Origin of the sequence: Geodermatophilus telluris (assembly GCF_900102745.1) — a bacterium.
In the GTDB taxonomy this organism is placed as follows: Bacteria; Actinomycetota; Actinomycetes; order Mycobacteriales; family Geodermatophilaceae; genus Geodermatophilus; species Geodermatophilus telluris.
Map to the genome: position 1 here is coordinate 1 of NZ_FMZF01000006.1, position 56,956 is coordinate 56,956.

General features: G+C 76.0%; 52 protein-coding genes, 1 tRNA gene, 1 rRNA gene and 2 pseudogenes (1 of these 56 cut by a window edge). 46 read left to right on the plus strand and 10 right to left on the minus strand.

The window, feature by feature from the left end:
* The first annotated feature begins 201 nt into the window (after positions 1-201).
* The 3 genes from rrf to BLQ97_RS17885 all read left to right on the plus strand — a co-directional run bounded on the left by rrf (position 202) and on the right by BLQ97_RS17885 (position 2,656).
* Positions 202-318, plus strand: a 5S ribosomal RNA gene (gene rrf / locus BLQ97_RS17875).
* Between the two features lie 1,096 nt (positions 319-1,414).
* Positions 1,415-2,197 (plus strand): tetratricopeptide repeat protein, encoded by a 783-nt coding sequence (locus BLQ97_RS23055; protein ID WP_139173741.1) that lies wholly within the window; start codon positions 1,415-1,417, stop codon positions 2,195-2,197.
* Between the two features lie 99 nt (positions 2,198-2,296).
* Positions 2,297-2,656 (plus strand): single-stranded DNA-binding protein, encoded by a 360-nt coding sequence (locus BLQ97_RS17885; RefSeq protein ID WP_091367404.1) that lies wholly within the window; start codon positions 2,297-2,299, stop codon positions 2,654-2,656.
* Between the two features lie 22 nt (positions 2,657-2,678).
* On the opposite strand, the gene BLQ97_RS17890 is transcribed toward BLQ97_RS17885, so the two are convergent.
* The gene (locus BLQ97_RS17890) at positions 2,679-3,992 is read right to left on the minus strand and encodes a DUF1015 domain-containing protein (protein WP_091367405.1); all 1,314 of its coding nucleotides are present in this window, start codon (positions 3,990-3,992) and stop codon (positions 2,679-2,681) included.
* A 108-nt stretch (positions 3,993-4,100) separates the two neighbouring features.
* Here BLQ97_RS17890 and BLQ97_RS17895 point away from each other — a divergent pair, with 108 nt between their 5' ends.
* The 7 genes from BLQ97_RS17895 (at position 4,101) to BLQ97_RS17920 (ending at position 10,723) form a co-directional block, all read left to right on the plus strand.
* Entirely contained in the window at positions 4,101-4,532 is a 432-nt protein-coding gene (locus BLQ97_RS17895; protein WP_175471810.1) for a tetratricopeptide repeat protein, read from the plus strand.
* On the plus strand, positions 4,529-5,623 hold the full coding sequence (locus tag BLQ97_RS17900; RefSeq protein ID WP_217637254.1) for an HAD-IIA family hydrolase: 1,095 nt from the start codon (positions 4,529-4,531) through the stop codon (positions 5,621-5,623). Before BLQ97_RS17895 ends, BLQ97_RS17900 begins: the two co-directional genes overlap by 4 nt.
* Before the next feature lie 294 nt (positions 5,624-5,917).
* Positions 5,918-6,052 carry a hypothetical protein gene (locus BLQ97_RS24300; RefSeq protein ID WP_281181445.1) on the plus strand — a complete coding sequence of 45 codons (135 nt, stop codon included), beginning with the start codon at positions 5,918-5,920 and terminating at the stop codon, positions 6,050-6,052.
* Positions 6,052-6,849 (plus strand): TlyA family RNA methyltransferase, encoded by a 798-nt coding sequence (locus BLQ97_RS17905; RefSeq protein WP_091367406.1) that lies wholly within the window; start codon positions 6,052-6,054, stop codon positions 6,847-6,849. The genes BLQ97_RS24300 and BLQ97_RS17905 overlap by 1 nt, the downstream gene beginning before the upstream one ends.
* Positions 6,850-6,937: 88 nt before the next feature.
* On the plus strand, positions 6,938-7,990 hold the full coding sequence (locus tag BLQ97_RS17910; RefSeq protein ID WP_091367407.1) for an NAD kinase: 1,053 nt from the start codon (positions 6,938-6,940) through the stop codon (positions 7,988-7,990).
* Complete coding sequence (recN, locus tag BLQ97_RS17915; protein WP_245692405.1) at positions 7,965-9,872, plus strand: DNA repair protein RecN; 1,908 nt, start codon at positions 7,965-7,967, stop codon at positions 9,870-9,872. Before BLQ97_RS17910 ends, recN begins: the two co-directional genes overlap by 26 nt.
* Before the next feature lie 140 nt (positions 9,873-10,012).
* On the plus strand, positions 10,013-10,723 hold the full coding sequence (locus tag BLQ97_RS17920) for a class I SAM-dependent methyltransferase (RefSeq protein WP_091367408.1): 711 nt from the start codon (positions 10,013-10,015) through the stop codon (positions 10,721-10,723).
* Positions 10,724-10,730: 7 nt separating this feature from the next.
* Here BLQ97_RS17920 and BLQ97_RS17925 read toward each other — a convergent pair whose 3' ends face one another.
* Positions 10,731-11,507 (minus strand): TetR/AcrR family transcriptional regulator, encoded by a 777-nt coding sequence (locus BLQ97_RS17925; protein ID WP_245692408.1) that lies wholly within the window; start codon positions 11,505-11,507, stop codon positions 10,731-10,733.
* A gap of 215 nt (positions 11,508-11,722) precedes the next feature.
* Here BLQ97_RS17925 and steA point away from each other — a divergent pair, with 215 nt between their 5' ends.
* Genes steA through BLQ97_RS17965 form a run of 8 tightly spaced genes read left to right on the plus strand, consistent with a single transcriptional unit; the run spans position 11,723 to position 22,126 of the window.
* Positions 11,723-12,859: a putative cytokinetic ring protein SteA gene (gene steA, locus BLQ97_RS17930; RefSeq protein ID WP_245692411.1), complete on the plus strand. Its 1,137-nt coding sequence runs from the start codon at positions 11,723-11,725 to the stop codon at positions 12,857-12,859.
* The gene (locus tag BLQ97_RS17935; RefSeq protein WP_091367411.1) at positions 12,856-13,809 is read left to right on the plus strand and encodes a copper transporter; all 954 of its coding nucleotides are present in this window, start codon (positions 12,856-12,858) and stop codon (positions 13,807-13,809) included. Before steA ends, BLQ97_RS17935 begins: the two co-directional genes overlap by 4 nt.
* Positions 13,806-14,645: a hypothetical protein gene (locus BLQ97_RS17940; protein ID WP_245692414.1), complete on the plus strand. Its 840-nt coding sequence runs from the start codon at positions 13,806-13,808 to the stop codon at positions 14,643-14,645. The genes BLQ97_RS17935 and BLQ97_RS17940 overlap by 4 nt, the downstream gene beginning before the upstream one ends.
* A gap of 17 nt (positions 14,646-14,662) precedes the next feature.
* Entirely contained in the window at positions 14,663-16,291 is a 1,629-nt protein-coding gene (murJ, locus tag BLQ97_RS17945; RefSeq protein ID WP_091367889.1) for a murein biosynthesis integral membrane protein MurJ, read from the plus strand.
* Positions 16,284-17,441: a glycosyltransferase family 4 protein gene (locus BLQ97_RS17950; protein WP_139173742.1), complete on the plus strand. Its 1,158-nt coding sequence runs from the start codon at positions 16,284-16,286 to the stop codon at positions 17,439-17,441. Before murJ ends, BLQ97_RS17950 begins: the two co-directional genes overlap by 8 nt.
* The gene (locus tag BLQ97_RS17955; protein ID WP_091367412.1) at positions 17,438-19,813 is read left to right on the plus strand and encodes a hypothetical protein; all 2,376 of its coding nucleotides are present in this window, start codon (positions 17,438-17,440) and stop codon (positions 19,811-19,813) included. Before BLQ97_RS17950 ends, BLQ97_RS17955 begins: the two co-directional genes overlap by 4 nt.
* Positions 19,791-21,524, plus strand: a complete 1,734-nt coding sequence (locus BLQ97_RS17960) for a CTP synthase (protein ID WP_091367413.1) — start codon at positions 19,791-19,793, stop codon at positions 21,522-21,524. The genes BLQ97_RS17955 and BLQ97_RS17960 overlap by 23 nt, the downstream gene beginning before the upstream one ends.
* A 2-nt stretch (positions 21,525-21,526) precedes the next feature.
* Positions 21,527-22,126, plus strand: coding sequence for an NUDIX domain-containing protein (locus BLQ97_RS17965; protein ID WP_091367414.1), 600 nt, complete (start codon positions 21,527-21,529; stop codon positions 22,124-22,126).
* Positions 22,127-22,218: 92 nt separating this feature from the next.
* On the opposite strand, the gene BLQ97_RS17970 is transcribed toward BLQ97_RS17965, so the two are convergent.
* On the minus strand, positions 22,219-22,944 hold the full coding sequence (locus BLQ97_RS17970) for a hypothetical protein (RefSeq protein ID WP_139173743.1): 726 nt from the start codon (positions 22,942-22,944) through the stop codon (positions 22,219-22,221).
* Between the two features lie 20 nt (positions 22,945-22,964).
* Positions 22,965-23,624, minus strand: coding sequence for a hypothetical protein (locus tag BLQ97_RS17975; protein WP_091367416.1), 660 nt, complete (start codon positions 23,622-23,624; stop codon positions 22,965-22,967).
* A 171-nt stretch (positions 23,625-23,795) separates the two neighbouring features.
* Between BLQ97_RS17975 and ald the strand changes: the two genes are divergently transcribed.
* The 8 genes from ald to BLQ97_RS18015 all read left to right on the plus strand — a co-directional run bounded on the left by ald (position 23,796) and on the right by BLQ97_RS18015 (position 31,249).
* Positions 23,796-24,911, plus strand: coding sequence for an alanine dehydrogenase (gene ald / locus BLQ97_RS17980; RefSeq protein WP_091367417.1), 1,116 nt, complete (start codon positions 23,796-23,798; stop codon positions 24,909-24,911).
* Positions 24,890-25,858: a site-specific tyrosine recombinase XerD gene (gene xerD / locus BLQ97_RS17985; RefSeq protein WP_175471811.1), complete on the plus strand. Its 969-nt coding sequence runs from the start codon at positions 24,890-24,892 to the stop codon at positions 25,856-25,858. Before ald ends, xerD begins: the two co-directional genes overlap by 22 nt.
* Before the next feature lie 199 nt (positions 25,859-26,057).
* The gene (locus tag BLQ97_RS17990; protein ID WP_091367418.1) at positions 26,058-26,966 is read left to right on the plus strand and encodes a ParA family protein; all 909 of its coding nucleotides are present in this window, start codon (positions 26,058-26,060) and stop codon (positions 26,964-26,966) included.
* Positions 26,963-27,475, plus strand: a complete 513-nt coding sequence (locus BLQ97_RS17995; protein WP_091367419.1) for a hypothetical protein — start codon at positions 26,963-26,965, stop codon at positions 27,473-27,475. Before BLQ97_RS17990 ends, BLQ97_RS17995 begins: the two co-directional genes overlap by 4 nt.
* A gap of 61 nt (positions 27,476-27,536) precedes the next feature.
* The gene (locus BLQ97_RS18000) at positions 27,537-28,394 is read left to right on the plus strand and encodes a segregation and condensation protein A (RefSeq protein ID WP_245692417.1); all 858 of its coding nucleotides are present in this window, start codon (positions 27,537-27,539) and stop codon (positions 28,392-28,394) included.
* Entirely contained in the window at positions 28,391-29,260 is an 870-nt protein-coding gene (scpB, locus tag BLQ97_RS18005) for an SMC-Scp complex subunit ScpB (protein WP_217637255.1), read from the plus strand. Before BLQ97_RS18000 ends, scpB begins: the two co-directional genes overlap by 4 nt.
* Before the next feature lie 58 nt (positions 29,261-29,318).
* Positions 29,319-30,167: a pseudouridine synthase gene (locus tag BLQ97_RS18010; protein WP_091367421.1), complete on the plus strand. Its 849-nt coding sequence runs from the start codon at positions 29,319-29,321 to the stop codon at positions 30,165-30,167.
* A gap of 209 nt (positions 30,168-30,376) precedes the next feature.
* Positions 30,377-31,249 carry an endonuclease domain-containing protein gene (locus tag BLQ97_RS18015; protein ID WP_091367422.1) on the plus strand — a complete coding sequence of 291 codons (873 nt, stop codon included), beginning with the start codon at positions 30,377-30,379 and terminating at the stop codon, positions 31,247-31,249.
* Between the two features lie 53 nt (positions 31,250-31,302).
* Here BLQ97_RS18015 and BLQ97_RS18020 read toward each other — a convergent pair whose 3' ends face one another.
* Positions 31,303-32,520, minus strand: coding sequence for an ROK family protein (locus BLQ97_RS18020; protein WP_175471812.1), 1,218 nt, complete (start codon positions 32,518-32,520; stop codon positions 31,303-31,305).
* Positions 32,521-32,586: 66 nt separating this feature from the next.
* On the opposite strand from BLQ97_RS18020, the gene xylA reads away from it, so the two are divergent.
* From xylA to BLQ97_RS18035, 3 genes are read left to right on the plus strand one after another with little or no spacing between them, the layout of a single operon-like run.
* Positions 32,587-33,777: a xylose isomerase gene (xylA, locus tag BLQ97_RS18025; RefSeq protein WP_091367423.1), complete on the plus strand. Its 1,191-nt coding sequence runs from the start codon at positions 32,587-32,589 to the stop codon at positions 33,775-33,777.
* A gap of 7 nt (positions 33,778-33,784) precedes the next feature.
* Positions 33,785-35,188 carry a xylulokinase gene (gene xylB, locus BLQ97_RS18030; RefSeq protein WP_091367424.1) on the plus strand — a complete coding sequence of 468 codons (1,404 nt, stop codon included), beginning with the start codon at positions 33,785-33,787 and terminating at the stop codon, positions 35,186-35,188.
* Positions 35,185-36,093: an aldose 1-epimerase family protein gene (locus BLQ97_RS18035; protein WP_091367425.1), complete on the plus strand. Its 909-nt coding sequence runs from the start codon at positions 35,185-35,187 to the stop codon at positions 36,091-36,093. The genes xylB and BLQ97_RS18035 overlap by 4 nt, the downstream gene beginning before the upstream one ends.
* A 12-nt stretch (positions 36,094-36,105) precedes the next feature.
* Here BLQ97_RS18035 and BLQ97_RS18040 read toward each other — a convergent pair whose 3' ends face one another.
* Positions 36,106-36,411: a hypothetical protein gene (locus BLQ97_RS18040; protein WP_091367426.1), complete on the minus strand. Its 306-nt coding sequence runs from the start codon at positions 36,409-36,411 to the stop codon at positions 36,106-36,108.
* 159 nt (positions 36,412-36,570) lie between these two features.
* Here BLQ97_RS18040 and aroH point away from each other — a divergent pair, with 159 nt between their 5' ends.
* From aroH to der, 3 genes are read left to right on the plus strand one after another with little or no spacing between them, the layout of a single operon-like run.
* Positions 36,571-36,933 (plus strand): chorismate mutase, encoded by a 363-nt coding sequence (aroH, locus tag BLQ97_RS18045; RefSeq protein ID WP_091367427.1) that lies wholly within the window; start codon positions 36,571-36,573, stop codon positions 36,931-36,933.
* Positions 36,930-37,634 (plus strand): (d)CMP kinase, encoded by a 705-nt coding sequence (gene cmk / locus BLQ97_RS18050; protein ID WP_245692421.1) that lies wholly within the window; start codon positions 36,930-36,932, stop codon positions 37,632-37,634. Before aroH ends, cmk begins: the two co-directional genes overlap by 4 nt.
* Entirely contained in the window at positions 37,631-38,974 is a 1,344-nt protein-coding gene (gene der / locus BLQ97_RS18055; protein ID WP_091367429.1) for a ribosome biogenesis GTPase Der, read from the plus strand. The genes cmk and der overlap by 4 nt, the downstream gene beginning before the upstream one ends.
* Before the next feature lie 19 nt (positions 38,975-38,993).
* Here der and BLQ97_RS23445 read toward each other — a convergent pair whose 3' ends face one another.
* Positions 38,994-39,170: a hypothetical protein gene (locus BLQ97_RS23445; RefSeq protein WP_169063827.1), complete on the minus strand. Its 177-nt coding sequence runs from the start codon at positions 39,168-39,170 to the stop codon at positions 38,994-38,996.
* Positions 39,171-39,336: 166 nt separating this feature from the next.
* On the opposite strand from BLQ97_RS23445, the gene BLQ97_RS18060 reads away from it, so the two are divergent.
* The 6 genes from BLQ97_RS18060 (at position 39,337) to BLQ97_RS18085 (ending at position 46,130) form a co-directional block, all read left to right on the plus strand.
* Complete coding sequence (locus BLQ97_RS18060) at positions 39,337-40,761, plus strand: cytochrome ubiquinol oxidase subunit I (protein WP_091367430.1); 1,425 nt, start codon at positions 39,337-39,339, stop codon at positions 40,759-40,761.
* Positions 40,762-40,763: 2 nt separating this feature from the next.
* Positions 40,764-41,798, plus strand: coding sequence for a cytochrome d ubiquinol oxidase subunit II (gene cydB / locus BLQ97_RS18065; protein WP_091367431.1), 1,035 nt, complete (start codon positions 40,764-40,766; stop codon positions 41,796-41,798).
* Positions 41,798-43,453 (plus strand): thiol reductant ABC exporter subunit CydD, encoded by a 1,656-nt coding sequence (gene cydD, locus BLQ97_RS18070; protein ID WP_091367432.1) that lies wholly within the window; start codon positions 41,798-41,800, stop codon positions 43,451-43,453. Before cydB ends, cydD begins: the two co-directional genes overlap by 1 nt.
* A complete protein-coding gene (cydC, locus tag BLQ97_RS18075) occupies positions 43,450-45,099 on the plus strand; it encodes a thiol reductant ABC exporter subunit CydC (protein ID WP_091367433.1) in 1,650 nt (549 codons plus the stop codon). Before cydD ends, cydC begins: the two co-directional genes overlap by 4 nt.
* Positions 45,096-45,980 (plus strand): alpha/beta fold hydrolase, encoded by an 885-nt coding sequence (locus BLQ97_RS18080; RefSeq protein ID WP_091367434.1) that lies wholly within the window; start codon positions 45,096-45,098, stop codon positions 45,978-45,980. Before cydC ends, BLQ97_RS18080 begins: the two co-directional genes overlap by 4 nt.
* A gap of 76 nt (positions 45,981-46,056) precedes the next feature.
* Positions 46,057-46,130, plus strand: a tRNA-Pro gene (locus tag BLQ97_RS18085).
* A gap of 250 nt (positions 46,131-46,380) precedes the next feature.
* Here the strand turns inward: BLQ97_RS18085 and BLQ97_RS18090 are convergent.
* Entirely contained in the window at positions 46,381-47,961 is a 1,581-nt protein-coding gene (locus BLQ97_RS18090) for a bifunctional shikimate kinase/3-dehydroquinate synthase (RefSeq protein ID WP_091367435.1), read from the minus strand.
* A 215-nt stretch (positions 47,962-48,176) separates the two neighbouring features.
* Positions 48,177-49,103, minus strand: coding sequence for a LysR family transcriptional regulator (locus BLQ97_RS18095; protein ID WP_091367436.1), 927 nt, complete (start codon positions 49,101-49,103; stop codon positions 48,177-48,179).
* A gap of 102 nt (positions 49,104-49,205) precedes the next feature.
* On the opposite strand from BLQ97_RS18095, the gene BLQ97_RS18100 reads away from it, so the two are divergent.
* The 4 genes from BLQ97_RS18100 to BLQ97_RS23450 all read left to right on the plus strand — a co-directional run bounded on the left by BLQ97_RS18100 (position 49,206) and on the right by BLQ97_RS23450 (position 52,862).
* On the plus strand, positions 49,206-50,066 hold the full coding sequence (locus BLQ97_RS18100; protein WP_139173745.1) for a sugar phosphate isomerase/epimerase family protein: 861 nt from the start codon (positions 49,206-49,208) through the stop codon (positions 50,064-50,066).
* Positions 50,063-50,812: an SDR family NAD(P)-dependent oxidoreductase gene (locus tag BLQ97_RS18105; RefSeq protein WP_091367438.1), complete on the plus strand. Its 750-nt coding sequence runs from the start codon at positions 50,063-50,065 to the stop codon at positions 50,810-50,812. Before BLQ97_RS18100 ends, BLQ97_RS18105 begins: the two co-directional genes overlap by 4 nt.
* A gap of 86 nt (positions 50,813-50,898) precedes the next feature.
* The gene (locus BLQ97_RS18110) at positions 50,899-52,176 is read left to right on the plus strand and encodes an MFS transporter (protein ID WP_139173746.1); all 1,278 of its coding nucleotides are present in this window, start codon (positions 50,899-50,901) and stop codon (positions 52,174-52,176) included.
* A gap of 83 nt (positions 52,177-52,259) precedes the next feature.
* On the plus strand, positions 52,260-52,862 hold the full coding sequence (locus BLQ97_RS23450) for an amidohydrolase family protein (RefSeq protein ID WP_175471813.1): 603 nt from the start codon (positions 52,260-52,262) through the stop codon (positions 52,860-52,862).
* A gap of 28 nt (positions 52,863-52,890) precedes the next feature.
* Here BLQ97_RS23450 and dgoD read toward each other — a convergent pair whose 3' ends face one another.
* Positions 52,891-54,036, minus strand: a complete 1,146-nt coding sequence (dgoD, locus tag BLQ97_RS18120; RefSeq protein ID WP_091367440.1) for a galactonate dehydratase — start codon at positions 54,034-54,036, stop codon at positions 52,891-52,893.
* A gap of 162 nt (positions 54,037-54,198) precedes the next feature.
* Here dgoD and BLQ97_RS18125 point away from each other — a divergent pair, with 162 nt between their 5' ends.
* The 4 genes and pseudogenes from BLQ97_RS18125 to BLQ97_RS18135 all read left to right on the plus strand — a co-directional run.
* Entirely contained in the window at positions 54,199-55,233 is a 1,035-nt protein-coding gene (locus BLQ97_RS18125) for an arabinose ABC transporter substrate-binding protein (protein ID WP_091367441.1), read from the plus strand.
* 196 nt (positions 55,234-55,429) lie between these two features.
* Positions 55,430-55,861, plus strand: a pseudogene (locus tag BLQ97_RS24460) (ATP-binding cassette domain-containing protein); the annotation flags it as partial.
* Positions 55,862-56,209: 348 nt separating this feature from the next.
* Positions 56,210-56,899, plus strand: a pseudogene (locus BLQ97_RS24465) (ATP-binding cassette domain-containing protein); the annotation flags it as partial.
* Positions 56,896-56,956 carry the start of an ABC transporter permease gene (locus BLQ97_RS18135; protein WP_211297276.1) on the plus strand. It continues 998 nt past the right edge of the window, so the window shows 61 of its 1,059 coding nt (coding positions 1-61); it begins with the start codon at positions 56,896-56,898; the stop codon falls past the right edge of the window. The pseudogene BLQ97_RS24465 and the gene BLQ97_RS18135, both read left to right, overlap by 4 nt.

Here is a 56,956-nt window from a genome sequence, read left to right on the forward strand (position 1 = left end):
CCAGCGGGTTGATAGGCCGGAAGTGGAAGCACCGCGAGGTGTGGAGCTGACCGGTACTAACAGGCCGAGGGCTTGACCACACATCCCCACCCGTCAAGCAACCAAGAAGAAGTCTCGCGTCCACTGTGCGGTTCTGAACGCACCCAACCCACCCTCCGAGCAGGCCTCGGCGGGGCCGGTGTGGGTACATGTTCACAGTGTTACGGCGGTCATGGCGAGAGGGAAACGCCCGGTCCCATTCCGAACCCGGAAGCTAAGCCTCTCAGCGCCGATGGTACTGCCCCGGGAACGGGGTGGGAGAGTAGGACACCGCCGGACAACCATTCACGAGACGGGGGTCGGAGCCATTGGCTCCGGCCCCCGTCTCGCGTGTGTCCGGAACCGTTCACGGCGCTCGTCCGAGTGCTGCCCACCGTCCAGAGGTACAGACGACGACATGACTTCTCCCCGACGTGGATCTCCCGGACGCGGCCGCCCCGACGGCCCGCAGTCCCGCGGCCAGGGCCGTGACGACCGTCAGGGGGCGCGGGGTGCCGGCGGTCGCGGCGGTCAGCGGGGTGGCCGGGACGAGCAGTCCGGGCGTCACGGTGGACCGACCGGTCGCGGCGGCGCCGGCGACGGGCGGCGCGGTGGAACGGGTGGCTGGACCCCCGGCGGTCGTCCGGGACGGCCCGACGACCGCAGGGAGGGCCGGCCGACCTCGTCGAGCGCCGACGGATCGGGGTGGCGCGACCGTCGTCCGGACGGTGACCGCCCGCAGGGCGACGGGCGGGACCGCCGTCGCGACGGCGCGCGCTCCCAGGGGGACTGGCGGGACCGCCGTCCTGCGACCGGGCGGGGCTCGGGGGACTGGCGGGACCGCCGCCCCGGAGCCGACCGGTCCCCGGCCGACCGCAGCGAGCGCCGCTCCCCGACGGGCCGGGTGGCCGGCGAGCGTGCCGAGCGCCGTCCTGCGTCGGACCGGGGCACGGGCAACGCCGGCGAGCGCCGTCCCGCGGCGGGACGCGACGCCGGCGACTGGCGTGACCGGCGTCCGACCGGTGGGACCGGAGGCGGGTGGCGGGACCGCGGCTCCTCCGGCGCCGACCGCGCTCAGGGCGGTCCCGCCGACCGCAGGACCCACGGTGGCCGGTCCGGTGACCGGCGCGACCGGCGGCCCGCCGCCGGCCCCACCGGCCGACCGGCTCCCCGGCGGGACGAGGGCGCTGCCGGGCGCGGCGACCGGAACGGGCAGGACCGGCGTCCGGCCCGTGGTGAGGGGCGCGAGCGCCGCCCCGAGCGGGACCGTCCGGCCCGGAGCGGCGGGCAGCGCCCGGAGTGGGGCGACCGACGTCCGGCGCCGGACCGCACGCCGCCCCTGGCGCCGGGACCCGAGCTCCCCGACTGGGCCGACGCCCGCGACCTCGACCCCTCGGTGCGGTCGGCCCTGCGGGGTCTGGAGTCGCGCAACGCCGAGCGGGTGGCCCGGCACCTGGTGGTAGCCGGGACCGTCGGCGACGAGGACCCCGAGCTCGCCCTGGCCCACGCCCGCGCCGCGCGGGACCGCGCGTCCCGCATCGCGGTCGTCCGTGAGGCCGTCGGCGTCACCGCCTACCACGCCGGCGACTACGCCGAGGCCTCCCGCGAGCTGCGCGCCTACCGGCGGATGAGCGGTGACGAGGGCTACCGGGCCGTGCTGGCCGACTGCGAGCGCGCCCTGGGGCGGGCCGAGGTGGCGCTGCGGCTGGTCCGCGAGGCGCTGGCCGAGCGCCCCGACCCGGCGGAGACCGTCGAGCTGCAGCTGGTGGAGGCCGGAGCCCGCCAGGACCTCGGCGAGGCGCCCGCCGCCCGGCTGGTGCTCGAGGGCGCGCTGGGCGGGCGGCCCACGCCGGCCGGTGTCGACCTGACCGACGAGAGCACGCTGCGCCTGGCCACCGCGTACGCCGACCTGCTCGCGGCGACCGACGACCCGCTGGCCGACGACTGGCGGGCCGCGGTCCTCGCCGCCAGCCCGGAGGACGACGACGTCGCCTTCGGCGAGGAGGAGCTGCCCGAGGCCGTCGACGAGCCGGAGGAGCCCACCGACACCGACACCGGCGCCCCGGACATCGGGGACGTGGTCGGCGACGACGAGCTGGACTTCGACGCCGACGTCGAGCGCGAGGTCGCGGAACTCCTCGGCGAGGTCGACCCACCGCAGGGCGGCGCCGCGCACTGACCACCGACACCGGCGCCCGCGCCGTCCACACCGCCCCGCCCGGTCCACAACCGGTCGGCGGCGGCACCGGGCGGTGCGGCGCCGGGTCAGGCTGCCGTCATGACCCTGGCAGTGATCGACCGGAACGACGTGGTGCTGCGCGGGCGGCTCTCCGAGGCCGCGCAGGTCAAGGTGCTCCCCAGCGGGGACACGCTGGTGACCTGGCGGCTGGTCGTGCGCCGGCCTGAACCGAGGGCGCGCGGCCAGTCGGTCGACGTGCTGGCCTGCGTCACCTACGACAGGGCGCTGCAGAAGCGCGTCGCGGCCTGGCTCGCCGGTGACGTGGTCGAGGTGGAGGGCGCCCTGCAGCGGCGCTTCTGGCGCACCGCCACCGGCCGCGCCTCGGTGTGCGAGGTGAACTGCCGGCGCGGGCGCAAGGTGCCGCGCACGTCGCCCGGTGGCTCGGCCCGCACCGCCTGAGCGCCCAGGAGGTCCGGTGCGGTCAGTCCCGGTGCGGGCGCAGCACCAGTCCGGTGCGCGGCTTGGGCACGAACAGCGTCGACTTGCGCGGCATCCGGGCGCCCGCCCGGGCCACCGCGGCGACGTCGGCGGGCGAGGGCGGGCGCAGCAGCAGGGCGACGCCGGCGCGTTCCCCGGCCAGCCGGAGGGCCTCGGGCACGTCGTGGGCCACGAGCAGCGACGCCGGGTCGTCGGGGCGTCCCCAGAGGGCACCGACCAGCCCGGTGGTGGCCAGGACCACGTCGAGCCGGCGCCACGCGCCGGGCGCCTCGGCCGGGACCGTCGCCCGCACCTCCGGCGAGGGGTCGGTCAGCCGCAGCAGCCGGCGCCCGTCGGTCAGCAGGTAGCGCACCGCCGAGCCGCCGTGCAGGCCGGCGACGGCGGCCTCGACGTCACCCGGCTGCCCGGACACGGGGACCTCGGCCACGCTGAAGCCCCGGCGGGCGGCGGCCGCCGCGTCGTCCAGGGCGAGGTCGGGCACCACCCGGTGGATCGCCTCGACGCGCAGTCCACCGGCACCCATGGGCGTGAGCAGCGCCAGCACACGGCAGTCCCCGCCCGGGTGGGTGCGGTGCAGCGCCTGGGCCGCGGCGAAGCGGTGGTGCCCGTCGGCGATCACCGCGCCGGTCCGCGCCAGCGCCGCCGACAGCCGCCGCAGCGTCGCCTCCTCCGTCACCCGCCACAGCCGGTGCCGCACGCCGTCGGCGTCGGACACCTCCAGGTCGGGCCGGCCGGCCAGTGCCGCCCGGGTCAGCTCGGCGACCTCCGGCTCGGGGTCGTGGGCGAGCACGATGGGCTCGAGGTCGGTGGCGGTGGCGGCCAGCAGGGCGCGCCGGCCCTCCACCGCGGCCGGGAACGTGTCCTCGTGCGGCAGCACGGCCCGGCGGGCCCCGTCCACCGACACCGCACCGAGCCAGCCCACGGTCGCCGGTCCCTGCGCCGGGGCGAGCTCGTAGAGCCACAGCGCCGCGGTGTCGTCCCGGACCAGGACACCTGCGGCCTCCCACTCGCGCAGGAGGTGCGCGGCCCGCTCGGGAGCGTCCGCGTCCCGGCCGCCCGCCGGTGCGCCGGCACTGCCCGGCGCGGACGAGCCGCCGGGCAGGATCAGGCGGACGATGTTGTGCGGGTCCGCGGCGGCCAGCCGGGCGCGGCCGTCCGGGGTCACCAGGTCGTAGGCTGGCGAGCTCACCCGGGCCAGGTGCCCGGGGTCGTGGTGCGAGTAGGTCAGGGCCCGGAAGGACCGGACGTCCAGCCCTGTCGGGACGGGATGCGGGGCTCCCGCCGGCGACGCGTGCACGACCGGATCGTAGGAGCCTCGCGGTGCGGCCCGCCGTGGCCACCCGACCGGCGCACCGGTCCGGCGCGGTGCGCAGGCGACGAGGTCCGGAGGAGCAGGAGGGCAGCGGTGTCGACAGCAGCAACGCCGTCGGGCGGAGTCCCGGAGGACCGGGCGCCCGGCGGCGGCGTGTACGAGTGGTACCGGCGTGGCCTGGACCTGCTGGCCAGCGGCGACCCGGCGGCGGCCGCGACCCTGCTGGCCCGTGCGGCGGAGGCCGAGCCGGGTTCCCGCAGCGTGCTGGAGGCGCTCGCCCGCGCCCAATACGACGCCGGCCGGTACGGGGAGGCGATCGAGAGCTTCAGCGCCCTCGCCGCGGTCAACCCCACCGACGACTACGCGCAGTTCGGCCTCGGGCTGGCGGCCAGCCGGGCCGGTCAGCTCGGCCTGGCGGCCGAGCACCTGGCCCTGGCGGTCGCCATGCGTCCCGACCTCGGGCACTACGCCCGGGCGCTGCGTGGCGTGCGCGCCCGGCGCGCGGCCGGTCCGGAGCCGGTGTGACCGCCGCGCCGGCTCGGTCCCCCGCGGACGAGTCGCCGCGGCTGGCGGCCGGTTGTGCCCGCCCGCCCGCGGAGGTGTACGACGTCGCGCTGCTCGACCTCGACGGCGTGGTTTACGTCGGCCCCGACGCGGTGCCCGGTGTCCCGGAGGCACTCGCCGCCGCCCGCGCGGCGGGCATGCGGCTGGGGTTCGTCACCAACAACGCCGCCCGTCCGCCCGCCGAGGTGGCCGCCCACCTCACCGAGCTGGGCGTGCCCGCGGACGCCGACGAGGTCATCACCAGCTCGCAGGCCGCGGCGTCGGTGGTGGCCGAGCTGCTGGGTCCCGGGGCCCGGGTGCTGCCGGTGGGGGGACCGGGCGTGGCGACGGCGCTGCGTGCGGCGGGTCTGACCGTGGTCGACCGCGCCGAGGACGACCCCGCCGCGGTGGTGCAGGGCTACGGGCGGGAGGTCGGCTGGGCGCAGCTGGCCGAGGCGGTGGTCGCCGTCCGCAACGGCGCCCGGCACGTGGCCACCAACGCCGACGCGACCATCCCCTCGCCCCGCGGGCCGCTGCCGGGCAACGGCGCGATGGTCGGCGTCGTCCGCGACGTCACCGGTCGCGAGCCGCTGGTCACCGGCAAGCCCGACCCGGCGATGCACGCCGAGTGCGTGCGCCGCACCGGGGCCGCCGACCCCCTCGTCGTCGGCGACCGGCTCGACACCGACATCGAGGGCAGCCACCGGGCCGGTGCGGCGAGCCTGCTGGTGTTCAGCGGCGTCACCGACCCGGCCGGCCTGCTGGCCGCCGGGCCGCTGCACCGCCCCGACCTGCTCGCCGCCGACGCCGCCGGCCTGCTGGTGGCGCACCCGCCGGTCACGGCCGAGGACGGCGGGTGGCGCTGTGGCCGCTGGCGCGCCGTCTCCGGCGGCGCGGGCCTGGAGCTGCACGGTGCCGGCGACGGTCCCGGCGGCCCGCCCGACGACGGCCTCGACGGGCTGCGGGCGCTGTGCCTGGCCGCCTGGACCGGCGGGACGGAACCCGGACCGGTGCACGCCGGCGACGAGTCGGCCCGGCGGGCGCTGGCCGGCTGGGGGCTGGAGGTGCGGTGAGCGTGGCCGGCGCGGGGAGCGTCAGCGGCGCCGCCGCGGACGGGGTCCCGTCGTCCCCGGCCGGTACCGTGGCCGGGCGGAGGGGACGCGCCCCGGCGCCGTCCAGCGGCTGCCCGCTCCCCGCGTCCCGCCCGTCCCGACCACCGTCCGAGAGGCCCCGCCATGACCGAGCCGAGCCGACCTCGTCCGGTCCCCGGCCCGCCGCGGCCGGGCCCCGCCGGGGGGCCGGTCCCCGGCCCGCCGCGCCCGTCCCCGCCCGCCGCGGGGACGCCGGGGGATCCCGCGGACGGTCAGGTGGCCTCCGGCGAGCCGGTGGCCGGGGAGCGCTACGCCGACCTCACCGGACGCCCCGTGACCGAGCACGTCGCCGTCTTCGAGGCCGAGCACGACCGCCTGCGGCGCGAGCTCGCCACGATCGACCAGCTCTGATGGCCCGTCGCAGCCGGCTCGACGCCGAGCTCGTGCGCCGCGGCCTGGCCCGCTCCCGCGAGCACGCCGTCGAGCTCATCACCGAGGGCCGCGTCGCGGTCGCCGGGCAGGCGGCCACCAAGCCGGCCACCGGGGTCGAGGCCGGCACGCCCGTCGTCGTGCGCACCGAGCCCGACGAGCAGCGCTGGGTGTCCCGGGGCGCGCACAAGCTGCTGGGCGCCCTGGAGGCGTTCCCGGTGGCCGTCGCGGGCCGTCGCGCCCTCGACGCCGGTGCCTCCACCGGCGGGTTCACCGAGGTGCTGCTGTCCCGCGGCGCGTGCGAGGTGGTGGCCGTCGACGTCGGGTACGGCGAGCTGGCCTGGTCGCTGCGCACCGACGAGCGGGTCCGGGTGCTCGAGCGCACCAACGTCCGCACGCTGACGCCGGCGCAGATCGAGGGCCCGGCCGAGCTGGTGGTCGCCGACCTGTCCTTCATCTCGCTGCGGCTGGTGCTGCCCGCGCTCACCGCCTGTGCCACCGCCGACGCCGACCTGCTGCCGATGGTCAAGCCGCAGTTCGAGGTCGGCCGGGAGCGGCTGGGCTCCGGCGGGGTCGTCCGCGATCCCGCGGCCCGCGCCGGCGCCGTCCTCGACGTGGCCCGGGCCGCCGCCGGACTCGGGTGGGGGACCGCCGGCGTCGTCGCCAGCCCCCTGCCGGGGCCGGCGGGCAACGTGGAGTTCTTCCTGTGGCTGCGCCGCGACGCCGGGGCCCCGCAGGAGGCCGACGTGCTGCGCGCGGTGGAGGAGGGACCGCGGTGAGGACCACCCGCCCCGCACCGGCGCCGCGGCCGCGGCGGGGGCACGCTGGAGAGCGACGGAGCAGCACGGGCACGAGCGAGGAGGACCGATGAGCGAGGCCGGCCAGGGCGGTTGGCGCCCCGGCGGCGGGCGGCACGTGCTGCTGGCCGCCCACACCGGACGGCACGACATCGTCGACCTGGCCCGCAGCTCCGCTGCGCGCCTGGCCCGCGGCGGCATCACCGTGCGCGTGCTCGCCGACGAGGCGGACGAGCTGCAGATCGAGGGCGCCGAGGTGGTCGACGCCGACGCCGAGGCCGCGCGCGGCGCCGAGATCGTCATGGTCTTCGGCGGTGACGGCACGTTCCTGCGCGCCGCCGAGCTGGCCCGCTACAGCCACGCCGCGCTCATGGGAGTCAACCTCGGCCGGGTCGGGTTCCTCGCCGAGACCGAGCCGGAGGCGGTCGAGGAGACGCTGACGGCCATCGAGCAGTGCGAGTACTCGGTGGAGAAGCGGCTGGCGATCGAGGTCGACGTCCTCGACGCCACCGGGGCCGTCGTCGACGGCACCTGGGCGCTCAACGAGGTCTCGGTGGAGAAGGCCGAGCGCTCCCGCGTGCTCGACGTCGTCATCGCCATCGACGGCCGCCCGCTGACCAGCTTCGGCTGCGACGGGGTGCTCTTCGCCACCCCCACCGGGTCGACCGCCTACGCCTTCTCCGCCGGCGGCCCGGTGGTGTGGCCCGACCTCGAGGCGATCCTGCTCGTGCCCAGCAACGCGCACGCGCTGTTCGCCCGCCCGCTGGTGACCTCGCCGGACTCGGTGCTCAGCGTCGCCGTCCCCCCCGACGGCAACCGCGCCCGGGTCTCCGCCGACGGCCGGCGCGCGCTCGAGGTGCCCGACGGCGGCCGGGTCGACGTCCGCCGCGCCGCGCGCCCGGTCCGCATCGCGCGGGTGCACCCCGGCTCCTTCGGCGACCGGCTGGTGGCCAAGTTCGGCCTGCCGGTGCGCGGCTTCCGCGACGCCCGCCGGCACGACCCCGGCCACGAGCTGCGGCCCTCCCGCAACGTGCTGATGCGCGACGTGGTCTCCCTGCCCGGCGACGGTCCCGCTGCCGCCCGGGAGGAGGTGCGCGGTGGCACCGCGGACCCCGACGCGTGAGCGCGGCGGCCGCAGCCGCCGCACCGCAGCCGACCCCGACGCGACGGCGGCGCCCGGCACCGCCGCCGAGGACACCGCACCCGCGAGCCAGCCCTCGGCCGACGGCCCCGCGGTCCCCGGCGGCGCGCCGGCCGGGGACGGGCGGGGCCGGGGCCGGCTCACCGAGCTGCGCATCCGCGGCCTGGGCGCCATCGACGACGCCACCCTCGAGCTCGGCCGCGGGCTCACCGTGGTCACCGGCGAGACCGGCGCCGGCAAGACCATGGTGGTCACCGGGCTGACCCTGCTCTTCGGCGGCCGCGCCGACCCCGGTCGCGTGCGCGCCACCGGCCGGGCCGGGGTGGAGGGCCGCCTCGAGCTGCCGCCGGACTCGCCGGTGTGGGCGCGGGCCGCCGACGCCGGCGCCGAGCCCGACGACGACGGCAGCCTGATCCTCGCCCGCACCGTCAGCGCGGAGGGCCGCTCGCGGGCGCACCTGGGCGGGCGGGCCGTGCCGGTCGGCGTCGTCGCGGAGCTGTCCGAGGGGCTGCTCGCCGTGCACGGGCAGAGCGACCAGCTGCGGCTGTCCCGCCCCGCCGAGCAGCGCGCCGCCCTCGACCGCTACGCCGGCCCGGCGCACCTGCGGCTGCTGGAGAGCTACCGCGCCGCGCACGCCCGGTGGCGCGAGCTGGCCGCCGACCTCGACCGCCGGCGCGGCCAGGCGCGCGAGCTGGCGCAGGCCGCCGAGGTGCTGCGGCACGGCCTGGCCGAGATCGAGGCGCTCGCCCCCGAGCCCGGGGAGGACGAGGCCCTCGACGCGCAGGCCAAGCGGCTCGGCGACGCCGACGCGCTGCGGGCCGCGGTCGACGAGGCGCGGGTGGCGCTGGTCGGCGACGTCACCGGCGACCTGGGGGCCGAGGGCCTGCCGCAGGACGCCACGGCCGCGCTGGCCACCGCCGAGCGGGCGCTGGCCGGCACCGACGACCCCGCGCTGGTGCTGCTCGCCCGCGACCTCGCCGACGCCGTCGCGGTGGTCTCCGACGTGTCGGTGCAGCTGGCCGGCTACGTGGCCGACCTCGACGCCGACCCCGCGCGGCTGGCCGAGGTGCTCGACCGGCGCGCGGCACTCACCGCCCTGGTGCGCAAGTACGCCGACCCGGGGGAGGGGCTGGCCGGCGTGCTGGCCTGGGCCGACGACGCCCGCCGCAAGCTCTCCGAGCTCGACGTCTCCGACGAGGCGCTCGAGGCGCTGGAGGGCGCCCGCGACGCGGCCCGCGCCGAGGTCGACGACCTGGGCGCGCGGGTCTCGGCCGGCCGCCGCGCCGCGGCCGACGGGTTCACCGCGGAGGTGGGCCGCGAGCTGGCCGGCCTGGCGATGAAGAGCGCCCGCGTGTCCTTCGCCGTCGACAGCCACCCCGGCGAGCCGGGTCCCGAGGGCGTCGACGAGGTCGCGCTGCTCATGGCCGCCCACCCCGGTGCCCCGCCGCGGCCGGTGCACCGCGGCGCGTCCGGCGGCGAGCTGTCCCGCGTCATGCTGGCCATCGAGGTGGTCTTCGCCGGCGCCGACCCGGTGCCGGTGATGGTGTTCGACGAGGTCGACGCCGGCGTCGGCGGCCAGGCGGCGGGGGAGATCGGCCGGCGGCTGGCCCGGCTGGCCCGCGAGCACCAGGTCGTCGTCGTCACCCACCTGGCGCAGGTGGCCGCGTTCGCCGACACCCACCTGGTGGTCGACAAGTCCCCGGACACCGCGGCCGGCGTCACGGCCACCGACATCCGGGCCGTCGACGGCGAGGACCGGGTGCGCGAGCTGGCCCGGATGCTGTCCGGGCTGGCCGACAGCGGCACCGGGCAGGCGCACGCGCGCGAGCTGCTGGCGGTCGCCGCGGAGGCGCGCCGGGGCTAGGCGGATCGATGGGGCACGATCGGGTGGCGGAACGCAGGAGTGTGGATCACCCCGGGCGGGTAGGCCGAGCCCGTGCGACCGCCGACCCCGCGTCCGATCCCCCTCCGCCCGGCTCCGGCCGCTCCCGGCCGGAGCGAGCGGTGACCTGCTTCAGCTCGGCCGACGAGTCGGCGCACTACGGGTTCTCGGTCTGCGTGCTGCTGCAGCAGTACCGCGAGCGGCTGGGCTGGGAGTCCGCCCCGGTCGTCGAGCTGGGCACCGGCGACGCCTCGGCGATCGCCGACGTGGTGCAGGGCCTGCCGGGGCTGCGCGTCCGCAGCTTCGACATCAGCGCCGACTCGGTGCGGCGGGCGCGGGCGAACATCGCCGAGCGGGGGGTGGCCGACCGCTACACCGTCGAACTCGGCGACTTCTTCGACCAGGCCGACGCGGCCGGCGGTGAGCGGGTGACCACCGCGATCGCCAACCCGCCCTACATCCCCGCCCCCGACCGGGACATCCTCATGCCGGAGCTGTGGGGCGGCGTGCGCGGCAACGACCTGACGCTGCAGCTGCTCAAGGCCGGCTACGACAACGTGGTCACCGCGGTCGCCAGCTACGCCGACCCGGTCACCACGCTGTCCACCGCCGCCGACCTCGGCTACCGGGTGGTCAACTTCCTGGCCATGGGCCTGGACTACGGCCCCTACAGCAGCGAGCCGAAGGTGCGCGAGCACATCCGGCGGATCGTCGCCGAGGGGCGCGGGTGGGCCGGCGACGACGAGTACATGGTCGCGGTCGCGCTGTTCACCCGGGACCCGGGCATCCCCGGCCAGCGGGCCGACCAGCTGCGCCGCGCCCTCCAGCTCTGAGGGTCCTTCACCAGCGGCGCTTGGCGTACCCGGCCAGGCCGAACTGCAGCAGCGACAGGCCGCGCCGCCCCGCCGCCCGCAGCTCCGCGGCCAGCTCCGGGCCGGTGACCCCGGCGAGCACCCGGTCGCGGGCGAGCTCGAGCAGCCGCCCGTAGAGGGCGGTCACCGCCGAGGCGGTCAGCTCGGGCTCCACCGCCCCGGCCGGCGCGCCGGTCTCCTCGCGGATCTGCGCGGCCAGCGCCGCGGTCAGCTCGCCGAGGATCTCCCGCTCGCGCACCTGCAGCGTCCGCGAGCCGCGCACCACCCGCGCCATCGCCGCCACGCCGGCGGCGGCCTCCGGCGTGCCCAGCTGCGTCATCGCGGCGACGACGAAGGTCCCCGCGGCCGCGGCGGCCGACTCCCCGGCCGGACGGCGGGCGACCGCGTCGAGCAGCGCCGCGCGCACCGGCGGATCGGTGGACAGCACCAGCCCCTCCTTGACCGGGAAGTGGTTGAACACCGTCTTCTCCACCACCCCGGCGCGCTGGGCGATCTCGACCACGCTGACGGCGTCGAAGCCGCGCTCGGCGAACAGCTCCGCGGCCGCCTCGACGATCCGGTCGCGGGTCTCCTGCCGGCGCTGCTCGCGCACCCCGGCACCGCGACGCCGGCGGGCGGCCTTGGCGGCCGCCGGGGCGGGCACGGCGCGCATGACCGGCGGGGCGGCCGGGACCGGCGCCCCGTCCCCCTCCGCGGCCCCGGGGGCGCTCGCCGGGACGCTGGCAGCTTCGGCCCCACGTGTCACGGCGGCGACGCTAGACAGCCCGGCTGGGTGCTCCGGCGGGACGGGTGGGGCAACCGCGCCGGGCGTGTCGCGTTCTCCGTGGTGTCGCACACCCTCCGTGACCAGGCCGTCGCCGGAGCGCGTCGGAGGACGGACCGTCCCGCCCCGCATGGGACCATGCACCAATGCGCATCGGCACCCTGCGACGGAGCCGGGCCCAGGAGACGGAACCGGGGGTGGGCGGCACCGTCCGGCTGGACCGTCGCACCAAGAACCTCACCAAGCGCCTGCGGCCCGGCGACATCGCCGTCATCGACCACGTCGACATCGACCGGGTCAGCGCCGACTCGCTGGTCGCCGCCCGGGTCGGCGCCGTGGTCAACGCCGCGCCGAGCATCTCCGGCCGCTATCCCAACCTCGGCCCCGAGATCCTCGTCTCCGCGGGTATCCCGCTGATCGACGGCGTCGGCAAGGAGGTGTTCGCCGCCCTCAAGGAGGGCGCGCACGTGCGCGTCGAGGGCCACACGCTCTACGGCCCCGACGGCCGGGCGGTCGCCGAGGGCACCGAGCAGACGCCCGACACCGTCGCCGCGTCGATGGCCGAGGCCAAGGCCGGGCTGTCCACGCAGTTGGAGGCCTTCGCCACCAACACGATGGAGTACATGAAGCGCGAGCGCGCGCTGCTGCTCGACGGCGTCGGCGTCCCGGACGTGCAGACGAAGATCGAGGGCCGGCACGTGCTGGTCGTCGTCCGCGGGTACGACTACAAGGAGGACCTGCAGGCGCTGCGGTCCTACATCCGCGACTACCGGCCGGTGCTCGTCGGGGTCGACGGCGGCGCCGACGCGCTCGTCGAGGCCGGCTACTCCCCGGACATGATCATCGGGGACATGGACTCGGTCAGCGACCACGTCCTGAAGAGCGGCGCCGAGGTCGTCGTGCACGCCTACGCCGACGGCCGCGCGCCCGGGCTCAAGCGGGTCCAGGACCTCGGCGTGGACGCCATCACCTTCCCGGCCGCGGCCACCAGCGAGGACATCGCGATGCTGCTGGCCGACGAGAAGGGCGCCAAGCTCATCGTCGCCGTCGGCACGCACGCCACGCTGGTCGAGTTCCTCGACAAGGGCCGCGGCGGCATGGCCTCGACCTTCCTCACCCGGCTGCGGCTGGGCGGCAAGCTGGTCGACGCCAAGGGCGTGAGCCGGCTCTACCGCAGCCGCATCTCCGGCGTCGCGCTCGTCGTGCTCGTGGTCGCCGCGATGCTGGCCATCGTCGCCGCCCTGGCCGTGACCACCGCCGGGCGCATCTACCTCGACCTGCTGGTCGACCAATGGGACAGCTTCGTGTTCTGGCTGGAGAACCTCTTCACGTGATCGACTTCCGCTACCACCTGGTCTCGCTGATCGCGGTCTTCCTCGCCATCGCCCTCGGCCTGGTCATCGGCGCGACGCAGCTGTCCGGGCCGCTGCTGGACAACCTGCAGGGCCAGGTCGCCTCGCTGCAGGAGGACAAGCGCGCCCTGGAGGACCAGACGCAGGGGCTGCAGGCGCAGGCCGACACCAGCAACGCCTTCGAGTCCGCCGTCGCCCCGGCGCTGGTCGCCGGCACCCTCACCGACCGCGAGGTGCTGCTGGTGCGCGCCTCGGAGGAGGTCACCACCGACACCGTCGAGGAGGTCACCGCGATGGTGACCGAGGCCGGCGGCACGGTGGCCGGCCAGGTCACCCTCGAGCCGGAGTACGGCGACCCGGCCAGCGAGCCGGGCCTGCAGAGCTACGTCACCGGCCCGGGCCGCCCGACCAGCGTCACGCTGCCGGAGACCGACGACACCGGCCAGCTGGTCGGCGCGCTGCTCGCCCAGGTGCTCATGGTCCCGGCCGACCCGGCCGCGCCCGCGCCCGACACCGCCGCCATCTCGACGGTGTTCGCCGGCCTGACCGCGCTCGACGTGCTCACGCAGGACTCCGCCTCGGTGACCCCGGCCGACTTCGCCGTCGTGCTCACCGCGGGAGCGCCGGACGGCGAGAACGCCGCCGACCGCACCGACACCGTGCTCGACCTGGTCCGCGCACTGGACTCCGCCGGCTCCGGCGCGGTGGTCGCCGGCGACTCCGCCTCGGCGGGGGAGGACGGCCTCGTCGGCGTCATCCGCGCCGACCCCGAGGTGTCCGCGGCCGTGTCCACCGTGGACAACGTGGGCAGCCCGGCCGGCCAGATCAGCACCGTCCTGGCCCTGGGCCGCGAGGGCGAGGGCACCTCCGGCAAGTACGGCACCGGGGAGGACACCCAGCCGGTGCCGCCGGTGCCCGCCGCCACTCCGTGACCGCGCGGACGGCCACCCCGCGCCCGGCCGTGCTCGCACTCGCCGGGGCGGCCGCCGCCCGCGCCGGACTGGCCGCGGCGGCCGCGCTCGACGGCCGCCCCGCCGGGGCGCCGTGGCGGCGGACCAACTACGCCGGCCGGCCGGTCACCCTGCTCGGCGGTCCCGCCCTGGCCGCCGCCGCCACGGCGGGCGCCGCGCTCGGCGCGCCCGCCGGCACCCGCGCCGCGGCCGTGGTGGCCGGGACGGTGTCGGGGCTCGTCGGCGGCTACGACGACCTCGCCGGCGCCCGGCCCGAGCAGGCCCGCGACAAGGGGCTGGCCGGGCACCTGGCCGCCCTGCGCGCCGGGCGGGTCTCGGCCGGCGCGGTCAAGGTCGCCGGCATCGGCGCGGCCGCCGCGGTGACCGCCCTGCTCACCCGCCGGGACCGGGGGGTGGCCGACGCCGTGCTCACCACCGGCCTGGTCGCCGGCACCGCGAACCTGGTCAACCTGCTCGACCTGCGCCCCGGCCGGGCCGCCAAGGCCGGCGCGCTCGCCGCCGCGCTCACCGTGCGCGGCCCCGCCGGCGGGCTGGTCGCCGGGCCCCTGGGCGCCGCGCTGGCGGTGCTGCCCGACGACCTCGGCGAGCGGGTGATGCTCGGCGACGCCGGCGCCAACGCCCTCGGCGCGCTGCTCGGGCTGCGGCTGGCCGCCGTCCCCTCGCGCCCCGTGCGGACCGGGCTGCTGGCCGCGGTCACCGCGCTCACCCTGGCCAGCGAGCGGGTGAGCTTCACCCGCGTCATCGAGGCCACCCCGGGCCTGCGCGAGCTCGACCGGCTCGGCCGCCGCCCGGCGTGACCTCCGCGGGACCGACCGTGTCGGGACGCCGGGCGGCCCAGGGCGTGGCGGGTGCCGCGGCGCTGATCGCCGTCCTCACCGTGCTGGCCCGCCTGGCCGGGTTCGGCCGCACGCTGGTGTTCACCAACGCCGTCGGCGCCGACAGCACCGGTGACACCTACACCGCGGCCAACACCGTGCCCAACATCGTCTTCGAGGTGGTCGCCGGCGGCGCGCTGGCCTCGCTGGTCGTGCCGATGCTGGCCGGGGGCATCGCCACGGGCGACCGCGAGCAGGTCCGCCGGACGGCGTCGGCGCTGCTGGGCTGGACGCTGCTGCTGCTCGTGCCGCTCGCGGTGCTCGTCGCCGTCCTCGCCGGGCCGATCGCGCGGCTGCTGCTGGGCGGCGGCAGCGAGGCCGAGGTCGACCTCGCCGCCCGCTTCCTGCTGGTGTTCGCGCCCCAGGTGGTGCTCTACGGGGTCGGCATCGTGCTCACCGGCGTGCTGCAGGCGCACCGCCGCTTCGCCGGCCCGGCGATCGCGCCGCTGCTGTCGAGCCTCGTCGTGGCCGGGGCGTACGGGCTGTTCGCGCTCCTGGACGGCGCCCGCGCGGCGGCGGACCTCTCGACGCCGGCCGAGCTGGTCCTCGGTGTCGGCACGACGCTCGGGGTGGCCGCGCTGAGCCTGTCGCTGCTGCTGCCGCTGCGCCGGCTGCGGCTGGGCCTGCGCCCGTCGCTGCGCTTCCCGGTCGGGGCCGCGCCGCGGGTGCGCCGGCTCGCGCTCGCCGGGGTGCTCACCCTCGCCGGGCAGCAGCTGGTGGCCGCCGTCGCCATCCGGCTGGCCAACTCCGGGGGCGCGCCCGACGGCACCCAGGTCGTCTACACCGCCGGGCTGACGCTGTTCCTCGTGCCGTGGGCCGCGCTCGCCGTGCCGCTGGCCACCTCGGCCTACCCGCTGCTCACCGAGCGCGCGGCCACCGGGGACGACGCCGGCTACCGGCGGGCGCTGGCGCCGGTGACCGTGCTCGTCGTCGTCGCGAGCCTCGCGGCGGCCGCGGTGCTGGCCGCCGTCGCCGGGCCCATGGCGCGGGTGTTCCTGCTCGACGGGAGCGCGGCCGACGTCGCGGCGCTGCGCGACACGATCCTCGCCTTCGCGCCCGGGCTGGCCGGCTACGGGCTGGTCGCCGTCCTCACCCGGGCGCTCTACGCCCGCGGGCTGTGGCGGGCGCCGACGGTGTGCGTGCTCGGCGGCTGGCTGCTCGCCGTCGCCGCCGACGTGGCGCTGGCCGCGACCGTGCCCCCCGCCGCGCGGGCGGCGGCCCTGGCCGCCGGGCACAGCCTCGGGGTGACCGTCGCGGGCCTGGCGCTGCTGGTGGTCACCGCCCGGGTGGCCGGCGCCGCCGGGCTGGCCGGGCTGGTGCGCTGCGGCCTGCCGGCGCTGCTCGCCGCGGGGCTCGGCGCGGCCGCCGGCCTGGCCGTGGCCCGGGCCCTCGACGCCGACCCGGGGCCCACCGGGGCACTCCCGGCGACCGTGGGCAGCGGCCTGCTCGCCGCGGCGGCCGTGACCGCCGTGGCGGGGGCGGTCATGATGGGGACGGCGCGCCGGCCCCTGGCCGCGGCGGTGCGCGCCCTGCGCACGCCCGGCCGGACGGAGGTGGAGCGTGGCTGACCAGCTCGCCGGGACCGCCCCGCTGGCCGGCCGCCGCGTCGCGGAGGTGCTGGCCACCAGCACCGGCGGCGTCGGCACCCACCTGCGCTCGGTGCTGCCCGCCCTGGCCGGCGCCGGCGCCGCGGTCACCGTCTGCGGCCCGGCCGCCACCGACGCGCTGTTCGGGTTCTCCGCGGCCGCCGCCTTCCGGCCCGTCGAGATCTCCGCCGGGCTCGACCCGCTCGCCGACGCCCGCGCCGTACCGGCCCTGCGGCGGGCCGCCGCCGGCGCCGACCTGGTGCACGCGCACGGCCTGCGCGCCGGGCTGGTGGCCGCCCTCGCGGTCCGCGCCACCGCCCGCCGGGCACCCCGCCGGCCGCTGGTCGTCACCCTGCACAACGCGCTGCCCGAGCGCTCCGGCCCGCTGCGCCGGCTGCTCGCGCAGGCCGAGCGGGCCACCGTCCGCGCCGCCGACGTCGTGCTGGCCGCCTCCGGCGACCTCGCCGCCAACGCCCGCCGCCTCGGCGCCCACGACGTGCGGCTCGCCCCGGTGTCGGCCCCGGCCCTGCCGCCGGCGCGGCGCGGCCGCGAGGAGGTCCGCGCCGAACTGGGGCTCGTCGACGGGCGGCCGCTGGTGATCGCCGTCGGCCGGCTGCACCCGCAGAAGGGCTACGACGTGCTGCTCGACGCGGCGGCGACCTGGGCCGCCGGGCCGCGGCCGCCCCTGGTCGCGATCGCCGGCGACGGCCCCCTGGAGGCCGGGCTGGCCGCCCGCGTCCGCGACGAGCGGCTGCCGGTCGCGCTGCTCGGCCGTCGCACCGACGTCGCCGACCTGCTCGCCGCCGCCGACCTCGCCGTGCTGCCCTCCCGGTGGGAGGCCCGCGCGCTCACCGCGCAGGAGGCGCTGCGCGCCGGCACGCCGCTGGTGGCCACCCGCACCGGCGGGCTGCCCGAGCTGCTCGGCGACGCCGCCGAGCTGGTCCCGCCCGGGGACGCCGCCGCGCTGGCCCGGGCGGTCGACGCGCTGCTGGCCGACCCCGCCCGCGCCGCCGCCCTGGCCGCGGCCGGCCGCGAGCGCGCGGCGGGCTGGCCCGACGAGGCGGCCACCGCCCGCGCGCTGGTGGCGCTCTACCGGGAGCTGCTCGGCCCGCCGGGGACCCCTGCGCCATGAGGCGGGCCGTCCTGCTGCTGCTCGCCGTCCTGGCGCTGCTGGCCACCGGCCTGCCCGGTGCCGCGGCCGCCGACGACGCGGCGGCGGGCTGGCGGGCCGACCGCGCGCTCGTCGTCGGCGTGCCCGGGCTGCTGTGGAGCGACCTCGACCCCGACCGCACCCCGGCGCTGTGGGAGCTGGCCGAGACGTCCCCGATGGGCGCGGTGTCGGTGCGCGCCGCCCGCTCCACCACCTGCCTGCTCGACGGCTGGGCCACCCTCGGCGCGGGCAACCGGGCCCGCTTCCCGGCGCCGGACGAGGCGCTGCCGCAGGTGCCGGTGCCCACCGTGCCGCTGCCGGGGGAGGAGCCCGGCGAGGCCGGGACGACGCCGACCCCCGGGCCGGTGCCCGCCGGGCCGCCGGCCAGCCCGGAGCTGTCCTTCTGCGGCCTGCAGGAGCGGCTGGCGCAGGTGGGGCTGGCCGACCCGCTCACCGCGGTGCGCGCCGTCGCCGAGGACCAGGCCACCGCCCGCTTCGGCGCCGAGCCGGCGGTGCTCGGCGCGGCGGTCGGCTGCGCCACCGTCGTCGGCCGGGCGCCGGTGGTCGCCGCCGCGGCACCCGGCGTGGGCCTCAACCGCCTGGAGCAGCTCCCCGGCGACCCGGCCGCGGTCGCCGCGCTACTCGAGCCGTGCCCGCTGACGCTGGTCTCCCTCGACGGCCTGGTGGACGCCGGGGTGCCCGCCGACGGTAGCGAGACCGGCACCGAGCCGCGGTCGCGGGAGGCCGCGCTGGCCGACGTCGACGCCGCCGTGGCCGCCCTGCGGGCCGCCGTCGCCACGCTGCCCGGCGACACGCTGCTGCTGCTGCAGGGCGTCTCGGAGGTCAACGACGGGCGCCCGCAGCTGCACGTGGGCCTGGCCTCCGGTCCCGGCTTCACCGGGCCGGGCTGGCTGACCTCGGCCAGCACCGGGCGGGCGCCCTACACCCAGCTCATCGACGTCGCGCCGACCGTGCTGCGCGCCCTGGGCCTCGAGCGCCCCGCGTCGGTCAACGGCCAGCCGCTGACGGTCACCGGCGAGCACCCCGGCACCGCCGAGGCGGTGGCCACCCTCGTGCGGGCCAACACCGCCGCGGTCACCCACCACCGCAGCACCGGCACGTTCTACGCGGTGCTGGTGGCCGTCGACGCCGCCGTCGTCGCCCTGGGCCTGCTCGTCCTCGGCGTCCGCCGGGGGGCGCCGGTGCGGCCCTCCCGGGCGCGGTTGCGCCCGGTGCTGACCGTCGCCGCGCTGGCCGCCGCCGCGCTGCCGGTGGCCACCTACCTGGCCGGGCTGGTGCCCTGGGAACGCGCCGGCTCACCGCGCTGGGCGCTGGCCGGGGCGGTGCTGCTCGCCGACGCCGCGGTGCTCGCCCTGGCGGTGCTCGGCCCCTGGCGGCGGTCGCGGACGGGGCCGCTGCTCGCCGTCCTCGGCGTCACCGGAGCCACGCTGGCCGCCGACGTGCTCACCGGCTCGACGCTGGAGCTCGACGGGTTGCTCGGCTACGACCCGATCGTCGCCGGCCGGTTCACCGGCTACGGCAACCTGACCGCCGGCCTGCTGGCCGGCGCCGCGCTGCCGGTCACCGCCGCGCTCGCCGCCGCCGCCGGGCGCCGGGCCGGCCGGGGGAGGGACGACGGCGGACGGCGCCGGCGCCGGGTCACCGGCGCCGTCGTCCTGGCCGCGGGCGCGGTCACCGTCGTGCTGGTCGGCACGCCCGGCCTGGGCCGCGACTTCGGCGGCGTCCTCGCCCTGCTGCCGGGGTTCCTGCTGCTGGCGATGCTGCTCACCGGCGTGCGGGTGACCGTGGTGCGGCTGGCCGCGGTGCTGGCGGCCGGGGTGGTCGCCGTCGGCACGCTGGCCGTCCTCGACTGGCTGCGGCCCGCCGACGACCGCAGCCACCTGGGCCGCTTCGTCGAGCAGCTGCTCACCGGCGAGGCGTGGACGGTGGTCAGCCGCAAGGGCCAGGCGAACCTCGACATCCTGGTGGGCAGCTCGCTGTCGTGGGCGCTGCCGGTGGCCCTGGTGGCCGCCGTCTGGCTGGTGCGCCGCCCCGGCCTCCCGCGCGGTGCCGGGCCGGGGCTGCTGCGCGCCGGCGGTTCCGGGCTGCCGCCGGCGGACACCGCCGTGCTGCGCGCCGGGCTGCTCGCCGCGGCGCTGAGCCTGGCCCTCGGTGCCGCGGTCAACGACTCCGGGGTCGCGCTGCCGGCGACCGCCGCCGCGCTGCTCGTGCCGCTGCTGGTCGCCCTCGCCGCCCGCGCACCGCGACGGGGCGCGGACGCCGAGGCGCAGGGCCCGGGCGAGGGGGACGACCGTGTTACGGTGGGTTCCCGTGGGTCGACCTGGAACACGTGATCGCGGGCTCCTCCACAACCCCCAGCCGACGAAGTTCGTCTTCGTCACCGGTGGGGTTGTCTCCTCTCTCGGCAAGGGCCTGACGGCCAGCTCCCTCGGGGCCTTGCTGTCCAGCCGTGGCCTGCGGGTCACCATGCAGAAGCTGGACCCCTACCTCAACGTCGATCCCGGGACGATGAACCCGTTCCAGCACGGCGAGGTGTTCGTCACCGAGGACGGCGCCGAGACCGACCTCGACATCGGCCACTACGAGCGGTTCCTCGACACCGACCTGTCGGGCCGGTCGAACGTGACCACCGGCCAGGTGTACTCCGACGTGATCGCCAAGGAGCGGCGCGGGGAGTACCTCGGCGACACCGTGCAGGTCATCCCGCACATCACCAACGAGATCAAGGCCCGGATCCTGGCCGCCGCCGAGGCCGGCACGGTCGACGACGAGCCGGTCGACGTCGTCATCACCGAGATCGGCGGCACCGTCGGCGACATCGAGTCGCTGCCCTTCCTCGAGGCCGCCCGGCAGGTGCGCCACGAGATCGGCCGGGACAACGTCTTCTTCCTGCACATCTCGCTGGTGCCCTACATCGCGCCGTCGGGCGAGCTGAAGACCAAGCCGACGCAGCACTCGGTGGCCGCGCTGCGCAACATCGGCATCCAGCCCGACGCGCTGGTCTGCCGCGCCGACCGGGAGATCGGCACCTCGCTCAAGCGCAAGATCAGCCTGATGTGCGACGTCGACGCCGAGGGCGTCATCTCCTGCCCCGACGCGCCGTCGATCTACGACATCCCCAAGGTGCTGCACCGCGAGGGCCTCGACGCCTACGTCGTCCGGCGGCTGGGGCTGCCCTTCCGCGACGTCGACTGGACGGTGTGGGGCGACCTGCTCGACCGCGTGCACCGCCCGAAGCAGACGGTGACCATCGCGCTGGTCGGCAAGTACGTCGACCTGCCCGACGCCTACCTGTCGGTCAGCGAGGCGCTGCGCGCCGGCGGGTTCGCCCACCGCAGCCGGGTGCAGATCCGCTGGGTGCCCTCCGACGACTGCCAGACGCCGGAGGGCGCGGCGGCCGCGCTGGGCGACGTCGACGGCGTGTGCATCCCCGGCGGGTTCGGCGTGCGCGGCATCGAGGGCAAGCTCGGCGCCATCCGCTACAGCCGCACCAACGGCATCCCGACGCTGGGCCTGTGCCTGGGCCTGCAGTGCATGGTCATCGAGTACGCGCGCAGCGTCGCCGGCCTCGAGGGCGCCAACTCCGCGGAGTTCGACCCCGACACCGCCGACGCGGTCATCGCCACGATGGCCACCCAGGTCGACGTCATCGCCGGTGAGCGCGGGCTCGGCGGCACCATGCGGCTGGGCAGCTACCCGGCGGCGCTGCAGAAGGGCTCGCAGGCCGCGGCGGCCTACGGGTCGACGGAGGTCACCGAGCGGCACCGGCACCGCTACGAGGTGGCCAACGCCTACCGCGACCGGTTGGGCGAGGCCGGCCTGGTGTTCAGCGGCACCTCGCCCGACGGCCTGCTGGTCGAGTTCGCCGAGCTGCCCCGCGAGGTGCACCCGTTCTTCGTGGGCACCCAGGCGCACCCGGAGCTCAAGAGCCGCCCCACCCGGCCGCACCCGCTCTTCGCCGCGTTCGTGGCGGCCGCGATCGAGCGGCAGGAGTCCGCCCGGCTGCCGGTGCCGGTCGAGGAAGCCGAGAAGGTCGGGATCTGACCGTGAGCGAGCCGGCCGCCGAGGGCGACTACCGGGTGCTGGGCACCGAGACCGTCTACGAGGGCCGGGTCATCACCCTCGTCCGCGACACCGTGGCGATGCCCGGCGGCGGGGACAGCGTCCGGGAGGTGGTGCGCCACCCGGGCGCCGTCGCCGTCGTCGCGCTCGACGACGAGGGGCAGGTCGTGCTGCTGCGGCAGTACCGGCACCCGGTGGGCGGCTACCTGTGGGAGCTGCCGGCCGGCCTGCGCGACGCCGACGGCGAGCCGCCGCTGGAGACCGCGAAGCGAGAGCTCGCCGAGGAGGTGCGGATGGCCGCCGAGCGGTGGTCGCTGCTCACCACGACGTTCTCCACCCCCGGCTTCTGCGACGAGCAGGTGCTGGTCTACCTCGCCGAGGGACTCTCCGACGTCGACCGGCCCGAGGGGTTCACCGTCGAGCACGAGGAGCTCGACATGACCGTGGAGCTCGTGCCGCTGGCCGAGGCGGTGCAGCGGGTGTTCGACGGCGCGATCCGCAACTCCGCCGCCGTCGTCGGGCTGCTCGCCGCCGCCCAGCACCGCGCCGCCGGCACGCGCCTGCGCCCCGTCGACGCCACCTAGCGGCCGCGCCCCCCCTCTGTCGAGATCACGTGATCTCGACGGGCCGACCGGCGTGTCGCGGTCGAGATCGCGCGATCTCGACGGGAGCCACCTCAGCCGATGACGACGGGGCTGGACCAGCCGACCTGCTCGTAGGCGGTCACCCCGGTGTCGGCGTCGAGCACGAGCTCCTCGAGCCAGAAGACGTAGGGGACGCCGCCGGTGAGGCCCGCCATCGTCGCGGTGACCTCGCCGCAGTCGCCGCGCTGGCCGACGGTCACCTGCGGCGGGGCCGGCTGCGGTCCGGACACCAGCTGCTGGCTGACCGCCGTCACCCGGTAGCCCTGCACCACCGCGCGGCCGTCGGCCTGCCAGCTCACCGTGGCCGACCCCGTCCCGGGGACCACGCCCGGGGGGACCTGCCGGAGGCTGCCGTAGCCGCCGCACTGCGCCGGCGGCGGGGTGGTCTCCAGCGGCACGCCGCGGGGCACCAGCGGGGTCGGCAGCTCGACCGCCAGCCGGCGCGGCACGGGGACGGCGAGCACCGGGGTGTCGACCACCGGGTCGGGTACGCCGGTGGACACCTGCGGGGACTCGACCACCGGCGCCGGCCGCGGCCCGTCGGCGGTGCCCGCGTTGCGGAACGGGGCCCACGACGCGGTGACCTGCGCGGCGACCTCGGTGGCCGGACCGGAGAGCACCACCAGCCCGACCGCCGTCGCGACCAGGGCCCGCCCGGCCACGCCGCCGGCCGAGGGGCCCGGGCGGCCCCGCCGCCGCGCCCGCGGCCGCCCGCGTCCCGTCCGTCCCACGCCCACCTCCCGGATCAGCAGGGGCATCGGCACGGACGGTGCCCGGCTCAACCCGAGCGCGACGGTGGTGTGGCGGTGGCGCCGGTGCCGGCGTCGGGGCCCGACCCGGGCAGCCGCAGCCCGAGACGGCCGGCCTCCAGCGCGGCCAGCGCCCGCACCGCCGCGGGGTCGCCGGCCCGCCACGCCGCGCCGGTGCCCGGCGGCAGCGCGGCCAGCCGGGGGAGCGGGGCGGTGGCCACCGCGCGTGCGGCCAGCAGCTCGAGGTCGGCCGGGCCGCCCGACATCCGCGCCACCGCCGAGGCCTCCCGCACCCAGCGCAGCCGCCACGGCAGCCACCGCGACACCAGCCACCCGACCGGCAGCACCACCAGCACGACGGCGAGCACCGTGGCCAGCGTGCCGACGGCGTCCTGCGCGGCCTGCCCGGCGCCGCTCACCGACCCCGCGGCCTCGCCCAGGGCGTCGAACGGCGAGGACAGCTCGTCGCCGACCACCGGCACGTCCTCCGCCGCCGACGCCGCCGAGCCCATGCTGTCGGCGACGGAGCTGCCGAGGTCCTCCACCGCCCGGCCGGGCTCGGCGAGCACCAGCACCGCGCCGTGCACCACCCGGGCCACGACCACCCACAGCACGAGCCAGCCGAGGACGCCGGCGTCGGCGAGGACCTGACCGAGGCGCCGGTCGGGCCGGGCGGCGTACAGGCGCATCCGGGTGCTCCTCCTCCGGGTGGGTGACCCCGGCCATGGTGCGGGCTCCGGCCGGTGGCGGCAGCGCGGGAGCTGGCTAGGGTCCCGGTGTGGGCTCCCTCACCCGGGAGCCGGACGACAGGTGCGGCGCCGACGACCTCGGCCCCGGCCGCGGAGACGGGAGCGGGATCGATGCACGTCGGAGTGCCCCGAGAGGTCAAGAACAGGGAGTACCGGGTGGCGCTGACCCCGGCCGGGGTCACCGAGCTGACCCGCGCCGGGCACACGGTGCTCGTCGAGCAGGGCGCGGGGGAGGGCAGCTCCATCCCCGACGGCGACTACGCCGCCGCCGGCGCGCGGATCGTCGGGTCCGCCGACGACGTGTGGGCCGACGCCGACCTGCTGCTCAAGGTCAAGGAGCCGATCGAGGAGGAGTACGGCCGGCTGCGCTCCGGGCAGACCCTGTTCACCTACCTGCACCTGGCCGCCTCCCGGCCCTGCACCGAGGCCCTGGTCGCCTCGGGCACCACCGCCATCGCCTACGAGACGGTGCAGACCGCCGGCGGCGCGCTGCCGCTGCTGGCGCCGATGAGCGAGGTGGCCGGGCGGATGGCCCCCCAGGTCGGCGCGCACTGCCTGGAGCGGGCGCACGGCGGCCGCGGGGTGCTGCTCGGCGGGGTGTCCGGCGTCTACGCGGCCAAGGTCGTCGTCATCGGCGCCGGGGTCTCGGGGATGAACGCGGCGGCGATCGCGCTGGGCATGCAGGCCGAGGTCGTCGTCCTCGACCGGGACATCGACAAGCTGCGCGCCGCCGACCGGATCTACCAGGGGCACCTGCAGACGGTGGCCTCCAACTCCTACGAGGTGGAGCGGGCGGTGCTCGACGCCGACCTGGTCATCGGCGCGGTGCTGGTGCCCGGCGCCAAGGCCCCGACGCTGGTGAGCAACGACCTGGTCAAGCGGATGAAGCCCGGGTCGGTGCTGGTGGACATCGCCGTCGACCAGGGCGGCTGCTTCGAGGACACCCGGCCCACGACACACGACGAGCCGACCTTCCGCGTGCACGAGTCGGTGTTCTACTGCGTGGCGAACATGCCCGGTGCCGTCCCGAACACCTCCACGCACGCCCTGACCAACGTGACGCTGCCCTACGTCATGGCCCTGGCCACCCAGGGGACGCGGGCGGCGGTCACCGCCGACCCGGCTCTGGCCCACGGGGTCAACGTCGTCGGCGGGCACGTGGTGCTGCCCGAGGTGGCGGACGCGCACGGGATGGACGCCGTGCCGTGGGAGGAGCTGCTGTCCTGACCGCCACCCTGCCGGGACCCCTCGTCGAGCGCGTGGTCACCGGCTACCTCGACCACCTCGCCGTCGAGCGGGGCCTGGCCGCCAACACCATCGCCTCCTACCGCCGCGACCTGCGCCGCTACACCCGGTTCCTCGCCGACGCGGGCGTGCGGGGGTTGTCGGAGGTGGCCGAGAGCGACGTCTCGGGGTTCCTGGCGGCGCTGCGCGCCGGGGACGACGAGCACCCGCCGCTGTCGGCTCCCTCGGCGGCGCGGGCGGTGGTCGCCGTCCGGGGGCTGCACCGCTTCGCGCTGCTCGACGGGCTGGTGCCCGGCGACGTCGCCGCCGAGGTCCGCCCGCCGGCGCCCCCGCGGCGGCTGCCCAAGGCGGTCCCGGTGGAGGACGTGGTCGCGCTCATCGAGGCCGCCGGCTCGCTGGAGGGGCCGCGCGGGCTGCGCGACCGGGCCCTGCTGGAGGTCCTCTACGGCACCGGGGCGCGCATCTCCGAGGCCGTGGGGCTGGCCGTCGACGACCTCGACCGCGGCCAGGCGGTGGTGCGGCTGGCCGGCAAGGGCGGCAAGCAGCGGATCGTGCCGGTGGGCAGCTACGCGCTGCGCGCCGTCGAGGAGTACCTGGTGCGCGCCCGGCCCGCGCTGGCGGCGTCCGGGAGGGGCGCGGTCCGCGGCGGGCGGCTGTTCCTCAACGCCCGCGGCGGGCCGCTGTCGCGGCAGAGCGCCTGGGCGATCCTGCGGACGGCGGCCGAGCGGGCGGGGGTCACCGCGGAGGTCTCCCCGCACACCCTGCGGCACTCCTTCGCCACCCACCTGCTCGACGGCGGCGCCGACGTCCGCGTGGTGCAGGAGCTCCTCGGCCACGCGTCGGTGACCACGACGCAGGTCTACACGCTGGTCACGGTCGACAAGCTGCGCGAGGTCTACGCCAGCAGCCACCCGCGTGCGCTCAGCTGACGACGGGACGCCCGGCCCGCTGGCAGCTGTTGCCCACGAGCATGGGTCTACCGGCGGGTAACGCGGGCAACACTCGCCAGCACCGGCGTGTCCTCCCGCCCGTCGCGCCGTTGCCTCCCTACCGTCGGGGACGACCCGAGCGGACAGGACGCTGCTCGCGCCGGCACGGCCGGCAGGGGAACGGGAGGAAGGGCGACTCATGGCGATCCGAGGGGACGTGGCCGGCCAGGCCCTCGCGCTCCCGGCCGAGAGCGGCACCGAGATGGGGGCCGCCGCCTCGAAGCTGGACCCGGCCCGCGCGCGGCAGCGCCGGCTGCCCGAGCCCCCACCGCTGGAGCGGCACGGCCCCGCGCGGGTGATCGCGATGTGCAACCAGAAGGGCGGCGTCGGCAAGACGACGTCGACGATCAACCTGGGCGCCTCGCTGGTCGAGTACGGCCGGCGCGTGCTGCTGGTCGACCTCGACCCGCAGGGTGCGCTGTCGGTCGGCCTCGGCGTCCCGGCCCAGCAGCTGGACCGCACCATCTACAACGCGCTCATGGAGCGGCGGACGACGCTGGCCGACGTCCGGGTGGGCACCGACGTGCCCGGCCTGGACCTGGTGCCCAGCAACATCGACCTGTCGGCCGCCGAGGTGCAGCTGGTCAGCGAGGTCGCCCGCGAGCAGACGCTGCTGCGCGCGCTGGCCGACGTCCGCGACGAGTACGACTACGTCCTCATCGACTGCCAGCCCTCGCTGGGCCTGCTCACGGTCAACGCGCTCACCGCGGCCGACGGCGTGGTCATCCCGCTGGAGTGCGAGTTCTTCTCGCTGCGCGGGGTGGCGCTGCTGGTCGACACGATCGACAAGGTCAAGGAGCGGCTCAACCCGTCGCTGGAGATCGACGGCATCCTCGCCACGATGTACGACTCCCGGACCGTGCACTGCCGGGAGGTGTTCAGCCGGGTGGTCGAGGCCTTCGGCGACACCGTCTTCCGGACGGTCATCCAGCGCACCGTGCGCTTCCCGGAGACCACCGTGGCCGGCCAGCCGATCACCACCTGGGCGCCGACCTCGTCGGGTGCGGCCGCCTACCGCGACCTGGCCAAGGAGGTCATCTCCCTGTGACACGTCGTCCGGTCCTGCCCGGTGCCGCCGAGCTGTTCCGGCGCACCGACGGGCCCGCCGGTGCCGAGGTCACCGAGCTGCCCGACCTGGCCGCGGCCAGCCGGTCACCGGCGCTGCGCGGGGCGGCCCGCCGAGCCGCCGAGCCCGAGCCGGCCGAGGAGCCGGCTCCCGGTACCGGCCTGACGCTGGTTCCCGGCGGCGCGTCGGCCGACCCGCTGGCCGCCTACCGGGCGCCCGGCGTCGCGGCGCCGTCCGCGCCCGGGGCCCGCACCCGCGGCAAGGCCGCCCGTCCCGCCGGCGGCGCCCGCCAGCGGCACGACGAGAAGATCACCGTCTACATCTCCGCCGAGGAGCTGCTCGCGCTGGAGAGCGCCCGGCTGTCGCTGCGCGCCGAGCACGGCGTGGCCGCCGACCGCGGCCGGATCGTGCGCGAGGCGATCGCCGTCCTGCTCGCCGACCTGGCCGACAACGGCGACACCTCGGTGCTGGTCCGCCGCCTCCGCGGCTAGGACCCGACACCCGCGCGCGGGTGCCGGGATCTGTCGGGGGTCGCACGTAGCCTTGCGGTCCGTGAACGGGAACGGACGGGCGGTGGCGACGGCGGAGCGTGTCGCCGACGACGCGCCGTCGACCCGCTTCACCGTCCGGCTCACCAACTTCGAGGGCCCGTTCGACCTGCTGCTGCAGCTGATCGGCCGGCACCAGCTCGACGTCACCGAGATCGCGCTGTCGGTGGTCACCGACGAGTTCATCGCCCACCTGCGGGCGCTCGGCGACGAGCTCGACCTCGACCAGGCCAGCGAGTTCCTCGTCGTCGCCGCCACGCTGCTCGACCTCAAGGCGGCCCGGTTGCTGCCGGCCGCCGAGGTCGACGACGAGGACGACCTCGAGCTGCTCGAGGCCCGCGACCTGCTCTTCGCCCGGCTGCTGCAGTACCGCGCCTACAAGCAGGCCGCGGCGTTCCTGCGCGAGCGGGAGACGGCCGCGGCCGGCCGGTACGCCCGCGAGGTGCCGCTGGAGCCGCGGTTCGCCGAGCTGGTGCCCGAGGTGCTGCTGGGCGTGACGCCCGAGCGCTTCGCCGCGCTGGCCGCGCGGGCGCTGGCGCCGAAGGAGCCGCCGACGGTCGGCGTCACGCACCTGCACGCGCCGCCGGTCAGCGTCGCCGAGCAGCTGCTGGCGCTGCGCGGTGCGCTGTTCGGCGCGGGCTCGCTGACCTTCCGGGCGCTGACCGGCGACTGCTCCTCGACGCTGGAGGTCGTGGCCCGCTTCCTCGCGCTGCTCGAGCTCTACCGGCAGCAGCGGGTCACCTTCACCCAGCCGACGCCGCTGGGGGAGCTGCACGTGCGCTGGACCGGCCCGGCCACCGTGGCCGCCGTCGGCGACCTCGGCGGCCCGGCTCCCCGGGACGACGAGCGGGCCGCCTCGTGAGCGGGCCGCAGGAGCCGCCGGAGCGGGCGCCGATCAGCTGGGAGGCGCTGGCCGCCGAGCTGGAGGCCACCCGCGAGACGTCCGCGGACCGGGCCGACGCCGACCCGGCCGTCTGGGACGCCGTCGCCGCCGAGCTCGCCGCCCGGGTGGCCGAGCGCCCGGCCGCGCCCGAGCCCGAGCCGCCGCCCCTGCCCGACGAGCCGCTGCCCGACGAGCCGCTGCCCGGGGAGTCCCTGCCCGACGAGCCGCTGGACGACGGGCCGCAGGCCGCCCTCTTCCCGCTGCCCGATGTCGAGGTCGACGTCAATGTCGACGTCGACCCGGTGGAGCTGCGCGGCGGGCTGGAGGCGCTGCTGTTCATCGCCGACGGGCCGGTGGAGGAGGCGACGCTGGCCGCGGCGCTGCGGGTCCCGCCCGCCCGCGTGCGCGCCGCGCTGGCCGACCTGGCCGCCGAGCACGACGCCCGCCGGTCGGGGGTCACCCTGCGCCGGGTGGGGGAGGGCTGGCGGTTCTACACCCGCGAGGAGTTCGCGCCGGTGGTCGAGCGGCACCTGGCCGAGGGCCAGCGCACCCGGCTCACCCAGGCGGCGCTGGAGACGCTCGCCGTCATCGCCTACCGGCAGCCGGTGACCCGCGCGCGGGTGTCGGCGATCCGCGGGGTCGGCGTCGACGGCGTCATGCGCACCCTGCTGGCGCGCGGCCTGGTGACCGAGGTGGGCACCGACCCCGACAGCGGCGGCGGCCTCTACGGCACCACGCCGCTGTTCCTCGAGCGGCTGGGGCTGACCGGCCTCGACGAGCTCCCGCCGCTCGCACCGCTGCTGCCCGACGCCGCCGCGGTCGCGCGGGAGACCGCGGAGGGCTGAGTCCCGCCCGTCGTCCGCCGGTCCGGCACCGTCCGCCGGGGTGGGAGACTGGACGGCGATGGACACCGCAGCGCACCCCGACGACCTCCCCGGCACCCCCGGCGGTGAGGGCTGGTCGGAGGACATGGAGCTCGCGCCGGCCCACCCCGGCGACCGCGAGCCCGCCCCCGTTACCGAGGACCGCCAGGGGGAGCGGCTGCAGAAGGTGCTCGCCCGCGCCGGCGTCGGCTCCCGCCGCGTCTGCGAGGAGATGATCGACCGCGGCCGGATCAGCGTGAACGGCGCGACCGTCACGGTGCAGGGCATGCGGGTCGACCCCGCGACGGACAAGATCGCCGTCGACGGCCGCCGGATCGAGCTGCGCGACGACCGGGTCACCTACGCGCTCAACAAGCCCCCGGGCGTGCTCACCGCGATGAGCGACGACCGCGACCGGCCCACGATCGGCGACATGGTCGGCGACCTCGCGCCCGGGCTGGTGCACGTCGGCCGGCTCGACCAGGACACCGAGGGCCTGCTGCTGGTCACCAACGACGGCGAGCTCGCCCACCGGCTGGCCCACCCGTCCTACGGGGTGAAGAAGACCTACCTCGCGCAGGTGTCGGGCTCGGTGTCGCGCGAGGTGCACCGCCGGCTGCGTGCGGGCATCGAGCTCGACGACGGACCGGTGAAGGTCGACTCGTTCCGGGTGGTGGACACCCACGCCGGCCAGTCGGTGGTCGAGGTGGTGCTGCACGAGGGCCGCAAGCACATCGTGCGCCGGCTGCTGGCCGCCGCGGGCCTGCCGGTGTCGCGGCTGACCCGCACCGCGGTCGGCCCGGTCTCGCTGCAGCGGATGCGCAGCGGCTCGATCCGGCGGCTCACCCGCCAGGAGGTCGGGGCGCTCGAGGAGCTCGTCGGCCTGTAGGGCGCGGTGGCCCCTCGTCCCTGATCTCCCGCCGCCCGATCTCCCCGTGATCATCGGCGGGTGGTGGTTCCCGGCGGCGTGTCGGGCGACCACGCGCCGATGATCACGGCGGCCCACACGGCGGGGGAAGCGTGTCCACAGGGCCGGCGCCCGTCCACCGTCGTCCGCCGGCCGGCCGCCGCGGGCCCGGCCGCCCGCAGCGTGGCCGGGTGTCCCTCCCTCCCACCCACACCGCCGCCTCCGCCCGCGCCGCCGGGATCACCCGCGCCCGGCTCCGCGGCCCCGGGTACGTGCGCCTGGCGCACGACCTCGTCGTCCGGCTCGACGACGCCGTCGACGACCGCGAGCGGCTCGCCCTGCTCGCCGGCCTGCTGCCCGCCGACGCCGCGTACAGCCACGGCACCGCGGCCGCCCTCCTCGGGGCGCACGTCGACCTGCCCGCGCGCGCCCACGTCGCGCTGACCCCGCGCCGGGTGCTCCCGCAGCGCGCCGAGTTCGCCGTCCACGCCCGCCGGCTCACCGCGGACGACGTCGTCGTGCACCGCGGGCTGCGGGTGACGTCCGGGCCGCAGACCTGGCTCGACCTCGCCGAGCACCTGCCACCGCACGAGCTGGTGGCGGTGGGCGACGCGCTGGCGCGCCGGGGTCACCTGGCCCCCGCGGCGCTCGCCGGGCGCCTGGAGCGGGCCACCCGCGTCCGGGGCGTGGTCCGCGCCCGGCGGTGCGCGCCGCTGCTGACGCCGGCGTCGATGTCCCGGCCGGAGAGCCTGGTGCGGTACTGGCTGGTTACCAGCGACCTGCCCGACCCGGAGCCGCAGGTCGAGGTGCGGAACGGCCGCGGCCGCGTCGTCGCGCACGGCGACCTCGGCTACCCGCGGTGGCGGGTGGTCATCGAGTACGAGGGCCGCCAGCACGCCGAGGCGGAGCAGTTCGGCCGGGACGTCGACCGCTACTCGCTGATGGCCGCCGACGGGTGGCTGGTGCTGCGTTTCGCCGCCCGCCACGTGGAGTCGCCCACGGTGGTCGTCGAGCGCACGCGCCGGGCACTCACCGGCCGGGGCTGGCGTCCCGGCGCGCCGTGATCACCGGCTGGTGGCGGTCCGACACGCCGACGGCGACCGCCACCCGACGATGATCACGGCGGCGGTGACTCGGCCGCGGCCAGCCAACGGGCGGGCTCGGCGACGACGGCGTCGAGCGCGCGCAGGGCGGCACCCGTGGCGCCGGCCGCCGGGGCCCCGGCCGCGGCCACCACGCGCGGCCGGCGCCAGCGCGCCGACAGCACCCGCCGGGCCAGGTCCTCCTCCAGCCGGGGACGCACCAGGTCGGCGAGCTCGCCGAGCGACCCGCCGAGGACGACGGTCGGCACGTCGAGCACGTTGAGCACCCCGGCCAGCGCGACGCCCAGCGCCCACGCGGCGCGCTCGACCGCCGCCCGCGCGGCCCGGTCGCCGTCGGCCACCCGCCGGGCCAGCTCGCGCGGGCCGGCGTCGCGGGGGAGGCCCGCGGCGGCCAGCAGGGCGTCGCGCCCGGCGTACTGCTCGAGGCAGCCGGTCGACCCGCAGCGGCAGGCCGGCCCGTCGGGGTCGACGCACACGTGGCCCACCTCGCCGGCCCAGCCCGAGCTCCCGGACACCACCCGGCCGCCCATGACGGTCGCTCCACCGACGCCGATCTGCCCGGAGAGGTAGACGAAGTCCCGGTGCGGGCCGGGCCGGGCGGGCGCGGTCTCGGCGACCGTGCGCGCGGCCAGGTCGGCCTCGTTGCCGAGGACGAGCTCCACGGGCAGCGGCGGGGTGAGCAGCGCGGCCGGGCGGACGTCGGACCAGCCCAGGTTCGGCGCCCGCAGCAGCAGCCCGCCCTCCACGTCGACGATGCCCGGCAGGGCCAGGCCCGCGCCGGCCAGCCGCGCGCCGCCGGGGAGCTCCCCGAGCAGGGCGGCGGCGAGGTCGCCGAGCCGGGCCAGGGTCGGCCCCGGGTCGCTGGCCCGCAGGTCACCGGGCTCGACCCGCTCGGCCACCACCCGCCCGCGCAGGTCGAGCACGCGCGCCGCCAGCAGCCCGGCGTCGGCCTGCAGCCCGAGCGCGACCACCCGCGCACCGGGGGCCAGCGGCGTCGCCGGGCGGCCGCGCCGGCCCGAGGGGGCCTGCTCCACCTCGTCGAGCAGGCCCCCGGCGACCAGGTCGTCGACCAGGCGCGCGGCCGTGGCCCGGGTGGTCCCGGTGGCCGCGGCGACGTCGGCCCGCGACGGCGGCTCGCCCGCGGCGCACACGGTGCGCAGCACGAGGGCCAGGTTGCCGCTGCGCAACGACGCCTGGCGGGCCACGCTGGCCCCGGGCCGGATCGTCGTCACCCCTTGAGGCTAGCCGGGTCGGCGGTTTATGTTCTACGGCAATACAAACCCGATGGAGGGATCCCCATGAGCACTCCGCAGCCCACCCGCGAGGACAAGTTCACCTTCGGCCTCTGGACGGTCGGCTGGCCGGGCCGCGACCCGTTCGGCGAGGCCTCCCGCTCCGCCGTCGACGTCGTCGAGTCGGTGCACCGGCTGGCCGAGATGGGGGCCTACGGCGTCACCTTCCACGACGACGACGTCGTCCCGTTCGGCAGCGACGCCACCGCGCGCGACGAGCACCTCAAGCGCTTCCGTGCCGCGCTCGACGAGACCGGCCTGGTCGTGCCGATGGTCACGACCAACCTGTTCACCCACCCGGTGTTCAAGGAGGGCGGCCTGACCGCCAACGACCGCGAGGTGCGCCGCTACGCGATGCGCAAGGTCATGCGCAACATGGACCTCGCCGCCGAGCTGGGCGCGCAGACCTACGTGCTGTGGGGCGGCCGCGAGGGCACCGAGGTCGACACCGCCAAGGACCTGCTCGCCGCGCTGGACCGCTACGCCGAGGCGATCGACACCCTGGCGGCCTACTCCGAGGCCCGCGGCTACGGCCTGCGCTTCGCGCTGGAGCCCAAGCCCAACGAGCCCCGCGGCGACATCTTCCTGCCCACCGTCGGGCACGCCATCGCCTTCATCTCCAAGCTCGAGCACGCCCACCTCGTCGGCATCAACCCCGAGACCGGCCACGAGCAGATGTCGAACCTGAACTTCACCCACGGCATCGCCGAGGCGATCTGGCTGGGCAAGCTCTTCCACATCGACCTCAACGGCCAGCACGGGCCCAAGTTCGACCAGGACCTGGTCTTCGGCCACGGCGACCTGCTGCAGGCCTTCAGCACCGTCGACCTGCTCGAGAACGGCGGCCCGCAGGGCGGCCCGTCCTACGACGGACCGCGGCACTTCGACTACAAGCCGCTGCGCACCGAGGACATGGACGGCGTGTGGCGCTCGGCCGAGGCCAACATGCGCACCTACCTGCTGCTCAAGGAGCGGGCCGCGGCCTTCCGCGCCGACCCCGAGGTGCAGGAGGCGCTGGCGGCGGCCCGCGTCCCCGAGCTGCGGCAGCCGACCCTCGCCGAGGGCGAGACCTTCGAGGACCTGCTGGCCGACCGCTCGGCGTTCGAGGAGTTCGACGCCGACACCGTCGCCCAGCGGGGCGCCGGCGTCGTCCGCGTCGACCAGCTGATGCTCGAGCACCTGCTCGGCGCCCGCTGAGCCGGTCATGACACTGGTGGCCGGGGTCGACTCGTCGACCCAGTCGTGCAAGGTCGTGGTGCGGGACGCCGGCAGCGGCGCCCTGGTCCGGGAGGGCCGGGCGCCGCACCCGGAGGGCACCGAGGTCGACCCGGCTGCCTGGGAGGCGGCGCTGCGGACGGCGGTCGCCGAGGCCGGTGGCCTCGACGACGTCGCCGCGGTGGCCGTCGGCGGGCAGCAGCACGGGATGGTCTGCCTCGACGAGGACGGCCGGGTCGTGCGCGACGCCCTGCTGTGGAACGACACCCGCTCCGCGCAGGCGGCCACCGACCTGACCGCCGAGCTCGGCGGCCCGCAGGCCTGGGCCGACGCCGTCGGCCTGGTGCCCGTGGCCTCCTTCACCGTGACCAAGCTGCGCTGGCTGGCCGAGGCCGAGCCGGACAACGCGGCGCGGACGGCGGCGGTCTGCCTGCCGCACGACTGGCTCACCTGGCAGCTGGCCGGCACCCCGGGCCTCGACGCCCTGGTCACCGACCGCGGGGACGCCAGCGGCACCGGCTACTGGTCACCGGCGCAGGAGGCCTACCGGCCCGACCTGCTCGAGCGGGCGTTCGGCCGCACCCCGGTGCTGCCGCGGGTGCTCGGTCCCGCCGAGCGGGCCGGGACGGTCGCCGGCGGCGGCGCGGTGCTCGGTCCCGGCACCGGCGACAACGCGGCCGCGGCGCTGGGCATCAGCGCCGAGCCCGGCGACGTCGTGTTGTCCATCGGCACCTCCGGCGTGGTCTCCACCGTGTCCACCACGCCGAGCGCCGACCCGTCGGGCACGGTGGCCGGGTTCGCCGACGCCACCGGCAACTTCCTGCCGCTGGTGGTCACGCTGAACGCCGCCCGGGTGCTCGACGCCACCGCGCGGCTGCTCGGCGTCGACCACGCGGAGCTGTCCCGGCTGGCGCTCAGCGCGCCGGCCGGGGCCGGCGGCCTGGTGCTGGTGCCCTACCTGGAGGGCGAGCGGACGCCGGACCGGCCGCACGCCACCGGGGCGGTGCACGGGCTGACCCTGACCACCTCGACCCCGGCCCACCTGGCGCGCGCCGCCGTCGAGGGGCTGCTGTGCGGCCTGGCCGACGGGCTGGAGGCCATCGCCGCCCAGGGCAACCCGGTGCGCCGGGTGCTGCTGGTCGGCGGCGGCGCCCGCTCGGAGGCCGTCCGCCGGCTCGCGCCCGCCGTCCTCGGCGTGCCGGTCCTGGTGCCGCCGCCGGGGGAGTACGTCGCCGACGGCGCCGCCCGGCAGGCCGCCTGGGTGCTGGCCGGCGGCGACACGCCGCCGGTGTGGCCGGCCACCAGCACCGAGACCTACGAGGCCGACCCGGTCCCCGCCGTCCGCGAGCGCTACGCCGAGGTCCGCGACCTCACCGCGGAGCGCCGGCGGTGAACCCCTCGGGGGAGCAGCACGTGCTGCGGTCCGGGGACGCCGAGGCCGTCGTCGTCGAGGTGGGTGCCGGGCTGCGTGGCTACCAGGCCGGCGGCCGCGACGTCGTCGACGGGTACGGGCCGCACGAGATGGCGCCCGACTGCCGCGGGCAGGTCCTCGCGCCCTGGCCGAACCGGCTCGGCGACGGCGTCTGGTCGTGGGACGGCGCCCGGCACGTCACCCCGGTCACCGAGCCCGAGCGCGGAACGGCGCTGCACGGGCTGGTGCGCTGGGCCCCCTGGCGGGTGCTCGCCCGCGCCGCCGACGCCGTCGTCCTGGAGCACGTGCTCTTCCCGCAGCCGGGCTACCCGTTCGTGCTGCGGCTGCAGGTGGGCTACGAGCTCAGCGACGCCGGCCTGCGGGTGACCACGACCGCGACCAACGAGGGCGACGCCGACCTGCCCTACGGCGAGGGCCACCACCCCTACCTCGCCTCGCCGGGCGGCCGGCTCGACGGCGACCTGCTCACCGTGCCGGCCGCGACCCGCGTCGTCCCCGACGAGCGGCTGCTGCCCACGGGCACCGCGCCGGTCGACGGGACGCCCTACGACCTGCGGGCCGGCGCGCCGCTGGGCGACCTCGTGCTCGACGACTGCCTCACCGACCTCTCCCGCGACGCCAACGGGGTCGCCGAGGTGCGGCTGACCGACGCCGAGGGCCGCGGCGCCGCGCTGTGGCTGGACGCCTCCTACCGCTGGCTGCAGCTGTTCAGCGGCGACGTGCTGGCCGACACCGGGCGTCGCCGGCGCGGCCTGGCCGTGGAGCCGATGACCTGCCCGCCGGACGCCTTCCGCACCGGCGTGGGCGTCCGCCGGCTGGGGCCCGGGGAGTCGACGACGTCGACCTGGGGCATCCGCCCGCTCTGACGTCCCCGGCCCTCACCCGGCGCCGCGGCCGGCCGGTCGGGCGACGGCGGTGAGCAGCGCGCGGGCGTCGTCGGTGAGCGTCGTCGTCCCCAGGTCCACGTCCAGGTGCCGGTGGCCGAGCTGCCGGAGCGCGGCGACGACCCGGCACAGCGCCTCCGCGCCCACCTCGTCCAGGTGACCGCGGACGCGGACCGTGCCGGCGGCGCGGTCGGTCCGCACGGTGCACAGTGGCCGCCCCGGGCTGGTCCGGTCCGCGGGGGTCCCGGTGTCGCCGGAGCGGCGGGCGGTGGCCCGGCCGTGGGCCTCGTCTCGACTCACCCCGTTACCGTGACGAATCCGTCCGGAACTGCGTAGGGCCCTAGGTCCCGGTGTCGCCGCGGCCGGCCGCAGCTGCCACGGGGAGGCGGGTGGCGCGGGGTACCTAGACTCGACCGGGCACCCCAGGAACGGGAGCCGGGACCGACCGAGGAGGGTGCAGTGGCCGTACGGGCCATCCGGGGCGCGACACAGGTGGACGCCGACGACCGCGACCAGGTGCTCGAGGCCACCCGCGAGCTGGTGAGCACGGTGGTGGAGCGCAACGGTCTCGACGCCGAGGACATCATCAGCATCCTGTTCACCGCGACCCCCGACCTGGTGTCGGAGTTCCCCGCGCTCGCCGCCCGCGAGCTGGGCATGGGCGACGTGCCGCTGATGTGCGCCACCGAGATCGGCGTCCCGCACGCGCTGCCCCGGGTGCTGCGGCTCATGGCGCACGTGGAGACCGACCGGCCGCGCACCGAGATCCAGCACGTGTACCTGCGGGGTGCGGTGGCGCTGCGACGGGACATCGCCCAGTGAGCGAAGCGGTGAGCGAGCGCGCGTTCCGGGGGCAGGTGACCCTCGACGGGCCGTCGGGGACGGGGAAGTCCAGCGTCGCGCGGGCGGTCGCGGCCCGGCTGGGCGCGGCCTACCTCGACACCGGCGCGATGTACCGGGCGGCCACCGTCGCCGTCCTCGACGCCGGGGTCGACCCGGAGGACGGCGAGGCCGTGGCCCGGGTGGTGGCCGGCGCGCGCATCGAGGTCGGCACGGACGCCGGCACCGAGCGGGTGGCGGTCGACGGCACCGACGTCGCCGAGCGCATCCGCGGCGCCGAGGTGACCCGCACCGTCTCGGCGGTCTCGGCGGTGCCCGCGGTGCGCCGCCGGCTGGTGGACCAGCAGCGCGGGCTCGTGGCCGCGGCCGACGCCGTCGTCGTCGAGGGGCGCGACATCGGCACCGTGGTGCTGCCCGACGCGACGGTGAAGGTGTACCTGACCGCGGCGCCGGAGGCGCGGGCGCAGCGGCGGGCCGCCCAGCTGGGCCTGACCACGCCCGGCGAGATCGCCGAGCTGGCCGCCGACCTCCGCCGCCGCGACGAGTACGACAGCAGCCGCGCGGACAGTCCGCTGCGGCCGGCCGCCGACGCGGTGGTCGTCGACAGCACCGACCTCGGTCGGGAACAGGTGGTGGACCGCGTGGTGGAGCTGGCCCGCTCGGCAGTGGAGGTGCGGTCGTGACCGAGGAGGGCACCGGCGGCCCGCTGCCGGTGGTGGCGATCGTCGGCCGGCCCAACGTGGGCAAGTCGACGCTGGTCAACCGGATCCTGGGCCGCCGCGCGGCGGTGGTGCAGGACGTGCCGGGGGTGACCCGCGACCGCATCTCCTACGAGGCGCTGTGGAACGGCCGGCGGTTCACCGTCACCGACACCGGCGGCTGGGACCCCAGGGCGGAGGGGCTGGGCGCGTCGATCAGCCGGCAGGCCGAGCACGCGATGCGCACCGCCGACGTCATCGTGCTCGTCGTCGACAGCACCGTCGGCGCCACCGACACCGACCTGGCCGCCGCGCGGATCCTGCGCCGCAGCGAGCAGCCGGTCATCGTCGTCGCCAACAAGGTCGACGACGAGCGCAGCGAGGCCAACGCCGCCGAGCTGTGGTCGCTGGGCCTCGGCGAGCCGCAGCCGGTGAGCGCGCTGCACGGCCGGGGCTCCGGCGACCTGCTCGACCTGGTGCTCGACGCGCTGCCGGAGGCGCCGCGCGGCGAGGCGGAGGAGGGCGGCCCGCGGCGGGTGGCGCTGGTGGGGCGGCCCAACGTGGGCAAGTCCAGCCTGCTCAACCGGCTGGCCCGGGAGGAGCGCTCGGTCGTCGACTCGGTGGCCGGCACGACCGTGGACCCGGTCGACTCGATCATCACCCTGGGCGGCGAGGAGTGGCGGTTCGTCGACACCGCCGGGCTGCGCCGCAAGGTGAACACCGCCAGCGGCACCGAGTACTACGCCAGCCTGCGCACCGAGGCCGCGATCCAGGCCGCCGAGGTGGCCATCGTGCTGCTCGCCGCCGACGAGGTGATCAGCGAGCAGGACCAGCGGGTGATCACCCAGGTGGTCGAGGCCGGCCGCGCGCTGGTCATCGCGATCAACAAGTGGGACACCCTCGACGAGGACCGGCACGCCCAGCTGGAGAAGGAGGTCGAGCGCGACCTCGCCCGGGTGCGCTGGGCCTCGCGGGTCAACATCTCGGCGGCCAGCGGCCGCGGCGTCGGCCGGCTCGCCGACCACCTGCGCGCCGCGCTCGCCTCGTGGGAGACCCGCGTGCCGACGGCGGAGCTCAACGCCTACGTGCGCCAGCTGGTGCAGGAGACGCCGCCTCCCGCCCGCGGTGGCCGCGCGCCGAAGATCAAGTACGTCACGCAGGCCGACGTCCGGCCGCCCCGGTTCGTCGTCTTCTCCACCGGCTTCCTCGAGGCCGGCTACCGGCGCTTCCTGGAGCGCAAGCTGCGCGAGCGGTTCGGCTTCGCCGGGACGCCGCTCGACATCTCGGTGAAGGTCCGGGAGGGGCGCGAGCGCCCCCGCGGCTGAGCCGGGCCGCCGTCGCCGGTCAGGTCCGCGGCGGCGGCACCGGCTCCTCGATGCGGTCCCAGCTGTGGTGGCTGTAGAGCGTCTTGTTGCCCCGGGTGTCGTAGACGACGAGGTGCCCGGTGGCGGTGAAGCTGAAGCGGGCGCCGTCCTCGTAACGGATCACCTCGCCGTCGGCGCGGTGCAGGTCGAAGGCCATCCCGGGAGCCTGGCACGGCGGCGGCCGGGCGGCCCGCCGCCCGACCGCGGAGCCCGCGCCCGCTCGCGGTGCAACTCAGCTAGTTGCGTGCAACCCTGAGGGCGCCCGGCCGCCCGCGCCAGACCCGCGCCCCTCCGGACGGGCTCCCGGACGAGGTGGTGCGCACGTGGACGTGGTCGAGCTCAGTCGGTTCCAGTTCGCCTCGACCAGCATCTTCCACTTCTTCTTCGTCTCGCTGACCGTCGGGCTGGCGTTCCTCATCGCAGTCATGGAGACGCTCGCCTACACGCGCTCGCACCGGCGCGCGGTCTACGAGAAGATGACCAACTTCTTCGGTCACCTGTTCCTCATCAACTTCGCCGTCGGCGTGGTGACCGGGATCGTGCAGGAGTTCCAGTTCGGGATGAACTGGAGCGAGTACTCCGACTTCGTCGGCAACATCTTCGGCGTCCCGCTGGCGCTCGAGGTGCTCATGGCGTTCTTCCTGGAGAGCACCTTCATCGGGCTGTGGTGGTTCGGCAAGGACCGGCTCCGGCCGTGGATGCGGCTGGGCAGCATCTGGCTGGTCGCCATCGGCACCCAGATCAGCGCGTTCTGGATCGTGCTGGCCAACGCCTGGATGCACCACCCGGTGGGCTACGAGATCGTCGAGGGCCAGGCCCGGCTCACCGACTTCGCCGCCGTCGTCTTCAACTACAAGGCCTGGCTGTACTTCGCCCACGTGCAGGGCAGCGCCTGGGTGGTCGCCGGGTTCTTCGTCCTGGGCATCAGCGCCTTCCACCTGCTGCGCCGGCAGGACACCGACGTCTACTCCCGGTCGCTGCGCGTCGGGCTGGTGTTCGCCGCCATCGGCACGGTGTTCTCCATCGTCAGCGGGCACACCGAGGCGCAGGTCGCGCGCGAGGACCAGCCGATGAAGTTCGCCGCGATGGAGGCCCAGTGGGAGACGTCGGACTCGCCGGCCCCCTGGTCGCTGGTGGCGGTCATCGACGAGGAGGAGCAGCGCAACTCGTTCAACGTCGAGATCCCGATCGTCGGGTCGGTGCTGGCCTACAACAGCCTCGAGGGCCGCTACGAGGGGCTGATCCCGCTCAACGAGCAGTACCAGGAGCTCTACGGGGAGGGCGACTACATCCCGCCGGTCACCTGGGTGTACTGGTCGTTCCGGATCATGGTCGCCATCGGCTCGCTGCTGCTGGCGACGGCGTTCCTCGGGCTGTTCCTCTGGTGGCGGCGCAAGCACGGCCTCGACACCACCCGCTGGTACCTGCGGGCGCTGGTCCTGTTCATCCCGCTGCCCTGGATCGCCAACTTCACCGGTTGGATCGTCACCGAGATGGGCCGCCAGCCGTTCATGGTCTACGGCGAGCTCACCGTCACCGAGGGCGTCAGCCCGAACTCGGCCGGTGAGGTGCTCGCCGGCCTGATCGGGCTGTGGGCGGTGTACCTGGCGCTGATCGGGCTGGACGTCTACCTGCTCAGCGTCACCGCCCGCGCCGGCATCCACCGCAAGCCCGAGGCGCAGCTGGTCGCCGCACCCGCGCCGGACTACGAGGGCGTCGGGCTGCAGGGGTACGAGAGGAGGAACTGACGGTGGACCTGGTCACCCTGTGGTTCTGGCTGATCGCGCTCACCTTCACCCTCTACTTCTTCCTCGAGGGCTTCGACTTCGGCGTCGACATCCTGCGGCCCACGCTGGCCCGCACGGAGCCCGAGGAGCGGGCGCTCACCGGCACCATCGGGCCGTTCTGGGACGGCAACGAGGTGTGGGTGATCGCCGCCGCCGGGCTGATGTTCTCCACCTTCCCGGTCTGGTACGGCGCGGTGTTCAGCGGCATGTACCCGCTGTTCGTCGCGATCCTGCTGGCGCTGCTGCTGCGCGGGGTCTCCTTCGAGTACCGCAACCAGGTCGACAGCCAGCGCTGGCGCTCCTTCTGGGACTGGATGTCCTTCGCCGGCAGCGTCGTCCCCTCGTTCCTGTGGGGCGTCATCATGGCCAAGCTCATCGAGGGCATGCCGGTGGGCCGCGAGGGGCGGGTGCAGGGCGGGCTGCTGGAGATGTTCACGCCGTTCTCGCTGCTCGGCGGGGTCACCACGCTGCTGCTGTTCATGCTGCACGGCGCCAACTTCCTGCTGCTGCGCCTGCACACCGACACCGTGCTCTACGACCGCGCGCGCAAGGCCGCGCTGCGGTGGGGGGCGCTGGCCACGGTCGCCGTCGTCGGGTTCGTCGTCATGGGCTACGTGACCGAGGGCCTGTTCGAGAGCTTCGGCGTGCTGCCCTGGTTCTTCCCGGTCGCGGCGTTCCTGACCCTGGCCAGCATCTGGCTGGCGCTGTCGCTGCGCCGCGACACCCTGGCCTTCACGATGAGCGGCCTGACCATCCTGTTCGCCACCGTGACGGTGTTCATCGCGCTGTTCACCCGCGGCGAGGTGCTGCCCTCCACGCTCGACCCCGACTTCGGCCTCACGCTGGAGGAGACGGCCAGCCAGCACTACACGCTGGTGCTGATGACCTGGGTGGGCGGGATCTTCCTGCCCCTGATCATCGGCTACCAGATCTGGAACTACTACGTCTTCCGCGAGCGGGTCCGGCCCGACGAGGGCTCGCTCACGCACGGCTACTGATGCCCCGGGGTCCGGCCGGGCGGCTGCTCCTCGTGCCCGGCGTCCGCCGCTCGGCGGTGCTCTGCGCGGTCGCCGGCGTGCTCACCTGGGCGCTGCTGGTCGTGCAGTGGGCGCTGGTCGCCGCCTTCGTCGCCGCGGTCGTCGACGGCGCGGACCCCGCGGCGCTCGCCGGCACCCTCGGCGGGGTGGGAGCCGCCTGGCTGGCGCGGGCCGGGGTACTCGCCGTCCGCGACCGGGCGGTCGAGCGCACCTCGGCGCGGGTCCGCCGCGGGCTGCGCGCGGCGCTGCTGCGCACGCTCGTCGCCCTCGGCCCCGCCCACGCCGGCGCGCAGCGGGACGGCGAGCTGGTCACCACGGTCACCGAGGGCGTGGGACGGCTCGACGGCGTCGTCGGCCGGCTGCTGCCCGGGACGACGGCGGCCGCCGTCGTCCCGCCGCTGGTGGCCGCGACCGTGCTGGTGCTCGACCCCGCGTCGGCGCTGGTCCTGCTCGTCACCGGCCCGCTGGTGCTGCTGTTCCTGTGGCTCACCGGCACGCTGGCCGCCCGCGCCGCGCGCGCCCAGTGGGAGACGCTGGCCCGGCTGGGCGCCTCGCTGGCCGACACGCTGCGGGTGCTGCCCACCCTCGTCGCCTACGGGCGGGCGCGGTCGAGCGCGCGCTGGCTCACCGACGTCAGCGAGGCCCACCGGGTGAGCACGATGCGGGTGCTGCGCACCGCGTTCCTGTCCGGCTTCGTGCTCGAGTTCGGCGCGGTGCTGTGCACGGCGCTGGTGGCGGTCACCGTGGGCGTGCGGCTGTTCGAGGGCCAGCTCACCCTGCAGCGGGCGCTGCTGGTGCTGCTGCTCACCCCGGAGTTCTTCGCGCCGCTGCGCGCCCTGGGCGCCGACCGGCACGCGAGCCTGGAGGGGCAGCCGGCCGCCGAGCGGGTGTTCGCGCTGCTCGACACCCCCGAGCCGGCCCGGGGCAGCCGCCCGGTGCCGGCCGGTGTGCCGCACGTGGCGCTGCGCGGCGTCACCCTGCGGTACGGCGACCGGGCCGCCCTCGACGGCGTCGACCTCGACCTGCCCCCGGGGTCGCGGACGGCGCTGGTCGGCCCGAGCGGCGCGGGCAAGACCACCCTGGTGCGGCTGCTGCTGGGCCTCGCCGTCCCCGGCGAGGGCGCCGTGCTCGTCGACGGCGTGCCGCTGACCGAGCTCGACCCGGCCGCCTGGCGGGCCCGGGTGGCGCACGTGCCCGAGCGGCCGTTCCTGCTGCCGGGCAGCGTCGCCGACAACGTGCGGCTGGGCCGGCCGGACGCCACCGGCGCCGAGGTGGAGGAGGCGCTGGCGCGGGCCGGGCTGAGCGACGTGGTGCACCGGCTGCCGCGGGGGACCGCGACGCCGCTGGGTGAGGACGCCGCCCGGCTGTCCGGCGGCGAGCGGGTGCGGCTGGCGCTGGCCCGCGCGCTGGTCAAGGACGCCGCGCTGCTGGTGCTCGACGAGCCCACCGGGCAGCTCGACGCGGTCACCGAGCGGGCGGTGCTGGTCGCGCTCGACGAGGCCGCGGTGGGGCGGACCGTCGTCACCGTCACCCACCGGGCCGCCCCGCTCGCGCTGCACGACCGGGTCGTGGCGCTGGCCGACGGTGCCCTCGCGGCCCCGGTGGTGTCCCGGTGAGCGAGTTGCTCGCGCTGGTGCGCGGCCCGCGGACGGTGCTGGCCGTCGTCCTCGGCGCGCTCACCGTGCTCTGCGGCGCGGGCCTGCTGGCGACGTCCGGGGCGCTGATCACCGGCGCGTCGCTGCGGCCCTCGACGCTGCTGGTGCTCATGCCGCTGATCACCGGGGTGCGGTTCTTCGGCGTGGCCCGCGCCGCGCTGCGCTACGCCGAGCGGCTGGTCACCCACGACGTCACCCTGCGGCTGGTGGCCCGGGTGCGCGGGCGGCTGCTGGCGCGGCTGACCCCGCTGGCGCCGGCCGCGCTCAGCGGCGCGCGCGGCGGGGAGCTGCTGTCGCGGGTGCGCACCGACGTCGACGAGCTGCAGGGCGTGGTCGCCCGGCTGGTGGTGCCCACCGGGCTGGCCGCGCTCGCCGGCGGGGTGGCGGTCGGGTGCACCGCGCTGGTCTCGCCGGCCACCGCGCTGGTGCTCGCCGCGCTGCTGCTGGTGCTCGGCGTGGCCGTCCCGGCCCTGGCGGCGCGGGCGGGGCGGCGCGCGGCGGTCGCGGCCGCGCGCGCCGACGCCGACGTCGCGGCCGACACCCTCGACCTGCTCCGCGGCCTGACCGACCACCTCACCGGCGACGGCGGGGCGACGGCGCTGCGCGCGCTGGACGCCCACCTCGACCGGCAGGAGGAGGCCGAGCGGGCCGCCGCCCGGCTGGCCGCGGTGACCACGCTGTGCCGGGAGGGCGTGCCCGGGCTCGGCCTGGTCGCGGCGCTGTGGCTGGTCGCGGCCGACGTCGCCGCCGGCAGCACCGGCGTGCTGCTGCTGGCGGCGTGCGCGCTCGGGGTGCTCGGGGCGTTCGAGGCCGTCGGCGGGCTGGGCGTGGCGTGGAGCGTCGCCGGCGGCATCCGCGCGGCCGCCGGCCGGGTGCGGGCGCTGGGGGAGCAGCGGCCCGCGGTGACCGAACCGGAGGTGCCGCTGTCCCTGCCGGTCTCGTCCTCGCTGGTGTTCGACGCCGTGACGCTGCGGTACCCGGGTGCCGTGGAGGACGCCGTCGCGGGGCTGGACCTCGCCCTGCCCGACGGCGCCAAGGTCGCGCTGACCGGGCGCAGCGGCGCGGGCAAGAGCACGGTGCTGGACCTGGCGCTGCGCGCGCGGGACCCCGACGCCGGCCGGGTCACCCTCGGCGGCACCGACCTCCGCGACCTGCCGCTGGACGGCGTGCGGTCGAGGCTGGCCTGGGCCGCGCAGGCGCCGCAGCTGCTCGGCGGCACGCTGGCCGGCAACCTGCGCCTGGGCCGGCACGACGCCACCGACGCCGAGCTGCTCGCCGTCCTCGACGACGTCGGGCTCGGGCACCTGGCCGCCGCACCCGGGCTGGACGGCTGGGTGGGGGAGGCCGGCGAGCGGCTGTCGGCCGGCGAGCGCGCACGGGTCGGGCTGGCCCGCGCTCTGCTCAGCCCGGCCGACGTGCTGCTCCTCGACGAGCCGACCGCGCACCTGGACCCCGCGCTGTCGGCCCGCGTGCTCGACCTGCTCGCCTGCGACCCCCGCGCCGTGCTGCTGGTGACGCACGACGCCGCGTCGCTCGACGGGCGGTGGCGGGTGGTCGCCCTCGGCACCGATGAGTCCCGGCCGCACGCGGCGTCTACCCGCGCATGACCGCACCGCAGACGCACACGATCGAGACGGTCGGCGCCGTCGTCACCTACGACGTCCGGCCCGGCACCGGCGACGGGCCGTCGCTGCTGCTCATCGGCTCCCCGATGGCCGCGTCCGGCTTCGTCTCGCTGGCGGCGCACTTCCCCGACCGCACGGTGGTCACCTACGACCCCCGCGGCGCCGAGCGCAGCCGCCGCACCGACGGCGCGGCGGTGTCGACGCCGGAGGAGCACGCCGACGACCTGGCGCGGGTCGTCGGCGCGGTCGGCGGCGGTCCGGTGGACGTGCTGGCCAGCAGCGGGGGAGCGGTCAACGCGCTGGTGCTGGTGGCCCGGCACCCGGAGCTGGTGCGCACCCTGGTGGCGCACGAGCCGCCGGCGTCGCAGCTGCTCCCCGACCGGGAGGCCGCGCTGGCCGCCTGCCGGCACGTGCACGAGACCTACCTGCGCAGCGGGTTCGGCGCCGGGATGGCGGAGTTCGTCCGGTTGGTGATGCACCAGGGGCCGCTGACGGAGGACTTCGGCCGGCAGTCGGCCGCCGACCCCGCCGCGTTCGGTCTGCCCGCCGGCGACGACGGGTCCCGCGACGACGTGCTGCTCGCGCAGAACCTGATCTCGTGCAACGCGCACGAGCACGACGTCGCCGCGCTCCGGGCCGCGTCGACGCGGATCGTGCCCGCGGTGGGCGAGGGCTCGGCCGGGCAGCTCGCGCACCGCGGCGGCCTCGCCGTGGGCGCGGCGCTGGGCGTCGAGCCGGTCGTGTTCCCCGGCGACCACGGCAGCTTCCTCGACTCGCCCTACGGCCCGCCCGCGGACGTCGCGGCGTTCGCCGCCCGGCTGCGCGAGGTGCTGGCCGGCGACCGGATCCCGGCGCGCGGCTGACCACCGGGCTTGGTGCGTTCCCGGGTGCGGTAACCTGCTCCACGCAGCGATCGGGCGGTGCGAGCCGCCCGGCGCTCGGGCTGTAGCGCAGCTTGGTAGCGCACTTGACTGGGGGTCAAGGGGTCGCAGGTTCAAATCCTGTCAGCCCGACAGCGGGAAACCGCAGCTCAGGGGCCGTGTCCGGAGAGATCCGGAACGGCCCCTGACGGCTTGTCGGGACGGTGTGACCACCATCCTGGTCACCGTCAGCCGACCCTGAGCTGGCCACGACGGACTGCGGCGGGCGCCGCGTCGAGGCCCGCGGCGGCTCCGTGTGGCCGGTCCGGCGGTGACGGAGAGATGGGCCGCTCGGTGTCGTAGCGCGGTGGGCTACCGGTCGAAGGCGTCGCCGCTTCGCGCGTCAGCGCCTCGCCAGGTCGTCCAGCACGTCCGCCAGCATGTCGGTCGAGGCGGTGACCCCCGTCTCGGCTCGGCCCAAGCCGTTGAGGACGACGAAGCGGACCCCGTGCCGGTACTTCTTGTCCCGCAGCCACGCACGTTGCATGGCTTCCAGGTCGAAGTGCCCCGAGGTCGGCAGGCCCAGCCTGGACAGGAGGTGCCGGTGCCGGTCGACCACGTCGTCGCCAACGCGTCCCTGGCGGCGGGCGAGATGGGCGGCGGCCATCATGCCCAGCGACACCGACTGACCCTGGTCCTCCTGTTGCCCTGTCACCAGATCCATCGCGTGACCGAAGGTGTGGCCGTAGTTGAGGACGATCCGCTCCGCCGTCGCGCGCTCGTCCCGACTGACGATGTCGGCCTTGATCTCGACACTGCGGCTGACGAGCTGGTGCACAGCGTCGACGTCGGCTGAACAGGCGCCTTCGGATGATTCTTCGAGAACGTGGAGCAGGTCGCTCCGGCTGATCAGCGCGTGTTTGGCGATCTCGGACAATCCGGCTCGGAAGCCACGCTCCACGTTGGCACATGCGGTGGTGACGTCGGCGATGACGACCGTGGGTTGGTGGATCGTCCCCATGAGATTGCGCCCCTGGGGCATGTTGATCGCGTTCTTGCCACCGATGGCGGAATCGGCCTGGGCGACGAGCGTGGTGGGCACCAGGGCCAGTCGGGTGCCTCTGTTGAAGGTGGCGGCGACGAATCCGGCGAGGTCGCAGACCGGCTCCCCGCCCACAGCCACGACCAGGTCGTTCGTGTGCAGCGCGACGTCGGCCAACTGATCGGCGACATACCCGACCGCGGCGAGATCCTTGTCCGCCTCCGTGTCCGGAACCGGCACTCGTGTGACCGAGATGCCCTGGGCGGTGACGCTTGCGGCCACGCGGTCGGCCGTGCTCGTGTCCCGATCGGATTCCACGATGACCGCCTGCTCGATGTCCGTCGAGGTGGGCAACAAGGTGCCCGCCAGGTCGAGCAGTTGCCTGCCGACATGCGCGTAGTAGGTGCCGCCGACGGGAGTCACGAGGATGTTGGAGGTCCCCGGTGGAGTGCTGGGCAGGCGGGTGAGCTCCCTCAGGACGTCCAGGGCGACGGCGTCGGGACGGCGTCCGTTCGTGTCCACCTGTATCGCTGCGACCTCGGCATAGGCCTGCAGGCGCCTTGAGTAGGTCTGGTCGAGATCGGCGCGCTGCAGCATGGGGCGGAACAGGTCCTGGTGGACTCTCGACAGGGCCTCGTCGTAGTCGACCCGTAGGTACACGACGGTGGTCTTGCGCAGGATGGCTCGTGTCCGCGGATCCCCCAGGGCGCCGCCGCCGAGCGCCAGGACCGCGTCGGAGCCACGGACCAACTCGTTGATCGACCGGTGCTCGATCTCCCGGAAGTGCTCTTCTCCCTCAGCGGCGAAGACGTCGACGATGCTGCGGCCGAGTTGCTGCTCGATGTAGACGTCGCTGTCGACGAAGGGCGTGCCCAGCCGCTCGGCCAGGACGTGCCCGACCGTCGTCTTGCCCGCTCCCATGAAACCGACCAGCACGATCATCGCCACACCTGGCAGTTTGACGCAGCGACACCAGCGCGGATCACTGCTTCTCCAGCATCAGCGGTGGGTCATCCCCGGCCGACGTGCGACATCCGCGTGGCGAGCACGGTCGTGCTCGCCACGTCCACGTCGAGGGCGACCCCGCCGCGTGGACGACCGCACCTGCCTGGTGGACCGGCGTTCGGGTGAGTCTCGCGTGAGGACGCCGACGCGCATCAGTCCTCGCGCTGGGACTCGGCATCCGGTCGAGTCTGGGACTCGGCATCCAGTCGAGTTCTGGACGCCCTGACCACGCCGATCACCAGCGCGACGACGTCGCGGGCGTCGTTGCGCCGGACCACCCAGGTGTTCATGGGCTGACCGAGGTCCTGGACCGGACGCCACGCCCAGTCGGGCAACTGTCGCACCGCGGTGTGCGAGCTCACCAGCACCGCGTCGGCCTCCGCGGCCTCGGCGCAGGCCCGCGAGTGCTCGACGAACCGGGCGAAGATCCACACCGGGCTGATGCCGGACGAACTCGCGGCGGCCAGTATCCCGTCCTGTTGGGTGGGGATCTGGTCGCGGGAGTGGACCAGGACCCGCAGCTGGTCGAGGTCGGCGAGCCGGTAGGAGGCGGCGCTGGCGAGCGGGTGGTCCGGGCGCACGGCAACACCCAGTGGGTCGCTCGCGAGCAGGGCGGACCAGGTGTCAGCCGGCGGGAGCTGATGGACCACGGCCACGTCCAAGCGCCCCTGGGTGAGCAGTCGTAGTTGCTCGGCGCTCCCGGCCTCGACGAATCGCACATCAGCGCCGGGAACGTGGCGCAGCAGTCCGCGCGCGACCTCGGACGTCCACTCGGTCGACAGACCGGGGGGTAGACCGATCTGGACGAGCTCGCGCGGCGGCGTCTCGGCCCGCACCACCTCCCCGATCGAATCTGCCATGGCCACCACCTGCCGAGCGTGAGCGACGAACACCCGCCCGGCCGCGGTGACCGTGGCCCCGCTCGCTCCGCGAACGAACAGTTCTTCGCCCAGCTCCTTCTCGACGTCACGGACCTGACGGCTGAGCGAGGGCTGGGCGATCAGCAACGCCTCCGCTGCCCTGCCGAAGGACCCGTGACGGGCGACGGCCAGGACGTAGCGCATGTGGCGGAGCTCCACCGCTCCAGTGTCGTCGCACGGGCGGGCCATGCCCAGCGGGTATGGCCAGGGTGTCGTACCTGGTCTTGGACGGGGCGACGGGCGCCACCGTTCACTTGTGACGTGGCTGACAACGACGGTGACGTGACCGTGAACCCTCTGGGCGTGTGCTCGATCATGCTCTTCGGGCACACCCCGGAGGAAGCGATCGAGACGGTCCTGCGCTCGGGTGCGACCGGGATCGAGTGGCGGGTCGACGATCGTGGGCCGGGTGCAGGGTCCGACGTCTTCACCGACAACCGGTGCACCCTGCGTTTCGAGGACGTCGCCAGAACCGTGGAACGGTGTCGCCGGGCCGGACTCGAGGTCGTCGGCCTGGACACCTATGTCGACACCGGCGACGTGGCGACTGCTCGTCGCGCAGCCGCCGCCGCGGCTGAGGCCGGCGTCGGCTGGTTCCGTTTCCGGGCGCCGTGGCGCGATGGGACGGCGTGGTCGGAGCAGGCGCAGGCCGCCCGTCGGTTCGTCGACGAGCTGGAGAGGATCACCTCGCGACACGGAGTGCGGGCGCTGCTCGAGCTGCACCAGCGCTCGATCTGCCCGAGCGCTTCGCTGACCGCCCGGATCCTCGACGGGGCTGACCCCGCTCTGATCGGTGCGATCTACGACGCCGGGAACCTGCTGGTGGAGGGGTACGAGGACCACGACACCGCGATCGAGCTCCTGGGCGCCCACCTGGCACACGTACACGTCAAGAACGCCCGTTACGTTCCCTCCGAGCCCGGCATCCCCTGGGTCTTGCAGTGGTCTCCGATGGACGACGGCCTGCTCGACGTCGTCGCCCTGCGCCGGGCACTGCACCGCGGCGGCTACCGAGGCTGGCTCTCGCTCGAGGACTTCACTGCCGACCTCGCTCCGGTCGAGGCGCTGCGTCGAGGACTCGAGGTCCTGGACCGGGCCGAGCCCGCGATGGTGACGGCATGAGGGCCGAGCGGGTCGCCGTGGTCACCGGCGGCGCCGGCGGGCTCGGCGCGGCCATCGGGGCCCACCTGAGCGCGTCGGCCGACGTGGTGCTGCTGGCCGACCGCGACCTCGACGGCGCCCGCACGCAGGCCGACCGCATCGACCGTGCACAGGCTCACGAGCTCGACGTGGCCGACGACGCCTCGGTCGAGGCGTTCGTCAACGACGTGGGTGAGCGGTTCGGCCGCATCGACGTCGTGGTCAACAACGCCGCGGTCACCGCGCCTCGCGAGCTGGACTCCTTGCAGCGGGAGGCCTGGGAGCGCGTGATGGCGGTCAACGTCTGGGGACCGACCGCGTTGTGTCGGGCCGCCGCGGGCCTGTGGCGTAGCACCGGCACCGGTGGGCGGGTCGTCAACATCACCTCGCGTACCTGGCTCTCCGGGGGGCCGGTGGCCTACGTGACGTCCAAGGCGGCGGTCGTGGGGCTGACCCGCTCGCTGGCCCTGGAGTTCGCGCCGCTGGGCGTGACCGTCAACGCGGTCGCTCCGAGCATGGTCGCCACACCGTTCACCCGGACTGGACGCACCGAAGCCGAGTACGCGGCCTTCGAGGCCAAGCACCTGGCGATGACCCCGATGGGGCGATTCGCCACTCCGGACGACATCGCCGAAGCAGTCGGGTTCCTGGCCTCGCCCGGAGCCGGCTTCATCACCGGCGAGGTCCTGCACGTGTGCGGCGGCGCGCAGCTCGCGCCTTCGCCCTGAGCAGTCCTGCTCGCGCACCAGCTCGCACCGCACTCAATCCGTGGCCGGGATGACCCGGACCCGTGGCTCTCGATGAGGAGTACCCGATGACGACCGACCTGAGCCGTCCTCCTGCGGACGGCACCACCGACACCGGCCGAGCATGGATGCCCTGGGCGGTGACCGCCGCCGCCGCCGGCGCGCACGTCCTGGTGTTCTTGGACAAGGGCCTGCTCGGCCTGGTCGCCACTCCCATCCGCACCGAGTTCGGCATGTCCGCGACGACCTACGGGCTGATCAGCAGCGCGACCTATCTCCTCACCATGGTCAGTTGCCTGGCGATCGCGCTGTCCGGGCGTCGGGTGTCGACCCGTGCGGTGCTCCTGGGCTGTGGCGCGTTGATCGCCCTCGGTCAGATCCCAGCAGCCCTGGCAGGGGGCGCCCTGATGCTCATCGCGAGCCGGGTCGTGGTCGGTACCGCCGAGGGCCCGGCCGTACCGCTGGCTCACACCGCCGCCTACTCCTGGTTCCCTGCCAGCCGACGAGGCCTACCCGCCGCCATCATCACCAGCGGCGCGTCGTTCTCCAAGATCGCCCTCTTGCCGGTCATCTCCCTGCTGGTGGTCACTCTCGGCTGGCGGATCGGGTTCGTCGCCATCGGTGTCGTTGCCCTGGTGTGGCTGACCGTGTGGTACTTCCTCGGTCGGACGGGCCCGCACGCCGGCACCGACCCGACCGCTCCGGCGCGCAGCGATCGCAGCTGGATGCGCGGGCTGCTCACCCCGACCATGCTCGCCTGCCTGTTCGCCACCTTCGCCCAGGGCGCATTGGCCGCGGTCGTCTTCACCTGGCTGCCGTCCTACTTCCAGAACGCGCTCGGCTTCTCCGCTGCCGCCTCCGGCACGCTGTTCGCACTCCCCAGCGTCGCCGGGCTCGGTGCACTGTTCCTCATCGGCGGACTGGGCGACCGGATCATGCGCCGCGGCGCCCCTGCGCGTGTCGGCCGCGGTCGGGTCGGCGGCATCTGCCTCCTGGCGTCAGGTCTCGTGCTCGCCGCGATCCCGCTACTGGACGCCCCCGTCGTAGCGGTCGCCGCAGTCATCCTCGGCTACGGCTTCTCGGTCACGGTCAACACCGTCACCTTCCCGGTCGTGTCGGAACTGTTCGAGGCGGCCCACCGAGCCGGTGCGCTGGCCATGATCACCGTGGCGTCCGCAGCAGCCGGCGTCATCAGTCCGCTCATCGCCGGTCGTCTCATCGACACCGGGGTCGCCCCGGGGAGCGGCTACACCGCATCCTTCCTCGTCTTCGGGCTCGTGCTCGCACTCGGTGGGCTGGTCTTCGCCCTGGCGGTCGACCCCGTCCGGGACCGCGCGTCGGCCTGACCCGAGCCACCTGCCCTCGACCGCCGGCGGTCTGCGATGCCCGCCGGCGGTCACCTGAGGACGACTGGAGATCGGAGCCGGCTGTGGAACAACTCGAGCCCGCGCTGCGCGGACACGGAGTGCGCGGGGAGCGCATCTCCACCCCGGCCGGGCCGGGGGTCGAGCTCGACGATCCGACTGTGGCCGACTCCTGGGCCGCCGCCGAGGAGCTGGACACCGCGGTGCTCATCCACCCGGAGGGCTGGGCGCTGGGGGAGCGACTGGACGCCCACAACTCGTCCCATTCGGTCGGGCACCCGACCGGGGCGGCGCTGGCGCTGTTGCGAACCGTCTTCGCCGGCCTGCTCGAGCGCCATCCGCGGCTGCGGATCCGGTCGGCGTGCGACAGCGGCTACCTCGCCGGCTACGTCATGCGCGCCGGCCATGCATGGTCAGGCCGGCCGGACGCGCACACCACCGAGCAGCTGCCGCGGTGCACCGGGGTCGACTCGCTCGTCCACCCGCCCGGTCAGCTGCACCACCTCGTCGACGTCATGCGTCCCATCCAGGTGACGCTGGGCAGCGACCTCCCCCGCGACACGGGCGTCGAGGACCCCGTCGGTCGGCTGGAGGCCGGCCTCGACGTCGCCACCACCGACGCCATCCGCGGAGGCGCCGCCGCCGGCCTGCTCGGACTGGACAGGTGAGGAGTCGGTGGGATCGCCTGACCTCGCCTCACCACTCGGCGAGGCTGCCGTCGGCGTGCCGCCAGACGGGGGACCGCCACCGGTGGCCCGTGGCCGCCGCGGTGCGCACCGCTTGCTCGTCCACCTCGATCCCCAGGCCCGGGGCGGTCAGCCGTTCGACGAAGCCGTCCCGCAACTCGAACACCGACGGGTCGAGCAGGTGGTCGAGGGTGTCGGCGCCGACGTTGTAGTGGATGCCGAGGCTGGTTTCCTGGATCAGCGCGTTGGGGCTGGCCAGGTCCACCTGCAGGCAGGCCGCCAGCGCGATCGGCCCCAGGGGGCAGTGGGGTGCGAGGGCCACGCCGTAGGTCTCGGCGAGCGCGGCGATGCGCCGGCACTCGGAGATCCCGCCGGCGTGGGACAGGTCCGGCTGGACGACGGCGATCCCGCTGTCGAGCGCCGTGCGGAAATCCCACCGCGAGTACAGCCGCTCCCCGGTCGCGATCGGCACCGTCGTCGAGGCACAGATCCGCGACAGCTCGGTGAGGAGCTCGGGTACCACGGGTTCCTCGACGAAGAGCGGTCGCAGCGGCTCGAGCTCCTGGCAGAGCACGCGAGCGAGGGCGGGGGAGACCCGGCCGTGGAAGTCGACGGCGACGTCTCGATCCGGACCGAGCACCTCCCGCACCGCGGCCACGCGGTCGACGACGGCCCGGATCTCGCTCACGGACTCCAGTGAGCGCAGGCGACCGCCGGCGTTCATCTTCACGGCCGTGTACCCCGCCGCCACCCGTTCGGCCGCCCCGGCCGCGACCTCGGCGGGCTCGTCCCCGCCGACCCAGCCGTACATCCGCACGCGATCGCGCACCGGCCCGCCCAGGAGGTCGTGCACCGGGACACCGAGCGCCTTGCCCTTGATGTCCCACAGGGCCTGGTCGATACCGGCGACGGCACTGGAGAGGATCGGGCCGCCGCGGTAGAAGCCACCGCGGGTCATCGTCTGCCACAGGTCCTCGATGCGGGACGCCTCCGCGCCGACGAGGTCGTCGGCCAGCTCGTCGACAGCGGCCGCCACCGTGTGCGCGCGGCCCTCGACGACCGGCTCGCCCCAGCCCACCACTCCCTCGTCGGTCTCCACGCGCAAGAACAGCCAGCGGGGTGGGACGAGGAACGTCTCCAGGCGGGTGATCTTCACGAACCGTCCCCTCTGCACTCTGCCGGCGCCGGACCACGCCTCCGGTCCTGCTCGGGACGGAGGCCGACTCAGTGTGGCGTAGTTGACACTCCGCCGCACACATTGGTATGAAAATAGCATAAATGTTGTGACCTGGGCCGCAGGCTCGGAGATGGAGTGAAGATGCTGTCCTCAACCCGGCGCCGCCCCCTGGCGCGCGCCTCGGTCGTCGCCGGCCTGGCACTGGCGACAGTCCTGTCCGCGTGCTCCTCCGGCCAGGAGGCCGGCTCCGGTGGCGGTTCTGGCGGTGGTTCCGACGACGGCGCGCTGCGCATCGCCTACATCCAGAAGCAGGGCGATCAGCAGTACTTCGTCGACCAGGCGCAGGGCGCCCAGGAGGCGGCCGACGAGCTCGGCGTGGAGCTCGACGTCGTCGACGTCGGTACGGACGCGAACAAGGCCATCAGCGCGATCGACACCGAGGTCGCCCGCGGAGTGGACGGGATCATCATCGTCGTCCCCGACCAGCAGATCGGGCCCACCGTCGCCCAGGCGGCGACCAACGCGGGCGTGCCGCTGCTGGCGAGTGACGACAGCATCGAGGACGGCTCCGGCAACGCCGTGCCGTTCGTCGGCTTCAACGGCACCCAGATGGGCGAGGCAGTGGGTGAGGAAGCCGCCCGCCTGTTCACCGAGTCCGGCTGGAACGCGGCGGACACGCGCGTCATCTCGGCCTACAAGCAGGACCTGTCGGTCTGCGCCGACCGCGTGCAGGGGGCCAGGAGCACCTTCGAGGCGAACGGCGGCGGCGAGGTCGAGGTCATCGACGTCGGGACCGACAACTCCGCCACTGGTGCGCAGGACGAGGCCGGTGCCGTGATCACCGCCAACCCGGGTGTGAAGCACTGGATCGTCTGGGGCTGCAACGACGAGAACGTCGACGGGGTCGTGACCGCCCTGCAGAACAGCGGCGTGTCTCCCGACGACATCAACGGCGTCGGGCTCGGTGCCTACCTCGCCTGCAAGCCGTGGGCGGCCGGTGAGGCGACCGGCATGAGGTCGGCGCTGTTCATCTCCGGCGCCGAGGTGGGCCGCACCGCCGTCGAGGAGATGGTGCAGGCGCTGCAGGACGGCGAGGACCTGCCCGCCGAGACGTTCGCGAACACGGAGATCGTCACCGCCGACAACTACGAGGATGCCGGCGTCGTCTGCACCTGACCGGTTCCCGGCGGCGCCCGACCTCCCGGGCGCTGCCGGGTCCCACCCCCTCCACCACCCCCTCCACCAGCCCACCCACCGTCCACCCGCTCGCACCGGGCAGGGAGAGCACGTGACCACCACCTCCACACCCCCGACGCTGGTCGCCGAGGGGATCGGCAAGTCCTTCGCCGGCGTGCATGCGCTCACCGACGTGACCCTGGAGATCCGACCCGGCGAGGTCCTGGCCCTCATGGGTGAGAACGGGGCCGGGAAGTCGACCCTGCTGAAGATCCTCTCCGGGGACCAGCCGCCGGACACGGGGACCCTCCGGATGCACGGGGAACCGGTGACCTTCTCCTCGCCGGCCGACGCCATGGCCGCCGGGGTCCGCGTCATCTACCAGGAGCCCGAGATCGTCCCGCACGTCTCGGTGGCCGAGAACGTCTACATCGGCCGGCTGCCCGCCACGGCTCGCCGGTTCAACCGCCGGGCGCTGCGCGAGCGGGTCCGCGCAGACCTGGAGCGGACCGGCTTCACCGGCGCCATCGACCCCGACACCCTCGGCAGCCGGCTGTCCGCCGCGCAGCGTCAGCTCATCGAGATCCTGCGGGCGCTGACCAGCGACACCGCGGTGCTCGCCTTCGACGAGCCGACGTCGTCGCTGTCCGACGCCGAGACCGAGTCCCTCTTCCGCCTGATCCGGGAACTCCGGGAGAGCGGCGTGGCGATCGTCTACGTGTCGCACCGGATGAAGGAGATCTTCGAGCTGGCCGACCGCATCGCCGTGCTCCGCGACGGGCGGCTGATCGGCGTCCGTCCGGCCGCGGAGACCGACGAGGAGGAACTGGTCCGCATGATGGTCGGCCGCGACCTCTCCTCCATGTTCCAGCGGAGGCACACCGGGGCGGCCGACCAACCCGTGGCCTCCACGGAGTCCCGCCGACCGGTGCTGGAGCTGCGCGGCGTGACCAGCGACGACGTCTCCGACGTCGACCTGGTCGTGCACGCCGGCGAGGTCGTCGGCCTCGCCGGACTGGTCGGTGCCGGGCGCTCGGAACTCGCCCGCGCCGTGGTCGGCGACGTGCCGCTGCGCGGCGGCCAGGTCGTGGTCAACGGCCGGCCCCTGCGGTTGCGCACCCCCGGCGACGCCGTCGCCGCCGGCATCGGCTTCGCGCCCGAGGAGCGCAAGGCCGACGCGCTGCTGATGCACCGCACCGTGCGGGACAACCTCTCCCTCGCGGTGCTCGACCGGCTCTCCCGGCTGCGCTTCGTCAGAACGCGAGCGGAGCGGGAGCTGGTCGACCGGTACGTGGAGCAACTCCGGGTGCGCACTCCCAGCCCGGAACAGCAGATCCGCAAGCTCTCCGGTGGCAACCAGCAGAAGGTCGTGCTGGCCCGCTGGCTGGCCCGCCGCCCGGACGTCCTGATCCTCGACGAGCCCACCCGGGGCGTCGACGTCGGCGCGAAGGCGGAGATCTACGCGATCATCGACGAGCTCGCCGCCAGCGGCGTGGCCCTGCTCGTCATCTCGTCGGAGCTGCCCGAGGTGCTCGGGCTCTCCGACCGCATCGTCGTCATGCAGAACGGCCGGATCGCCGGCGAACTCGACCGCGACGAGGCCACCGAGGAACGCATCCTCGCCCTGGCCATCGCCGACCACGCAGCAGAAGGAGCCTCCCGGTGACCGGCACCCGCGCCCCCCTTCCCGCCCAGACGAGCACGGCGGCCGCCGACGCGACGA

Excerpts from the sequence above, each read along its gene's own strand:
- BLQ97_RS17885 (WP_091367404.1), top strand. The coding sequence starts at position 2,297 with ATGACCCTGGCAGTGATCGACCGGAACGACGTGGTGCTGCGCGGGCGG.
- BLQ97_RS17905 (WP_091367406.1), top strand. The coding sequence starts at position 6,052 with ATGGCCCGTCGCAGCCGGCTCGACGCCGAGCTCGTGCGCCGCGGCCTG.
- BLQ97_RS17910 (WP_091367407.1), top strand. The coding sequence starts at position 6,938 with ATGAGCGAGGCCGGCCAGGGCGGTTGGCGCCCCGGCGGCGGGCGGCAC.
- BLQ97_RS17955 (WP_091367412.1), top strand. The coding sequence starts at position 17,438 with ATGAGGCGGGCCGTCCTGCTGCTGCTCGCCGTCCTGGCGCTGCTGGCC.
- BLQ97_RS17970 (WP_139173743.1), bottom strand. The coding sequence starts at position 22,944 with ATGCCCCTGCTGATCCGGGAGGTGGGCGTGGGACGGACGGGACGCGGG.
- BLQ97_RS17975 (WP_091367416.1), bottom strand. The coding sequence starts at position 23,624 with ATGCGCCTGTACGCCGCCCGGCCCGACCGGCGCCTCGGTCAGGTCCTC.
- ald (WP_091367417.1), top strand. The coding sequence starts at position 23,796 with ATGCACGTCGGAGTGCCCCGAGAGGTCAAGAACAGGGAGTACCGGGTG.
- BLQ97_RS17990 (WP_091367418.1), top strand. The coding sequence starts at position 26,058 with ATGGCGATCCGAGGGGACGTGGCCGGCCAGGCCCTCGCGCTCCCGGCC.
- BLQ97_RS18010 (WP_091367421.1), top strand. The coding sequence starts at position 29,319 with ATGGACACCGCAGCGCACCCCGACGACCTCCCCGGCACCCCCGGCGGT.
- xylA (WP_091367423.1), top strand. The coding sequence starts at position 32,587 with ATGAGCACTCCGCAGCCCACCCGCGAGGACAAGTTCACCTTCGGCCTC.
- xylB (WP_091367424.1), top strand. The coding sequence starts at position 33,785 with ATGACACTGGTGGCCGGGGTCGACTCGTCGACCCAGTCGTGCAAGGTC.
- BLQ97_RS23445 (WP_169063827.1), bottom strand. The coding sequence starts at position 39,170 with ATGGCCTTCGACCTGCACCGCGCCGACGGCGAGGTGATCCGTTACGAG.
- cydD (WP_091367432.1), top strand. The coding sequence starts at position 41,798 with ATGCCCCGGGGTCCGGCCGGGCGGCTGCTCCTCGTGCCCGGCGTCCGC.
- BLQ97_RS18080 (WP_091367434.1), top strand. The coding sequence starts at position 45,096 with ATGACCGCACCGCAGACGCACACGATCGAGACGGTCGGCGCCGTCGTC.
- BLQ97_RS18090 (WP_091367435.1), bottom strand. The coding sequence starts at position 47,961 with ATGATCGTGCTGGTCGGTTTCATGGGAGCGGGCAAGACGACGGTCGGG.
- BLQ97_RS18105 (WP_091367438.1), top strand. The coding sequence starts at position 50,063 with ATGAGGGCCGAGCGGGTCGCCGTGGTCACCGGCGGCGCCGGCGGGCTC.
- BLQ97_RS18110 (WP_139173746.1), top strand. The coding sequence starts at position 50,899 with ATGACGACCGACCTGAGCCGTCCTCCTGCGGACGGCACCACCGACACC.
- BLQ97_RS18125 (WP_091367441.1), top strand. The coding sequence starts at position 54,199 with ATGCTGTCCTCAACCCGGCGCCGCCCCCTGGCGCGCGCCTCGGTCGTC.